General features: G+C 59.4%; 53 protein-coding genes and 1 pseudogene (1 of these 54 cut by a window edge). 25 read left to right on the plus strand and 29 right to left on the minus strand.

Going from position 1 to position 57,151, the window contains the following annotated elements; genetic code table 11:
• Window positions 1-193: 193 nt before the first annotated feature.
• From AC1DIS_RS10045 to AC1DIS_RS10055, 3 genes are all read left to right on the plus strand, one after another.
• Window positions 194-1,162 (plus strand): LysR family transcriptional regulator, encoded by a 969-nt coding sequence (locus AC1DIS_RS10045; protein WP_018927142.1) that lies wholly within the window; start codon window positions 194-196, stop codon window positions 1,160-1,162.
• A 335-nt stretch (window positions 1,163-1,497) separates the two neighbouring features.
• Window positions 1,498-1,872: a DUF6124 family protein gene (locus AC1DIS_RS10050; protein ID WP_258614504.1), complete on the plus strand. Its 375-nt coding sequence runs from the start codon at window positions 1,498-1,500 to the stop codon at window positions 1,870-1,872.
• A 284-nt stretch (window positions 1,873-2,156) separates the two neighbouring features.
• Complete coding sequence (locus tag AC1DIS_RS10055) at window positions 2,157-3,131, plus strand: 2-hydroxyacid dehydrogenase (protein ID WP_018927144.1); 975 nt, start codon at window positions 2,157-2,159, stop codon at window positions 3,129-3,131.
• A gap of 124 nt (window positions 3,132-3,255) precedes the next feature.
• Here the strand turns inward: AC1DIS_RS10055 and AC1DIS_RS10060 are convergent, their stop codons facing one another.
• Window positions 3,256-4,158 (minus strand): DMT family transporter, encoded by a 903-nt coding sequence (locus AC1DIS_RS10060; protein WP_018927145.1) that lies wholly within the window; start codon window positions 4,156-4,158, stop codon window positions 3,256-3,258.
• A 138-nt stretch (window positions 4,159-4,296) separates the two neighbouring features.
• Here AC1DIS_RS10060 and AC1DIS_RS10065 point away from each other — a divergent pair, with 138 nt between their 5' ends.
• Window positions 4,297-5,172 carry a helix-turn-helix transcriptional regulator gene (locus AC1DIS_RS10065; protein ID WP_477743253.1) on the plus strand — a complete coding sequence of 292 codons (876 nt, stop codon included), beginning with the start codon at window positions 4,297-4,299 and terminating at the stop codon, window positions 5,170-5,172.
• A 107-nt stretch (window positions 5,173-5,279) separates the two neighbouring features.
• Here AC1DIS_RS10065 and AC1DIS_RS10070 read toward each other — a convergent pair whose 3' ends face one another.
• Window positions 5,280-5,690, minus strand: coding sequence for an HPF/RaiA family ribosome-associated protein (locus tag AC1DIS_RS10070; RefSeq protein ID WP_064620217.1), 411 nt, complete (start codon window positions 5,688-5,690; stop codon window positions 5,280-5,282).
• 199 nt (window positions 5,691-5,889) lie between these two features.
• On the minus strand, window positions 5,890-6,852 hold the full coding sequence (locus AC1DIS_RS10075) for a LysR substrate-binding domain-containing protein (protein WP_018927148.1): 963 nt from the start codon (window positions 6,850-6,852) through the stop codon (window positions 5,890-5,892).
• Between the two features lie 135 nt (window positions 6,853-6,987).
• Between AC1DIS_RS10075 and AC1DIS_RS10080 the strand changes: the two genes are divergently transcribed.
• From AC1DIS_RS10080 to AC1DIS_RS10090, 3 genes are all read left to right on the plus strand, one after another.
• Complete coding sequence (locus tag AC1DIS_RS10080; protein WP_477743252.1) at window positions 6,988-8,364, plus strand: L-serine ammonia-lyase; 1,377 nt, start codon at window positions 6,988-6,990, stop codon at window positions 8,362-8,364.
• Window positions 8,365-8,427: 63 nt separating this feature from the next.
• Window positions 8,428-9,729, plus strand: a complete 1,302-nt coding sequence (locus tag AC1DIS_RS10085; RefSeq protein ID WP_086944720.1) for a serine/threonine transporter — start codon at window positions 8,428-8,430, stop codon at window positions 9,727-9,729.
• Window positions 9,730-9,939: 210 nt separating this feature from the next.
• On the plus strand, window positions 9,940-10,257 hold the full coding sequence (locus tag AC1DIS_RS10090) for a DUF3509 domain-containing protein (protein WP_018927151.1): 318 nt from the start codon (window positions 9,940-9,942) through the stop codon (window positions 10,255-10,257).
• On the opposite strand, the gene AC1DIS_RS10095 is transcribed toward AC1DIS_RS10090, so the two are convergent.
• On the minus strand, window positions 10,254-10,754 hold the full coding sequence (locus AC1DIS_RS10095; protein ID WP_018927152.1) for a phosphate-starvation-inducible protein PsiE: 501 nt from the start codon (window positions 10,752-10,754) through the stop codon (window positions 10,254-10,256). The two genes, AC1DIS_RS10090 and AC1DIS_RS10095, sit on opposite strands and share 4 nt — an antisense overlap.
• 316 nt (window positions 10,755-11,070) lie before the next feature.
• Here AC1DIS_RS10095 and AC1DIS_RS10100 point away from each other — a divergent pair.
• Window positions 11,071-11,310, plus strand: a pseudogene (locus tag AC1DIS_RS10100) (YebG family protein); the annotation flags it as partial.
• 173 nt (window positions 11,311-11,483) lie between these two features.
• Here the strand turns inward: AC1DIS_RS10100 and AC1DIS_RS10105 are convergent.
• The 4 genes from AC1DIS_RS10105 to AC1DIS_RS10120 form a co-directional block, all read right to left on the minus strand.
• The gene (locus AC1DIS_RS10105) at window positions 11,484-12,593 is read right to left on the minus strand and encodes a dihydrolipoamide acetyltransferase family protein (protein WP_018927154.1); all 1,110 of its coding nucleotides are present in this window, start codon (window positions 12,591-12,593) and stop codon (window positions 11,484-11,486) included.
• 40 nt (window positions 12,594-12,633) lie between these two features.
• Entirely contained in the window at window positions 12,634-13,620 is a 987-nt protein-coding gene (locus tag AC1DIS_RS10110) for an alpha-ketoacid dehydrogenase subunit beta (RefSeq protein WP_086944719.1), read from the minus strand.
• Window positions 13,613-14,707 (minus strand): pyruvate dehydrogenase (acetyl-transferring) E1 component subunit alpha, encoded by a 1,095-nt coding sequence (pdhA, locus tag AC1DIS_RS10115; RefSeq protein ID WP_019647692.1) that lies wholly within the window; start codon window positions 14,705-14,707, stop codon window positions 13,613-13,615. The genes AC1DIS_RS10110 and pdhA overlap by 8 nt, the downstream gene beginning before the upstream one ends.
• 116 nt (window positions 14,708-14,823) lie before the next feature.
• Window positions 14,824-15,843, minus strand: a complete 1,020-nt coding sequence (locus tag AC1DIS_RS10120) for a Glu/Leu/Phe/Val dehydrogenase family protein (RefSeq protein WP_018927157.1) — start codon at window positions 15,841-15,843, stop codon at window positions 14,824-14,826.
• A gap of 183 nt (window positions 15,844-16,026) precedes the next feature.
• Here AC1DIS_RS10120 and AC1DIS_RS10125 point away from each other — a divergent pair, with 183 nt between their 5' ends.
• Window positions 16,027-16,830, plus strand: a complete 804-nt coding sequence (locus AC1DIS_RS10125) for a SirB1 family protein (RefSeq protein ID WP_477743251.1) — start codon at window positions 16,027-16,029, stop codon at window positions 16,828-16,830.
• A 29-nt stretch (window positions 16,831-16,859) separates the two neighbouring features.
• Here the strand turns inward: AC1DIS_RS10125 and maiA are convergent, their stop codons facing one another.
• From maiA to hmgA, 3 genes are read right to left on the minus strand one after another with little or no spacing between them, the layout of a single operon-like run.
• A complete protein-coding gene (gene maiA / locus AC1DIS_RS10130) occupies window positions 16,860-17,495 on the minus strand; it encodes a maleylacetoacetate isomerase (RefSeq protein WP_477743250.1) in 636 nt (211 codons plus the stop codon).
• 12 nt (window positions 17,496-17,507) lie between these two features.
• Window positions 17,508-18,815 carry a fumarylacetoacetase gene (fahA, locus tag AC1DIS_RS10135; RefSeq protein WP_018927160.1) on the minus strand — a complete coding sequence of 436 codons (1,308 nt, stop codon included), beginning with the start codon at window positions 18,813-18,815 and terminating at the stop codon, window positions 17,508-17,510.
• Between the two features lie 3 nt (window positions 18,816-18,818).
• Window positions 18,819-20,123: a homogentisate 1,2-dioxygenase gene (gene hmgA, locus AC1DIS_RS10140; protein ID WP_018927161.1), complete on the minus strand. Its 1,305-nt coding sequence runs from the start codon at window positions 20,121-20,123 to the stop codon at window positions 18,819-18,821.
• Between the two features lie 118 nt (window positions 20,124-20,241).
• Between hmgA and AC1DIS_RS10145 the strand changes: the two genes are divergently transcribed.
• Window positions 20,242-21,024, plus strand: a complete 783-nt coding sequence (locus AC1DIS_RS10145) for an IclR family transcriptional regulator (protein ID WP_258612674.1) — start codon at window positions 20,242-20,244, stop codon at window positions 21,022-21,024.
• A gap of 52 nt (window positions 21,025-21,076) precedes the next feature.
• On the opposite strand, the gene AC1DIS_RS10150 is transcribed toward AC1DIS_RS10145, so the two are convergent.
• The 8 genes from AC1DIS_RS10150 to AC1DIS_RS10185 form a co-directional block, all read right to left on the minus strand.
• Window positions 21,077-24,520, minus strand: a complete 3,444-nt coding sequence (locus tag AC1DIS_RS10150; protein WP_477780855.1) for a dermonecrotic toxin domain-containing protein — start codon at window positions 24,518-24,520, stop codon at window positions 21,077-21,079.
• A 163-nt stretch (window positions 24,521-24,683) separates the two neighbouring features.
• Window positions 24,684-27,236, minus strand: coding sequence for a LuxR C-terminal-related transcriptional regulator (locus AC1DIS_RS10155; protein ID WP_477743248.1), 2,553 nt, complete (start codon window positions 27,234-27,236; stop codon window positions 24,684-24,686).
• Window positions 27,237-27,376: 140 nt separating this feature from the next.
• Window positions 27,377-28,744 carry a DUF1329 domain-containing protein gene (locus AC1DIS_RS10160; protein ID WP_064620247.1) on the minus strand — a complete coding sequence of 456 codons (1,368 nt, stop codon included), beginning with the start codon at window positions 28,742-28,744 and terminating at the stop codon, window positions 27,377-27,379.
• 23 nt (window positions 28,745-28,767) lie between these two features.
• A complete protein-coding gene (locus AC1DIS_RS10165) occupies window positions 28,768-30,561 on the minus strand; it encodes a DUF1302 domain-containing protein (RefSeq protein WP_026286500.1) in 1,794 nt (597 codons plus the stop codon).
• A 586-nt stretch (window positions 30,562-31,147) separates the two neighbouring features.
• Window positions 31,148-32,059, minus strand: coding sequence for an SDR family oxidoreductase (locus AC1DIS_RS10170; protein WP_018927168.1), 912 nt, complete (start codon window positions 32,057-32,059; stop codon window positions 31,148-31,150).
• Window positions 32,060-32,168: 109 nt separating this feature from the next.
• A complete protein-coding gene (locus tag AC1DIS_RS10175; RefSeq protein WP_018927169.1) occupies window positions 32,169-33,071 on the minus strand; it encodes an alpha/beta fold hydrolase in 903 nt (300 codons plus the stop codon).
• The gene (locus AC1DIS_RS10180; protein ID WP_018927170.1) at window positions 33,072-33,854 is read right to left on the minus strand and encodes a class II aldolase/adducin family protein; all 783 of its coding nucleotides are present in this window, start codon (window positions 33,852-33,854) and stop codon (window positions 33,072-33,074) included.
• Window positions 33,855-34,026: 172 nt separating this feature from the next.
• A complete protein-coding gene (locus AC1DIS_RS10185; RefSeq protein ID WP_064620259.1) occupies window positions 34,027-34,482 on the minus strand; it encodes a flavodoxin in 456 nt (151 codons plus the stop codon).
• 103 nt (window positions 34,483-34,585) lie between these two features.
• On the opposite strand from AC1DIS_RS10185, the gene AC1DIS_RS10190 reads away from it, so the two are divergent.
• Both AC1DIS_RS10190 and AC1DIS_RS10195 read left to right on the plus strand, forming a co-directional pair.
• Window positions 34,586-35,062 (plus strand): PAS domain-containing protein, encoded by a 477-nt coding sequence (locus tag AC1DIS_RS10190; RefSeq protein WP_018927172.1) that lies wholly within the window; start codon window positions 34,586-34,588, stop codon window positions 35,060-35,062.
• Window positions 35,063-35,116: 54 nt separating this feature from the next.
• On the plus strand, window positions 35,117-35,722 hold the full coding sequence (locus AC1DIS_RS10195; RefSeq protein WP_018927173.1) for a hypothetical protein: 606 nt from the start codon (window positions 35,117-35,119) through the stop codon (window positions 35,720-35,722).
• A 3-nt stretch (window positions 35,723-35,725) separates the two neighbouring features.
• Here the strand turns inward: AC1DIS_RS10195 and AC1DIS_RS10200 are convergent, their stop codons facing one another.
• Window positions 35,726-36,685: a MerR family transcriptional regulator gene (locus AC1DIS_RS10200; RefSeq protein ID WP_477743412.1), complete on the minus strand. Its 960-nt coding sequence runs from the start codon at window positions 36,683-36,685 to the stop codon at window positions 35,726-35,728.
• Between the two features lie 202 nt (window positions 36,686-36,887).
• On the opposite strand from AC1DIS_RS10200, the gene AC1DIS_RS10205 reads away from it, so the two are divergent.
• The 7 genes from AC1DIS_RS10205 (at window position 36,888) to AC1DIS_RS10235 (ending at window position 41,331) form a co-directional block, all read left to right on the plus strand.
• Window positions 36,888-37,457, plus strand: coding sequence for an antibiotic biosynthesis monooxygenase (locus AC1DIS_RS10205; protein ID WP_477743247.1), 570 nt, complete (start codon window positions 36,888-36,890; stop codon window positions 37,455-37,457).
• Window positions 37,458-37,529: 72 nt separating this feature from the next.
• On the plus strand, window positions 37,530-38,240 hold the full coding sequence (folM, locus tag AC1DIS_RS10210) for a dihydromonapterin reductase (protein ID WP_477780856.1): 711 nt from the start codon (window positions 37,530-37,532) through the stop codon (window positions 38,238-38,240).
• Between the two features lie 23 nt (window positions 38,241-38,263).
• The gene (folE, locus tag AC1DIS_RS10215; protein WP_018927177.1) at window positions 38,264-38,839 is read left to right on the plus strand and encodes a GTP cyclohydrolase I FolE; all 576 of its coding nucleotides are present in this window, start codon (window positions 38,264-38,266) and stop codon (window positions 38,837-38,839) included.
• 2 nt (window positions 38,840-38,841) lie between these two features.
• Window positions 38,842-39,213 carry a dihydroneopterin triphosphate 2'-epimerase gene (folX, locus tag AC1DIS_RS10220; protein ID WP_086944710.1) on the plus strand — a complete coding sequence of 124 codons (372 nt, stop codon included), beginning with the start codon at window positions 38,842-38,844 and terminating at the stop codon, window positions 39,211-39,213.
• A 68-nt stretch (window positions 39,214-39,281) separates the two neighbouring features.
• Window positions 39,282-39,578, plus strand: a complete 297-nt coding sequence (locus AC1DIS_RS10225; protein WP_018927179.1) for a DUF1244 domain-containing protein — start codon at window positions 39,282-39,284, stop codon at window positions 39,576-39,578.
• On the plus strand, window positions 39,571-39,909 hold the full coding sequence (locus AC1DIS_RS10230) for a HopJ type III effector protein (RefSeq protein ID WP_018927180.1): 339 nt from the start codon (window positions 39,571-39,573) through the stop codon (window positions 39,907-39,909). Before AC1DIS_RS10225 ends, AC1DIS_RS10230 begins: the two co-directional genes overlap by 8 nt.
• Before the next feature lie 171 nt (window positions 39,910-40,080).
• Window positions 40,081-41,331 carry a 2-aminoadipate transaminase gene (locus AC1DIS_RS10235; protein WP_018927181.1) on the plus strand — a complete coding sequence of 417 codons (1,251 nt, stop codon included), beginning with the start codon at window positions 40,081-40,083 and terminating at the stop codon, window positions 41,329-41,331.
• 60 nt (window positions 41,332-41,391) lie between these two features.
• Here the strand turns inward: AC1DIS_RS10235 and trxB are convergent, their stop codons facing one another.
• Window positions 41,392-42,354, minus strand: coding sequence for a thioredoxin-disulfide reductase (trxB, locus tag AC1DIS_RS10240; RefSeq protein ID WP_018927182.1), 963 nt, complete (start codon window positions 42,352-42,354; stop codon window positions 41,392-41,394).
• Window positions 42,355-42,668: 314 nt separating this feature from the next.
• On the opposite strand from trxB, the gene cysZ reads away from it, so the two are divergent.
• Entirely contained in the window at window positions 42,669-43,424 is a 756-nt protein-coding gene (gene cysZ / locus AC1DIS_RS10245; protein ID WP_477743245.1) for a sulfate transporter CysZ, read from the plus strand.
• 40 nt (window positions 43,425-43,464) lie between these two features.
• The gene (locus AC1DIS_RS10250; RefSeq protein WP_477743244.1) at window positions 43,465-44,664 is read left to right on the plus strand and encodes a glycosyltransferase family 4 protein; all 1,200 of its coding nucleotides are present in this window, start codon (window positions 43,465-43,467) and stop codon (window positions 44,662-44,664) included.
• 71 nt (window positions 44,665-44,735) lie between these two features.
• On the opposite strand, the gene AC1DIS_RS10255 is transcribed toward AC1DIS_RS10250, so the two are convergent.
• The 3 genes from AC1DIS_RS10255 to AC1DIS_RS10265 form a co-directional block, all read right to left on the minus strand.
• Window positions 44,736-45,839: an NADH:flavin oxidoreductase gene (locus AC1DIS_RS10255; protein WP_477743243.1), complete on the minus strand. Its 1,104-nt coding sequence runs from the start codon at window positions 45,837-45,839 to the stop codon at window positions 44,736-44,738.
• A gap of 189 nt (window positions 45,840-46,028) precedes the next feature.
• A complete protein-coding gene (locus AC1DIS_RS10260; protein WP_477780857.1) occupies window positions 46,029-46,511 on the minus strand; it encodes a glutathione peroxidase in 483 nt (160 codons plus the stop codon).
• A 124-nt stretch (window positions 46,512-46,635) separates the two neighbouring features.
• Window positions 46,636-47,121 (minus strand): FKBP-type peptidyl-prolyl cis-trans isomerase, encoded by a 486-nt coding sequence (locus AC1DIS_RS10265; RefSeq protein WP_064620281.1) that lies wholly within the window; start codon window positions 47,119-47,121, stop codon window positions 46,636-46,638.
• Here AC1DIS_RS10265 and AC1DIS_RS10270 point away from each other — a divergent pair.
• Genes AC1DIS_RS10270 through AC1DIS_RS10280 form a run of 3 tightly spaced genes read left to right on the plus strand, consistent with a single transcriptional unit; the run spans window position 47,090 to window position 50,494 of the window.
• Window positions 47,090-47,428, plus strand: a complete 339-nt coding sequence (locus AC1DIS_RS10270; RefSeq protein WP_064621356.1) for a DUF3565 domain-containing protein — start codon at window positions 47,090-47,092, stop codon at window positions 47,426-47,428. The two genes, AC1DIS_RS10265 and AC1DIS_RS10270, sit on opposite strands and share 32 nt — an antisense overlap.
• A 60-nt stretch (window positions 47,429-47,488) precedes the next feature.
• On the plus strand, window positions 47,489-49,588 hold the full coding sequence (pta, locus tag AC1DIS_RS10275; RefSeq protein WP_018927188.1) for a phosphate acetyltransferase: 2,100 nt from the start codon (window positions 47,489-47,491) through the stop codon (window positions 49,586-49,588).
• A complete protein-coding gene (locus AC1DIS_RS10280) occupies window positions 49,589-50,494 on the plus strand; it encodes an acyltransferase (RefSeq protein WP_477780858.1) in 906 nt (301 codons plus the stop codon).
• Between the two features lie 83 nt (window positions 50,495-50,577).
• Here AC1DIS_RS10280 and cysN read toward each other — a convergent pair whose 3' ends face one another.
• The 3 genes from cysN to AC1DIS_RS10295 all read right to left on the minus strand — a co-directional run bounded on the left by cysN (window position 50,578) and on the right by AC1DIS_RS10295 (window position 54,308).
• The gene (cysN, locus tag AC1DIS_RS10285; RefSeq protein ID WP_018927190.1) at window positions 50,578-52,476 is read right to left on the minus strand and encodes a sulfate adenylyltransferase subunit CysN; all 1,899 of its coding nucleotides are present in this window, start codon (window positions 52,474-52,476) and stop codon (window positions 50,578-50,580) included.
• A gap of 9 nt (window positions 52,477-52,485) precedes the next feature.
• Complete coding sequence (gene cysD / locus AC1DIS_RS10290; protein WP_007941268.1) at window positions 52,486-53,403, minus strand: sulfate adenylyltransferase subunit CysD; 918 nt, start codon at window positions 53,401-53,403, stop codon at window positions 52,486-52,488.
• A 146-nt stretch (window positions 53,404-53,549) separates the two neighbouring features.
• Window positions 53,550-54,308, minus strand: coding sequence for a Nif3-like dinuclear metal center hexameric protein (locus AC1DIS_RS10295; RefSeq protein WP_018927191.1), 759 nt, complete (start codon window positions 54,306-54,308; stop codon window positions 53,550-53,552).
• Window positions 54,309-54,410: 102 nt separating this feature from the next.
• Here AC1DIS_RS10295 and algW point away from each other — a divergent pair, with 102 nt between their 5' ends.
• The gene (gene algW, locus AC1DIS_RS10300; RefSeq protein WP_018927192.1) at window positions 54,411-55,571 is read left to right on the plus strand and encodes a Do family serine endopeptidase AlgW; all 1,161 of its coding nucleotides are present in this window, start codon (window positions 54,411-54,413) and stop codon (window positions 55,569-55,571) included.
• A 55-nt stretch (window positions 55,572-55,626) separates the two neighbouring features.
• Here the strand turns inward: algW and hisC are convergent, their stop codons facing one another.
• Together hisC and hisD are read right to left on the minus strand one after the other, a co-directional pair.
• Complete coding sequence (hisC, locus tag AC1DIS_RS10305; RefSeq protein WP_018927193.1) at window positions 55,627-56,679, minus strand: histidinol-phosphate transaminase; 1,053 nt, start codon at window positions 56,677-56,679, stop codon at window positions 55,627-55,629.
• A gap of 2 nt (window positions 56,680-56,681) precedes the next feature.
• A protein-coding gene (gene hisD / locus AC1DIS_RS10310) for a histidinol dehydrogenase (protein WP_477780859.1) crosses the window boundary here: on the minus strand, window positions 56,682-57,151 show its final stretch. 856 nt of this gene lie beyond the right edge of the window; 470 of the gene's 1,326 nt are visible here — the last part of the coding sequence; its start codon lies off the right edge, out of view; the stop codon is at window positions 56,682-56,684.

The following is a 57,151-nucleotide window of genomic DNA, read 5'->3' on the forward strand; positions in this document are numbered from 1 at the left end:
ATCTGAAGACCGCAGTGATGCCATCGCCAGCAAGCCGGCTCCTACAGTCGGCGCAATTCTAGGGGTGGGCCTTGTTGGCGATAAGCCGGGATTCTTGTGAATCTTTGTTACCGTTAACGAGATAATCCCTTGGTCGGGGTCTCAGTCTCTGAAACTTCGTGTCACAATTTGCCATCCGCCAAGAGAGCACCCCATGGACACTTTGCAAAACATGCGCGCCTTCAGTTACGTGGCCGAGGCCGGCAGCTTCACCGCCGCCGCCGTACAACTGGACACCACCACGGCCAACGTCTCGCGCGCGGTCTCCAACCTGGAGGCCCACCTGCAAACCCGCCTGCTCAACCGCACCACCCGGCGCATTGCCTTGACCGAAGCGGGCAAGCGCTATCTGTTGCGCTGCGAGCAGATCCTGGCCTATGTCGAAGAAGCCGAAGCCGAGGCCAGCGACGCCCACGCGCGCCCGGCCGGGCAACTCAAGGTGCACACCATGACCGGCATCGGTCAGCACTTCGTCATCGACGCCATCGCTCGCTACCGCAAGACCCACCCCGACGTGACCTTCGACCTGACCATGGCCAACCGTGTGCCGGACTTGCTCGACGAGGGCTACGACGTGTCCATCGTGCTCGCCAGCGAACTGCCCGACTCGGGCTTCGTCTCCCAACGTTTGGGCATCACCTACAGCATCGTTTGCGCATCGCCCGCCTATGTAAAAGCCAACGGCTGCGCGCAGAAGCCCAGCGACTTGCTCAATCACATGTGCTTGCGCCTGGTGAGCCCGGTGATCCCGCTGGAAAAGTGGGCTTTCGATGGCCCCGAAGGCCAGGAAATGGTCACCATCAACAGCTCACCGTTCTTGGTGAACTCCGCTGACGCGATGAAGACAGCGATCACCAGCGGCATGGGGGTTGGGGTGTTGCCGGTGTATGCGGCGATTGAAGGGCTGCGCAACGGTACGCTGGTGCGGGTGATGCCAAAGTACCGCTCGCAGGAATTGAATCTGTATGCGATTTACCCGTCGCGGCAGTATCTGGACGCGAAGATCAAGACCTGGGTCGAATACTTGCGTGGATCGTTGCCGGAGATTCTGGCGGCGCATCAGGCGGAATTGGCGGCGTATGAATTGAGCGGCAGCTTGGGCGGGGCTCGGCTGGCGAACTGATTTCACGGTCCTACAGACGCGGTGATTTTGGGGGATGTTTCCGACGAGTTCTGTCGGTTGTTGGGTCGGAAGCGAAGTGGGTAGGCTTTGTGGGTCGCTGCAAAATCAGCGATCAGGTCTGGAAAACCTGGCGAACACTGACCACACCCCATGGCATACTGCGACGCTTTTTACTGCACGCAATCCTTGTTATGGCGGCTGTGCGCGGGAGACCTTCGGGTCTGCCGGGTTTTGGTGGGTGTTCCGGTTTTTCCAGTCCGCGCACAGCTGCCACCCTTTCGTCTGGAAAACGAAAGATGGCAGTTCCACTTCATCTGCCAATGAGTAACTTCCGCATGATTAAAGAAACACCGAACCCTCCGGAAACCGACGACGTTTCCCCCTACGAATCTCTCGATTCGAAAAAACTCAACGAAGCCGCCGAACGAGCGCTCGATCACTACCTCAAGCCCACTCCGAAAAAACCAGAAGGCCGCAAGCCAAGCAGGATGTTTCAGGTCGCGCCGGACATGGACAACGAGAGCCTGCTGGCCCATGTCTGCGAATCCCTGGCCTCGGCCAGCGTCATGACCAGCGACATTGCCGCCTATGTCGACGCCCCGCAGCGGCACACGATCCTGGCGATCCAGCAAGTCATCATGCTGGCCGAACTGGCGGTGAACCGGGTGCTGGATAACGTCGACGTACCGAAGCCCGCGCCACACAGCTGACCCCCTGTAGGAGCGAGGCTTGCCCGCGAAGGCTTTCCAGCATTCAACATTTACGCCGCCTGACACACCGCTTTCGCGAGCAAGCTCTGCTCCTACAGTTGAACGGGTTCATCTATGGGTGATTGGCCGGCAGTCAGGCGGCCTTCGCGGGCAAGTCGGATCGCCGCACCGCTCGCTCCCACAATTTTGGATGGCGTACACCCGGGCAATCCGAGCACTCGCATAATGTCCGCGAAGAATGTTAGCTTGCTTGGCAATCTCCACGCCCGACGAGCCCCTCTCCAATGAAAAAAACCGTCCTCGCCTTCAGCCGCATCACTCCGCCCATGATCGAACGCCTGCAACAGGATTTCGATGTGATCGTGCCGAACCCGAAAAACGGCGACATCGCCGCCCAGTTCAACGAAGCCCTGCCCCACGCCCATGGCCTGATCGGCGTTGGTCGCAAACTCGGCCGGGCGCAACTGGAGAACGCCAGCAAACTGGAAGTGGTGTCCAGCGTCTCCGTCGGCTACGACAACTATGACCTCGCCTACTTCAACGAACGCGGGATCATGCTCACCAACACCCCCGACGTGCTCACCGAAAGCACCGCCGACCTGGCCTTCGCCCTGCTCATGAGCAGTGCCCGCCGCGTCGCCGAGCTGGACGCCTGGACCAAGGCAGGCCAATGGCAAGCCACCGTCGGTGCACCGTTGTTCGGCAGCGATGTGCATGGCAAAACCTTAGGCATCGTCGGCATGGGCAACATCGGCGCGGCCATCGCCCGTCGTGGTCGACTGGGCTTCAACATGCCGGTTATCTACAGCGGCAACAGCCGCAAGACCGCACTGGAACAGGAACTCGGCGCACAGTTCCGTAGCCTGGATCAACTGCTGGCCGAAGCCGATTTCGTCTGCCTGGTGGTGCCGCTTAGCGAAAAAACCAGGCACCTGATCAGCCACCGCGAACTGGCGTTGATGAAACCGAGCGCCATTCTGGTGAACATCGCCCGTGGCCCGGTGGTAGACGAGCCGGCGCTGGTCGAAGCGCTGCAAAACAACCGGATTCGTGGCGCCGGGCTGGACGTCTACGAGAAAGAACCACTGGCTGAATCACCGCTGTTCCAACTGAAAAACGCCGTGACCCTGCCGCATATCGGCTCGGCCACGCACGAAACCCGCGAAGCCATGGCCAACCGTGCGTTGGCTAACTTGCGCAGTGCCTTGTTGGGTGAAAGACCGCAGGATCTGGTGAACCCACAAGTGTGGAAAGGCTGATCAAAAAGGGCGGGTGTTTTAAACACCTGCCCGTTCTCGGCATATTGTCGACTTCATATTGCCGTTGCTGATTTATATCGCTATCAGAATCGAGCGCTGAGTTGTTCAGCGCTCGGTCAAAGCATCAGGCCAATTTGCCGCTTCCCTGCACCATCGGTGCCTTGGGCTTACGAAACACCAGTACATTGCCCAACATCACCAGCACCAACCCCACCAATGCCGGCGCCGTCCATTGATAGCCCTCGGCAAACGCCGACACATTCAGCGCCACCACCGGGAATAACACGGTGCAATACGCCGCCCGCTCCGGCCCCATGCGCCCGACCAGCGTCAGGTAGGCGGTGAAGCCGATCACCGAGCCCGGAATCACCAGGTACAGCAACGAGCCGATGTAACGGGCGTTCCATTCCATGTCGAACGGGATACCTTTGACCAGGCACCACACCGACAACATCGCTGCGCCATAAGCCATGCCCCAGGCATTGGTGGTCAGGGGTTTCAGGCCGGCCCTCTGCTGCAGACTCGACAGCATGTTGCCCGCCGAGAAGCACAAGGTTCCGAGCAACGCCAGGGCCAACCCGAGCAAGGTTTCCGGGCTGGCGGTATGACCGGCCAGCTCCGGCCAGAACAACAGACCAAGACCGAGCAAGCCCAACGCGCCGCCCATCAACACGTTGCGGGCGATTTTCTGGCCGAAGAACACCCGCGCATTGAAGGCATTCCACAACGTGGCGGTGGAAAACACCACGGCGACCAGACCGCTGGGGATCCACTGGCTGGCGGTGAGGAAGCACATGAAATTGATACAGAACAGGCACAGCCCCTGCGCCAGGCAAATCAGATGCCCGCGACGGTTCATCACTTGCAGGCGCCGGCTAAGCAACAACATCACGAACAGCACCAGCGCGGCGAGGCCGAAGCGATAGACGATCGACACCGGAATCGCCACCACGCCCAATTGCCATTTCAAGGCAATCCAGGTGGTGCCCCAGATCAATACGGTCAGCAGGTATAGCGAGAGGTTCATGGTGAAGACTCCTGAATAGGCCTTCAGTGTCCGGCGCGCCCCCCTTTTTCACTTGCATAAACTTGCGCTTTTGTCGGCCCGCAGGCTGGCAGGCCAGCGTCTACGGAGTAGGATGCAAGGCGTTGGAGAGAACCGATCATGGCCGCACTGGAAACGTTGCAAGTCTTTCAAGCCCTCAACCGCTCGCCCAATGCTCGCCTGGAGCACAGCGCCGAGCTCGGTGACGGCATGGCTGCGGCTTTGTGGAGCAACCACCATGACGCCCAGGACTACGAAGCGCCGAGCCATCACACTTTGTCGTGCTACATCGCCGGCGGCACCGGCACCTTTCGCCGCGACCAGCCCGGCACCAAGGGCGGCCCGGACAAGCTGTGCATTCTGCCGGCCGACCATCAGTCAGGCTGGGTGATCAACGGCGAYATTCGCCTGGCCCACCTGTATTTCAGCCCCGAACAATTTGCCCTTGGTTGCGTCACGTTGCTGGATCGCGAGCCACGGGAATTGCAGTTGCGCGAGCGCACGTTCCTCGAAGACCCGCAGCAAGTACGGCACTTTCGGCAGTTGATCAGCCTCAACTGGGACGAACCCGGCGAACGCCTGCTCACCAGCAGCCTGGCCCACGAGATGCTCAGCCACGCCTTGCTCAGCCAGGTTGGTGTGCGTCAGGGCCTGCGCCTCAAGGGTGGATTGGCGGCGCATCAGCGGCGGCAACTGGTGGAGTTCATCGACAGTCAGTTGGCGGAGGCGATCAGCCTTGGGCAATTGGCGAGCTTGTGCGCGCTGTCGGAATATCACTTTGCGCGGATGTTTCGTGTGAGCTTCGGCTTGCCGCCGCATCAGTATGTGTTGGCGCGGCGTCTGAGGCGCGCGCGGGAGTTGTTGCGCGCATCGTCGCAGCCGTTGGGGGAGATTGCGCTGGCGTGCGGGTTTGCCAGTGCGAGCCATTTCACCAACCGGTTTCGACAGGCGTTGGGTGGGACGCCTGGGGAGTATCGGCAGGCGTTTTTACGCTAGAACAAAGAGTAAAAGATCACAGCCTTCGGCAGCTCTCACGCCAGAAACAAAACGGGCCTGCAATCGCAGGCCCGTTTTAATCAGGAAGGTAAAAGGTGAATCAGGCCTCAGCCATTGAGCGCAGCCTGTTCGTTCTCGAGAAACTCATCCTCAAGCAGCGCATCGGCATGAGCGCCCCTATCGAACGGCACCACAGCGGCGCGTGGTTTGCCGCGTAATTTGCCAAACATATGCTCCAGCGCATGTTCAAGTTTTTCGGCTGCCCCGTCGATCGCCAGTTCCAGGGAGTCAGCTTTATGGGTAACGGAAATTGGTTGGTGGCCTTTTGGCCGCGCTTCCAGCTGGCAGCGCATGTCATGGGGACCAGGCTTGTCGCCGTTCTCGTCCCGCAGATGGACCTCGACGCGGGTCAGGTCCTCTTCATAACGTTCGAGCGTGCTCTCAATGGTAGTACGTACCCACTCCTCCAGTCGTTTACTGCTTTGAATATGGTTATCGCTATTGACTTGGATTTGCATAGTTCTTCCCTTATTTCAGCTAGCTCGCAAGAGGCGCATCGGCTGGCCCTTGGGCGTCATCACCGCAACCTCTTGGTTACACAATCGGTGTGTGCGCGGAACATTTCAACCCCTAAAAAAAGATAAATATTCATACGCAAAAAAAGCCGGACAACGAGCAAAAGCGCTGTTAATGTCGGGAGTTGGGTCGGCCCTGTCTTCAGTCACAAATGGTCACATCTGCCGCGCCCCCCAGCGGATGCAGGTCACGAAAAATCCCCGCCTCTTCCACCAGCCAGTCATGCACCGCGCGCACGCCCGGATGGCTCAGCGCACCCGGCGCGTAGAGCAGCACGTAGCGCTTGTGATTAGGCACCGCCAGGCCAAACGGCACGATCAGCGTGCCCCGTTCCAGCTCATCGTTAAGCAGCGTTCGCCGCGCAATCGCCACGCCCATCCCAGCAATCGCCGCTTCGATGGTCAGGTGATTGCGGTTGAAGGTGTGCCCGCGCCGCACGTCCGCGCCTTCGAAACCGATGGCATTGAGGTAAAACTCCCATTCCGCGTATTCGTAACTGCCGCGCCAGGCGGTGATGTCGTGCAACAACGGAAAGTGCATCAAGTCTGCCGGGCCGTGCAGCGGCGGACGCCCTCGCAACAGGCTCGGGGCGCACACCGGAAATATCTGCTCGTCGAGCAAGGCTGTGGATAACAATCCGGGATAGCTGCCGTCATTCAGATCGATCGCCAGATCGAAATCTCCCTCGTGCAACGGCACGCTGCTGTCCTCCGCCACCAGGCGCAATTGAATGTCCGGAAAACGCTGCTGCAAACGCGGCAAACGCGGGGTCAGCCATTTGCTCAGGAACGAGGGAATCGAACGCACCCGCAAAATCCCGCTGATCATTCCCGCATCCAGTCGTCGCAATTCTGCGTCGATGCTGCCGTAAGCCTCGTTGACCGTAATGGCCAGGCGCTGGCCTTGCGCACTCAATTCCACGCCACGAGCGCGACGGTGGAACAGGCGAAAACCCAGCCGCTCTTCCAGTTGCCGAATTTGCTGACTGACCGCACCCGGCGTGATGTGCAGTTCTTCGGCACAACGGGTAAACGACAGGTGCCGCGCGGCACAGGAAAACACGTGCAGCCAGACATAAGTCTGGGCGTGCAATTGACGACTCATCGTTTAGTCCTGCTAAAGGCTGTCTTAGGAAGTTTCATTGGTCACGTAGGACCGAGGTAGGCAGTATCGCCGACATTGCGCTTGGCCTACAAAAATGGCGGCGATTTCTCTTCCATTGCTTGTATAGGCTTTAGCATGGCTATCAGTGTTTTCGATCTCTTCAAAGTCGGCATCGGTCCGTCCAGTTCCCACACCGTCGGCCCGATGCGCGCTGCAGCGACCTTTGCCCAAGCACTGATTGACCAGCATTTACTGGCCGCCGTCCGTCGGGTCGAAATCCGGCTTTACGGTTCGCTTTCAGCCACCGGCGTCGGCCATGCCACCGACCGCGCCTGTGTCATGGGCCTGATGGGCGAATGGCCGGATAGCATCGACCCGACCACCATCGATTCGCGCATCCTGCACCTGCGGGAAACCGGCAAGCTGTCCCTGGCCGGCAAAGCGACCATCGCCTTCAACTGGCAGCACGATCTCCTGCTGCTCGACGAGAGCCTGCCCTACCACCCTAACGCCATGTCCCTGACAGCCTTCGGCGAAACCGGTGAGCTGTTCGAGCAGACGTACTACTCGGTGGGCGGCGGTTTCATCATCGACGCGGCCGAAGCCGAGTCCGGCATTGCGCCGGCCAGCGACGTTGTGCTGCCGTACGATTTCTCCAGCGCCGCCGAATTGCTCAAGCTCTGCAAACAGCACGGTCTACGGGTGTCCGAATTGATGATGGCCAATGAATTGGCCTGGCGCAGCGAAGCCGAAGTCCGTCAGGGCCTGTTGCACATCTGGTCGGTAATGCGCGAGTGCGTCGAGCAAGGCTTGCGTCACGAAGGCATCCTTCCCGGCGGTCTGAATGTTCCCCGCCGCGCCGCGAAATTGCATCGCAGCCTGTTGGAAATCGGCAAACCGAACGTCATCAGCTCCACCCTGTCGGCCATGGAGTGGGTGAACCTGTTCGCCCTCGCCGTGAACGAAGAAAACGCCGCGGGCGGACGGATGGTCACCGCGCCTACAAACGGGGCGGCGGGGATCATTCCGGCCGTGCTGCACTACTACATGAAATTCAACCCGGACGCATCGGACGATGACGTCGTGGCGTTCTTTTTGGGCGCGGCTGCCGTAGGCATTCTTTGTAAGAAAAACGCCTCGATTTCTGGCGCCGAAGTCGGCTGCCAAGGCGAGGTCGGCTCCGCCTGTGCCATGGCCGCCGCCGGTTTGGCCGACGTGCTCGGCGCCACCCCGGAACAACTGGAAAACGCCGCTGAAATCGGCCTGGAACACAACCTCGGCCTGACCTGCGATCCGGTCGGCGGTCTGGTGCAAGTGCCGTGCATCGAGCGCAACGCGATTGCCGCGGTGAAGGCGATCAACGCCACGCAAATGGCCCTGCGCGGTGACGGCAAACACTTCATTTCCCTGGACCGGGTGATCCGCACCATGCGCGATACCGGCGCCGATATGCACGACAAATACAAAGAAACTTCACGGGGCGGCCTGGCGGTTAGCTGGGTGGAGTGCTGAGGAGCATTTCCTGACCGTTCGCAACACGTGAGCCCGAGTAATAATAATAACGAGGCGAAAACGATGACCGATGTACGTACACCTGCTGCCGATAATCCCGCTGTAGACCTCACACGCAATAACGAAATAACCCACAAAGGCTGGAGTAAACACGACACCACCTGGATGCTTGGCCTCTATGGCACAGCGATTGGCGCCGGCACGCTGTTTTTGCCGATCAACGCCGGCGTGGGTGGTTTCTGGCCGCTGCTGATCCTGGCAGTGCTGGCGTTTCCGATGACATTCTTTGCACACCGCGGTCTGACTCGTTTCGTGTTGTCCGGCCGTTCCGGGGACATCACTGAAGTGGTGGAAGAACACTTCGGCATCGGTGCCGGCAAGCTGATCACGTTGCTGTATTTCTTCGCGATTTTCCCGATTCTGCTGGTGTACAGCGTAGCGCTGACCAATACCCTGAGCAGCCTCATGGAGCACCAGTTGCACATGACGCCACCGCCTCGGGCGATCCTGTCACTGGGGTTGATTCTCGGCCTGATGGCCATCGTCCGTTGTGGTCAGGGCGTCATCGTCAAGTGCATGAGTGTGCTGGTTTACCCGTTCGTCGCGGCATTGCTGCTACTGGGCATCAGCCTGATCCCGAACTGGAACGGCGCGTTCTTCGCCACCGCCAGTGAAGGCATGCCGCTGCCGCTGTTCTTCAAGACCTTGTGGCTGGCGATCCCGGTGATGGTGTTCTCGTTCAACCATTCGCCGATCATTTCCGCTTTCGCCGTCGATCAGAAGCAGCGTTACGGCAAGCAAGCCGAACGCAAAAGCAGCGGCATTCTGGCGATTGCTCACGCCATGATGGTCGTCACGGTGATGTTCTTTTGCTTCAGCTGCGTGCTGGCGTTGTCCCCGGCTGATTTGGCCGCGGCAAAGGCGCAGAACATTTCGATCCTGTCGTACCTGGCCAACCACTTCCAGACGCCGGTCATCGCTTACGCCGCGCCGCTGATTGCACTAGTGGCAATCACCAAATCCTTCCTGGGCCATTACATCGGCGCCAGCGAAGGCTTTCAGGGCCTGATCGTGAAAAGCCTGCGTGGCCGTGGTCGAGTCGTCTCCGCCGGCTGGCTGAACCGCCTCACTGCGCTGTTCATGATCCTCAGTTGCTGGGCCGTGGCGACCTTCAACCCGAGCATCCTGGGCATGATCGAAACCCTCGGCGGGCCGATCATCGCCTGCCTGTTGTTCCTGATGCCGATGTACGCCATCCGCCGCGTGCCGGCCTTGCGCCAGTACTCGGGCCAGGCCTCGAACGTGTTCGTGGTGTTGGTCGGTCTGATTGCACTGTCTGCGATCATCTATTCATTTATGCCCTGAAACGGGCAGGCAAAAAGAAGGCGGGCCAGAGTGCCCGCCGTTTTTTTGCCGTAAACATTGTCCGACAGTTTTTCCGGCATGCCCCTTGCTATCTCCCTTGTGCGGCACGGAAGAAAGCGCATGAACATGGAAGGCCGGTGGTCTGGTATTGCGAACTAATCCCGATCACAGCCGTCAACAACTGCACGTTCAATCAGGCGGTGACGCATTATGGACAACCCTTTTCAGCTCATTACCGATGCTTTTGCAGCGGATTATCAAATCAACCTGAGCATCCAGGGCCTGGACGGCAGCATCATGCTGACCCTCTCCAACGCTGGCCGCGTGGTGGCTAAACGGATGATCAGCGCCGAACAACGCAATGACCCCAAGCGCCTCAAACGCCTGGTGCAAAGCATTCAATTCGGCATCGCCATCGAACAGGGTCAATGCGCCGTGGCCATCCTCGAAGCCATGACCGACGGCGACAACCGTAAGCTGCCGCCGCCACAGGCCAAAGCCCGGCCCCGACCTGAAATCGGGTATTAAAGTTCGCCCTTCTCCACTTCGGGATGTTCACCGGAACCCGCACCGATCTTGCGTTGCGGGTGTTCGATCTTCACCGAAGGAAATTGCGACGAGGCATAACGCACCACCAGAATCGAAAACGCCAGCAGCAGGATCCCGCCGCACAGGTAAATGATCCCCAGGTCCGGCGGATTGTGGTGCGAGACGTTGGAGATCAGMAGCCGTGTCAGCGCGGTGATYGCCACGTAGATCAGGAACCGCACCGGCATGTGATTGGTCTTGAAGTAAATCCCGACCATCGCCCCCAGTTCCAGGTAGATGAACAGTAACAGGATGTCATCGATCTTGATGTGCCCCTGTTCCAGCATCCCGATGAACTCCATGACCGCCGCCCAGGCAGTCACCGCACCGATGGCGAACAGCGCCAGGTAGTGGAAGGTCTCGACGAACAGGTTGCCCAGGGACTCGGCCAGTTGGTGCACGTTCTGCCGCAGGTTCTCGGCCCAGTTGATTTTCACGATGATTGTTCCTTAGCTCGGTTCGAGCGGATGATGCGGGTTGGACGTGACGGTTGTTCTGCATGCAGAAAAAAGGCCAGGGGTTGCCTGCCACATGATGGCGAGGTGCTTTAAAACACGCTCCGTGGCGTTTGGTCGCAGGTCAACACCAAACCTGTAGCCGCGAATGGAGCGCCACCGTTCACCTGACAAACCCCGAATCCGGTCTACATTAAAAAGCCACTACCCAAAGCTCAGGGATTCGCTTATCCTTTTCGCTGTATATAGATACAGTAGTCGCAAAGACAACTAAATGTGAAGGCATGTGAGGTGGTGAATGGCCGTCGAAGTGGTATACCGCAGCAGCCGAGATCTGGAGCGCTTGTTCATGGATAAAGCCGAAGCTGACCGTCATGACAAAATGCTCGAACTGGCCGAATTGCTGGCTGAAGTGTTGCAAAAAGCCGTTCCGTCCCTGACCGAGCAGCAAGTGGAAGAAGCCGGGATCTACATGGCGAAGAACCGCGACGTGTTCGCCAAGGCGTTCAAGAGCCAGCCGGACGCACTGTCCGAATTGCTCAACGTGCCGGCTGAAGTCGCTAAACCTGTTGAAGTGGCTGCACCTGTTGAAGTGGAGCAAGCTGAGCCGACCAAGCCAGCCAAAGCCGCCAAGACGCCGAAGTAAGCAATGCCCGAATTGAATAGGCCCTGAGTCCAATGGCTCAGGGCCTTTTTCATGCCCGCAGAAAATCAGGCGTCAGGCTGCTCCAGTGCGTCGACCAACGCCTTGAAGAACCGCGCCGCCTCGCCGCCGGTGACCACGCGGTGATCGAAGGTCAGGGACAGCGGCAGGATCGGATGCACCGCCACCGCCCCCTCGACCGCCACCGGTTCATCGCGGATCGCCCCGGCGGCGAGGATCGCCACTTGCGGCGGCACCACCACCGGGTTGGCGTAGCGACCGAACAAGGTGCCGAAATTCGACAGAGTCAGGGTCGCACCCATCATTTCCTTGGGCGGAATCGAACGCGCCTGCACATCGGCGCGCAGGCGCATCACACCTTCTTTCAAATCCGCCGACGTGCGATTGCCGACATCGCGCAGCACCGGCACGAACAAACCGTCCGGTGTATCCACGGCAATGCCCAGGTCGAGCCGTTCGTGTTGTTTGAGCGACAGGGTTTTGCCATCGAAGCCGCTATTGAGCACTGGCTCCACCGCGCAGGCCGCCGCCATGGCTTTGGCCAGACGAATCAGTGGTTCTCGCGCCTGCCCCCAGCGATGCAGATCGGCATCGCCGAAAATCGTCACCGGCACCACTTCGGCATGGGACCTGGCCATGTTCAGCGCCATGCTGCGCCGCACACCGCGCAGCTTCTCACCGCCGAAACGCTCGCGTTCCGTCTGGGCCGCATTTTCCACATCGCTGCGGGTGATCTGACCGTCCTGGCCGGAGCCGACCAAGGCGCTCAGTTCAACGCCCAGTTGTCGCGCCAATTGACGCACTGCTGGCGTGGCGCGGTTCGCCAGGTATTCGCGGGTCGAAGGCGCGGTGCCGATAAAAAAGGCATCCTCCTGATTCGTGCCGCCGCCCTCAAGCCGTCCGACCACGGTGCCCGCATCCGCTTCGCCTTCGTAACCGAGCAACGGCTCCCCCACATGCAGGATGTCGCCCTCGCCGCCGAAGGTTTTCGCCACCACGCCGTCGTAAGGCGCGGGAATGTCCACCAGCGCCTTGGCGGTTTCCACCGACACCAGCAATTGGTCAGCCTTGACGGTATCGCCGACCTTGACGTGCCAGCGGACGATTTCCGCCTCCTGCAAGCCTTCGCCCAGATCCGGCAGTTTGAAATATTTCATCGCAATCTCCTCGGCCTCTGGCGTTTCTTCAAGGGCTTCTTCAGGCGTGGCGCAACACGGTGTCACAGGCGTGAAGAATGTCCTCGACGCCAGGCATGTACAGCGATTCCAGTCGATACAGCGGTGGCGGGATGTCCGGCGCGGTGACTCGCTGGATCGGTGCCTGCAACTGCAGAAACACCCGTTCGTAGAGACTGGCGGCGATTTCCGCGCCGACCCCGCAGGAGCGCGGCGCCTCATGCACGATCACGCAGCGACCGGTCTTGCGCACCGAGGCCTCCATCGTGTCGAGGTCCAACGGTTTGATGCTGGCGACATCGATCACTTCCGCCGAGATGCCCTGCTCGGCCAACGCCGTGGCGGCTTGCAGGGTTTCCATCACACTGGCGCCCCAACTGATCAAGGTGATGTCGCTGCCTTCGCGCAGGGTGAAACAGCTGTCCAGCGGCAGGCGTTTGCCGTCATCCAACAACGGTTGCGGGTTCATGCGATAGAGTCGGGTCGGTTCGAGAAAGATCACCGGGTCCGGGTCGTCGATGGCCGCGAGCAACAAACCATAGGCCCGGGCCGGCGAGGACGGGATCACCACCCGCAACCCCGGAATGTGCGCAAACAGTGCTTCGGTGCTTTCGCTGTGATGTTCCGGCGCACGAATCCCTGCACCCATCGGCGAGCGCAGCACCATCGGGCAGGTGAGCCGCCCGCGCGTGCGGTTGCGCATGCGACTGGCGTGGGACACCAGGTGCTCCATGGTGGCGTAGATAAACCCCATGAACTGGATTTCCACCACCGGTTTCAAGCCTTGGGCCGCCATGCCCACTGCCAGCCCGCCGATCATGGTTTCGGCCAGCGGCGAATCGATTACCCGCTTGAAACCAAAGCTGTCGCGCAGGCCCAGCGTGGCGCGAAACACGCCACCGTTCACCCCGACGTCTTCACCGAGGACGATAACGTTCTCGTCCTCGCGCATGGCCCGATGCAACGCCAGATTCACCGCCTCCAGCAGCGTTACCTTACCGTTACTCATGGCCCGAACCTCCCGTCCGGCGCGCCACTCGTTCGAGGAAGTCTTCACGCTGCTCGGCCAGGGCTTGTGGCCACTGGGCGTAGACATGATCGATCACTGATGCCGGCGCCTGCAGGCCCGCCGCTTCGAAGTTATCCACAGCAACCTGCACCAACCCCTGGCATTCGCTGATCAGCGCCTGCTCGCGACTTTCATCCCACACGCCCTGCCCGACCATGAAACGCTGCAGACGTTTGATCGGTTCTTCGAGCCAGGCTTGCTTGACTTCGTCCGCCGACCGGTAGCGTGTGGCATCGTCGGCCGTGGTGTGATCGCCGAGGCGATAACTCAGGCATTCGAGCAACACCGGGCCTTTGCCGTGGCGCGCCCGTTCGAGGGCCGCTTGCACGCGGTCATACACGGCGAGTATGTCGTTGCCGTCGACCTGCTCACCGTGGAACCCGGCGCCAATGGCTTTCTGCGCCAACGTGGGAGCGCCGCACTGAATTCGTCGCGGTACCGAAATCGCCCATTGGTTGTTGTTGACCATGAACACCACCGGCAACTGCCAGGCGCCAGCGACATTGAGGGCCTCGAGAAAATCACCTTTGCTGGTGCCGCCATCGCCGCAGGTGGTGACGGCAACCCGATGCTCGCCACGGATCTTGAATGCGCTGGCGACGCCGCAGGCATGCAGGGCCTGGGTGGCAATCGGCACACAGATCGGGAAATCCTGCGCCACCGCCGGGTCGACAAAGTCGCTGCCACGCTCATCGCCGCCCCAATACAACAGGATTTCTTCCATGCGCACGCCACGCATCAGTTGCACGGCGGTGTCGCGGTAATACGGGATCAGCACGTCTTCGGCGTGCATCAGGCTGCCGACCGCAACGCCAATGGCTTCCTGGCCCAGGGTCGGCGCGTAGGTACCGATGCGCCCGGTGCGTTGCAGGGCGACCGCTTTCTGGTCAAAAAGGCGGGTCAGGACCATCTGCCGATACAAGCGCGTCAACAGATTGAAGTCGTCGGCCCAGGGAGGGAGATCGCAGAGCACCTGGCCGTCAGGGGATAAAAAACGGGTGTAGGGCAGCTCAACCTTGTGAAGCATCACAGGGCTCCTGGCACGCGGGGTCGGCGTGCGATTGTCAGGCCCGACGTTTGTGGCGCAGGGCTTGGGGAGCAAGTTGGCCGGATAGGCACTCACTCCTTTATCGATTCAAACGTTTACCGGTACAGCACTTTCTCTGCCAACTCATCCGCTACCCTGGCCGGAGAACGTTTTTCCGCCTGGGCATGGGCAAAGACTTCGGTCAGCCGTGAACTGATTTTCGACAGGTGCGCGGTGATGGTCGTCAGCTCTTCCCCACGGTGTTTGAGCGACACGTAGATCAGCCCGCCGGCGTTGATCACGTAATCCGGCGCATACAGAATGCCCCGGCGTTCCAGCTGATCGGCGACTTCCAGATGGGTCAGTTGGTTGTTGGCCGAACCTGCGACCGCCGAGCAGCGCAACTGCGTCACGCTGGTCCTGTTAAGCACACCGCCCAAGCCACAAGGCGCGAGAATGTCGCAAGGGGTGCTGAGCAGCGCTTCGTTGGCGATCGGATGAGCGCCCAACTGCTCCATGGCCAGTTGTACTTTGCCGTGATCGATGTCGCTGACCAGCAGCTCGGCGCCGGCAGCGTGCAGCTGCTCGGCCAGGGCATAACCAACATTGCCCAGGCCTTGAACGGCAATGCGCAGCCCTTCCAGATTATCGCTGCCCAAGCGGGCCATGGCGGTGCTGCGAATGCCGGCGAATACGCCCATGGCGGCATGCGGTGCTGGGTCCCCCGCAGCGGTGGTGCTGGTGACGAATTGCGTATGTTGGGCGATGCAGTCCATGTCCGCCACCGAGGTGCCGGCGTCGATGGCGGTGATGTAGCGACCGTCGAGCTGATTGATCCAGCGCCCGAACGCTTCGAATACTGCGGCGCGGTTTTCCACATGGGCCGGGCGAATAATCACCGCAACGCCACCGCCCTGAGCCAGGCCAGCCAGGGCCGCCTTGTAACTCATGCCTTGGGCGAGGCGCACAGCATCCTCGATCGCGGATTCATCGCTGGGGTAGGCAAGGTAACGACACCCGCCCAAGGCAGGTCCCAGGCGGCTGTTATGGATGGCAATCACCGCCTTCAACCCGGTGACCGGATCGACGCTCAGGTGCAGCGATTCAAGGCGAGTGCTTTGCATGAGAGCGAACATCGTAGGGCTCCCGAATCACTTCTTGTAGTCGCCAGTATAGGCTTGCGCACAAAAATTGCAGAAGCGCACAGGAATAAGCAGCGCGGCTTTAAAGGTTTTCGGACATAACCTGTTACGGCCTGTGTTCAGCACTGGACGAAAGCCTGCGACGGGGCTAAAACGAGGCATTCCCCGGAGATTTTGATGACCCCGCGCCAACGCTTTTTCGACTGTCTGCAACGATCACCGCCCGCGCTGTTCGAGGCGGCGTTGTGGATCGCCGTCGAACACGATAAAGAGCTGAATCCCGAAACTGTGCTGGCGGACTTCAAGGACCTGCAACAGCGGGTCAGCTACGGATTGCCGATGCTGCCGGTAAATGAGTTGGCGCAACCGTTGTTGCGGCGCATGAATGACCTGGGGTTCGCCCAGGACGACTTCACGCCCTTGCGCCCGCAAGTGGCGTTGCTCCATAAAGTGCTGGAACGCCGGCGCGGCCAGCCATTGGCGCTGGGCCTGATTGCCCTGGAGCTGGCCAGAAGACTGGAAATCCCCATGGTCGGGGTCAACTTCCCCGGGCATTTCCTGCTGCGGGTGCAAGGCGCCGATCACCTGCTCGACCCGTGCGGCGGGCGCCGGCTGTACCCCAACGATTGCCGTGAACTGCTGCAACGCCAGTACGGCCCGAACATGCAGCTCAGCGCCGAGCATTTGCAGACCGCCGAACCTGCGCAGATGCTGCAACGGCTGTCACGCAACCTGCGCCAGTTGTACCTCACGAACGATGACTACATCGACGCCCTGATCGACGCCGAGCGCGTGCTGGAGCTGGGCAACGCCAACGCCTCCGACTACCTGGCCCGGGCCAGCCTCTATCAACGGCTGGATTGCCCGAATGCCGAGCGTTTTGACCTGGAACACGCGCTGCTGCTCTGCGACGACCCGATTCAGCAGATTCGCCTGACCGAGCGGCTGGGGCACCTTCCGCCCAACGCCATCATCCATTGATCGCCCCACATTGGGTCGATGTGAAGCCATTAAGGGGTGTCAGGCTGGTTCGCCGGATGGGCCAGGAAGAAGGCTGGATGTGTCGCCGCAAGCGCCGCCACTCGCCGAATTCGCGGGTAGGCCTCAAGGGAAATATTGAAGCGCTCGGCCGCATACAACTGCGGGATCAAATAAACGTCCGCCAGCCCCGGTTGCTCGCCAAAGCAGTAACCGCTATCACCAATCAACTGCTCCACCGTCGCCAACCCTTGACTGATCCAGTGACCGATCCACTCGACCACTTGCGCCTCATCGTGCCCCAACTGCCGCAGCTTATTGAGCACGCTGACGTTGTGCAGTGGGTGAACGTCGCAGCCGATCACCGCCGCCACTCCACGCTCGTGGGCGCGGGCGGCGAGGTCTTTGGACAGCAGCGGCACCTGTGGATAACGTTCCTCCAGGTACTCGATGATCGCCGGTGACTGGATCAGCAATTCGCCTTCATCGGTGCGCAAGGCCGGCACCCGGCCTTGCGGGTTGATGCCCAGGTACGCCGGCTGGCGATGTTCGCCCCCCTGCGGCGCGATCAGGTTGATCGGCAGTGCCTGGTAATCCAGCCCCTTCAACGCCAGCGCAATGCGTACCCGGAAAGACGAGGTCGAACGGTAATAGGTATAGAGTTCCATGGGCCGATCCTCTTAGCGCGCCGGCAGCACTTTGCCGCGGCACTCGCCGAAACCGATGGAAGCAAAACCCTCACGGCTGCAACGTCCCCGCAGGATGATTTCGTCGCCATCCTCGAGGAATTTACGCACCTCACCCGAGGCCAGTTCGATCGGCTTTTTACCGCCCTCGGTGATTTCCAGCAGGCTGCCGAACTGACCGCTTTCAGGGCCGGACAACGTGCCCGAACCGAACAGGTCGCCGGCCTGCAACTGGCAGCCGTTGACGCTGTGATGCGCCACCATCTGCGCAACGGTCCAGTACATGTGTTGGGTGTTGCTGAGGGTCAGGCGATGGGCCGGCAGATTCTGTTCGCGCATCGATTCGGTCAGCAGCAGCACTTCGAGTTCGATGTCGAAGGCACCGGCCGCCTGATCACGTTTGTCGAACAGGTAAGGCAGCGGCTGCGGGTCGCCTTCCGGGCGCGCCGGCTGCGCACGACGGAACGGTTCCAGCGCTTCGGCCGTCACCACCCACGGCGAAATGCTGGTGATGAAACTCTTGGACAGGAACGGCCCCAGCGGCTGGTATTCCCAGGCCTGGATGTCCCGCGCCGACCAGTCGTTGAGCAGGCAGAAACCGGCGATGTGATCGGCGGCGTCACCGATGGCGATCGAGTCGCCCATGGCATTGCCCGGGCCAATCCAGATACCCAGTTCCAGTTCGTAATCCAGGCGTGCGCACGGGCCAAACGTCGGCTCGGTCTGACCGGCCGGCAGGGTCTGGCCTTTCGGACGCCGCACGTCGGTGCCGGACGGGCGAATGGTCGAGGCGCGGCCGTGATAACCGATCGGCACGTACTTGTAGTTCGGCAGCAACGGGTTATCCGGGCGGAACAGTTTGCCGACATTCTGCGCGTGCTCGATGCCGACGTAGAAGTCGGTGTAGTCGTTGATCTTCGCCGGCAGGTGCATCTGGCAATCCGCCGCCAGCGGCAGCAGTTTTGCGCCTTGGGCTTCGATCTTGCCGTGCAGGGTGCTGCCTTCCTTGAACAACTCGATCAAGCGTTCACGCAGGGCGACGCGAGCCTCGCGACCCAGCTCGAAAAACGCATTCAACTGGCCGCCACGGGTGGCTTCGACGGCGGTTCGCGCGGCACCGTCGTCGAACAGCCCGGCATCGAGTGCCGCTCCCAGATCAAAGATATGGTCGCCGATCGCCACGCCACTGCGCGGCGCCCCGCCCTTCACGCTGAACACGCCCAACGGCAGGTTTTGCAGCGGGAAATCCGCGTGGCCGTTGGCGGAGGCAACCCAGCTACGAGTGATGGAAGTCTGAGTCATGGGTTATCTCCGGGTCGGGTCAAAAGTGGCGGGCAGCGAGGCCCAGCAGGCGTCGTAATTGTTTTGCAGTTGCGGGCAATCCAGGGCGAATCGGCTCGGGCGCAGCACCTGGCTGGTCTCGAACATGAAAGCCATGGTGTTGTCGATTTTAGCCGGCGCCAGTTCCGCGTTGATTGCCTTGGTGCAGGTCTCGCCATCGGGGCCGTGGGCGCTCATGCAGCTGTGCAACGAGGCGCCGCCCGGCACGAAACCTTCGGCCTTGGCATCGTACTCGCCCTTGATCAGACCCATGTATTCGTTCATCAGGTTGCGGTGGAACCACGGCGGACGGAAGGTTTTCTCGGCCACCATCCAGCGTGGCGGGAAGATCACAAAGTCGAGGTTGGCCAGACCGTGCACGCTGGTCGGCGAGGTCAGGACGGTGAAAATCGACGGATCCGGGTGATCGAAACTCACCGTGCCAATGGTGTTGAAGCGACGCAGGTCATATTTGTAGGGCACGTTATTGCCGTGCCAGGCGACCACGTTCAGCGGCGAATGATCGAGCTCGCAGCCCCACAATTGGCCGAGGAATTTCTGCACCAGGGTGGTCGGTTGCTTGAGGTTTTCGTAATGCGCCACCGGGGTCAGGAAGTCGCGAGGGTTGGCCAGACCGTTGCTGCCGATCGGCCCCAGGTCCGGCAGGCGCAGTGGCGCGCCGTGGTTTTCGGCCACATAGCCCCGCGCTTGCGGATCGAGCAGTTCGATGCGGAATTTCAGCCCGCGAGGCAGCACGGCGATTTCCAGCGGTTCCAGCTCCAGCACGCCCAGTTCAGTGGCGATGCGCAGGCGGCCCAGTTCCGGTACCAACAGCAGTTCGCCGTCGGCGTTGAAGAACACCCGCTCCATGGACCGGTTGGCGCGGTAGTTATAGATGCTGATCCCGGCCGGTTTATCCGCGCCCGAATTGGCGGCCATGCTCACCAGCCCGTCGATGAAATCGGTGGGCTCGGTCGGAATGTCCAAGGGGTTCCAGCGCAGGCGATTGGGGGTCACTTCACCCAACGGACCACCGGCCAGTTGCCGATCCAGTTTGACGAATGCCGGGTGATTGGCCGACGGCTGAATGCGGTACATCCAGGTCCGGCGTGCTTCGCTGCGGGCCATGGTGAACGCAGTGCCGGAGAACAGCTCGGTGTACAGGCCGTAAGGGGCTTTTTGCGGGGAGTTCTGGCCGATGGGCAGTGCGCCGGGCAACGCTTCGCTGCTGAATTCGTTGCCAAAGCCTGACTGATAAGCCAGCGCTGGCGCCGTTGAATCGAGGTTCATGGAGCCTCCTGAACGGGAAGTTATTTTTATCGTAATTCAATTACGCATAACGTAATTTGATTGGTATTGACCGTCAAGCTATAAAGACGCCCATTCGTCCCGGGATCACACCGCCTCCATGACCAGCGAAAGCAACGGTAAACAGAAAGTCCGCTCGGCCGAAGTCGGCACCGACATCCTCAAGGCCCTCGCCGAGCTGTCGCCCTCGACCTCGCTGTCGCGTCTGGCCGAACACGTGCAGATGCCGGCGAGCAAGGTTCACCGTTATCTACAAGCGCTGATCGCCAGCGGTTTTGCCGAACAGAACCCCGCCACCAACCATTACGGCCTGGGCCGTGAAGCGCTGCGAGTCGGCCTGGCTGCCCTGAACAGTATGGACGTGCTGAAAGTCGCCGCTCTGCCTCTGGCCGAGTTGCGTGATGACTTGAATGAAACCTGTTTTTTAGCGGTGTGGGGCAATCAGGGCGCGACGGTGGTGCACATCGAGCCGGCGGTGCGAGCGGTGACGGTGGTCACGCAATTGGGCTCGGTATTGCCGTTACTCAGTTCATCCACTGGCCTGGTATTTGGCGCTTACCTACCAAAGCGGGAAACCGTGGACTTGCGCGATCAGGAACTTCACAACGCCACTGACCACATCTTGGCAGACGATCAGACCTATGCAGCCTTATGCGAACAGATCCGCGAACGCGGCCTGCATCATGTGCATGGGTTGCTGATGCCGGGAGTGGATGCGTTGTCGGCACCGGTGTTCAACGCTGTCGGCCAGGTGGCGGCGGTGATGACCATCGTCGGCCCGACCTCGTTGTTCCATGCCGACGAAAACGGCCCGGCGGCGCAGCGWTTGCTGGCAGCGACGCGGGCCGTGAGTTGGCGGATGGGTTACCAGGTTGAAACGTGACGTAATAAAGCGGAATTATCACCGCCCGCTATTAATCCACTCTTCTCCCTGCTCAGCGAACAGAGGTTGTTACCGAACCGGTTGTATTCGCGAGAGACCGACCCGCCACATAGGTCAGATAATTTACGCCGACCTCAACACCGGTAACGGTTGAAACGATTCCGGCAAAATCGTTGATTCTGGAAAGGAGACTCAGGCCGGCATTTGCACCGCCAATGCCCGCAACGGTACCCACATAGAGAGAAATCAACCCGACCCATGCAGCTGAAAAATGCCCGTTTGCCTGTTTTTCATACCCGTTGTGGTGAGCGATTACCCCTAGCACAATTGATCGCGTTGCCTTCAATAACGTGGCTGCGACCCCCACCGGTGGAATGAAAAGCGAAACAATGTCCACCGCAAATTCGGCAACAATTAGCGTGTCGCGCCAGAATGCTTCGGAAAGACTGGTCGTCTGGTCATCCGTCTCGGCGATGAAAAGCTCGATCATCGGCGCGTAGTCATCCGATAAGCGGATAGGCCGTCCGGGTGTTAGCGTGAAATCATGGTATCMCTTCAGAACCTCGAACAAATAAGCGCGCACAACCTCTTGATCTCTACTTCGGACACTTTTAACAATATCCCATCGCGCGTGCATCTTCAGTTCCGCGGCATAAGATTCCAGTGAAACAAAGTTCTTGCCATCGTAAGCCGCTGGCAGATAAATAATCTTTTCAGTTGTGCCTTTGCGAGCAAAGACGTACCCACCTTCAACGCGCTTGCCGTTGACGACAAACCTGTAGACTTCGCCATTGGCAGTATTTGCAGTAATGTGCAACTCTTCGAGCACCGCATTCAGCCAGGTATATTGCTCCCCGCTCAAATTGCCTTGCATTCTCTGAGTCAGAGCATCGAACTGGAGTTTGTTTTGCTTGAGCTTGCCATACACCTCAGGTCTTGTTGACAGATCTCCGACCCCGGGATTGAGGAAAGTGCGCTTCAAATAATCGATGTATTGATCCCCTGGCAACACTCCAATCAAGTCGTTGATCACTGTTGCACTCAGCCTTCCCACCGAGGTGCCGTCTCTTGACCTGAACGTAGCCGTTCTCAATTGATCACGAACATTGACCAGACTTTTGACCACCGTGTCAAACCACGCAAGAGCCTTTACAAAAGAACTGGTGTCGCTGCGCCAGATTTCCCAATTAATAAACAGTTGAGTCAGGGTCATTGGCTGATGACCTGCAATTGTGATCTCAACCTGGTCCGGATCGATTTCCGGGTGTGGCCCCGAGCGACGTAAATAGTCATTAACTCGCTTTTTCACCAATTCCCGAGCAAACACCTGAAACGGCTGTACATTCACCTTATCTTTCGCCAGTTCATAAATGGCGCTTTGTTCAGTAGTCAGTCGAGCCAGGCATTGCCGTTCAGACAGCTTCGCTTGCCTGAACCAACCAGGCGTAACAAATTCGACCTCGTACTGCGCCCATGCCAGTAACTGCCTGACACTGTCTTCGAAGCGTCTTTGGGGAAGAGACAGCCATGTAACGGTATTGATTCTTGACCCTTGACCAGCTATGGCCGCTGCTCCAGATTTATCTATTTCGTCAACCAGCTTGCTGCGATCCTTCAAATGGCATTGATCGATCAAGTAATCCTTACCGCCCGGAACAAGCACCCATTTCGCAACGTGCTCCTTGAGCAACCAAACATTATCGAACTCAAACCAGTCTTTACCTCCCGGCGCGCCTGGCGCATATAACACACAAGGAACAAGCGCACCATTGCTTTTAGACGTATAAACGGTGAGTTCCTTGAATGCCTGATAATCATCACGAAAAGAAAGACCATGAGTGGTCAATGATGTATCGCCGAGATTGCAACGTTTCACCATATCCAGACTTTGCACCTTCAAATGACCTTGCAGCCCGGCGGCGAATACCGACAAGGCCGTCACTCTTGCCAGGTTTTCATGGATAGCGTCTTGTACTTCTGGCTCTTTATAGGCAGCGTTCCGCAGCGCTGCGTACTTCATCCGCACATCGAGCGTTTCGATGGCCGACTCGATGAATGAAGGGGTCAAATCCAGCGCATGTTCGCCGTTGATCTTGAGCTGATAGCGGGCGGCTTTATCATGCAAACCGTACATAAAAAGTTCGGTTAACGTTTTCGTTTCTTGATGCCTGATTTCCTTCACGCCCATACGGAAATTGTAGTTCAAGGTCACGAGGACAAAATCAGGATCGACATGCAGTGCAGCACGCCGAAAAATAAAGTCTTGAACACTGTTTCGTGTATAGGCTTTCAGCGACGCGACATGACCCACTCGTTGATGCAGATCTACTTCACTTTGAAGCAGGGTGCGCTCCAGATCGACATAAATCTTCTGGTCCCTTTCGCTACTGCGCTTCAACCATTCAGGCCACACATTTTTACTGATCAACTTGATCAGCGCGGCGGTGCGATGTTTCGCATTTTCAAGCAGCTCCTTCAAGGGCAGGAGGGCGTTAACTTCTCGGATCACATTCTCCTTGTCCGTGCGCGAGCCACTCAACCCCTTGAGTTGACGACTGATGTCAGCACGTTGCTTTGCCAACAGCGCGTCTGTGCCAACACCGAATACATCCGTATCAATTCGTGGATAACGAATCTCTGGATCAGCCTCGACCTTCTGCGCGTCTTCAACTGCCAAGTCCTTCAGCAATTCGCCACGACTCGCTGGCGTACTCAGGCGTTTCCGGACTTCTTGATGCAGCGCTGCCGACGTAGCGAACTTTTCCACCCCTGCGTTCGCCGTATATAAAATCATGGCACTGTCCGCCGCAGGAACAATCGCCCCTGACGACTGACCATCCAGACGCATGACAAAAGCCGAAGCCAATGTTTTGAAGACGCCATCGTGCAGTTGGACAGCAACGCCATAAAATGCGCTGGGAACCAGAGGACCGGTCAACGCGAAAATCTTTTTTTCGTCTTCCGGTGTGACACCGCCCTCTTGCGTTACGCTATTCAATTCCTGCCAGAAGAGTTTGACTGCATAACTTCGCAGAAGGCCTTTACGCATCACGTTGTTGCCCATATTACGTGCCCAGTACTGATCCAGCGCCACGACAAACTTTGCAGGCAACGTCCGCAGCAATTCGGCGATAAATTGACTCACTGTCCCAATATCCAGATCAGCGTGTCGGGCGCTTTCGTCCGTATCGTTCAGCCAATCGTACACACCATATTGGTCTGGATTATAATTCGGTGCACTTCCGCGCAGCAGACACTCCATCAGTACATTATTCAGTGAGCCTGTCGGCTCTTGGGCAGTCGCAGCACCGCGATAATTGATAAACACCCTGGAAACATAGAGTTCCGGCACCAACCGCCACATGTCCTCCGCCAGACAATCTTGTAGCAAAGACGCAAATGACGGGATGAGGCTCAATTGCTCGGACAATTGTTCAACGGCCTCGTTTACGCCGATAAATTTATTTGAAACYGATTCGAGTTTATTACCTTCCATAAATACATAATCCTGATTTAGTCAATTGAAAGCGGCGCACTTTGCACACACCAACTTTCAGCGRAACTAAATCAAAAAAAACCAACATCACAGTCGAATTTCTTTTCGACTTATGTTGCAGCGACAACAATGTCGTGCCACAAACAGCCAATCAATTGTTACATCACGCCAACAACCCAAGCAATCGTGCTTGGGCAACTGCGTGAGTTCTGCGCTCAACGCCCAACTTACCGTGAATGCGTCGAGCATGCGTTTTGACCGTATGTAACGAGATGAATAATTGCTCGGCAATCTGTTGATTCGAATTACCCAACGCAATCAACTTTAGTACTTCGACCTCGCGCTGACTAAGCGGATTATTACCTCCTGTATATGCCACGCCTTCAATGTTCGGCTCCGTCATTCCCAGTGCCGACAGCAGGTCAGGCTGGCGTAATTGAAGTTCGCGCAGCGCCTGCCGCAAACCACATCGCTCCACCAGATTTAATCCACTGCGTAAAAACTCGTTGGCACTGACCAGGTCACTATTCAACCAGGCGACTTCGGCCCTGGCGAACAACAGTTCCACCTCCAGCGTCAACTGAGTGGAGCGCTTCGACTGATCAAGCAGGCGAGCGAGGATGTTCAATGGGGCCTCGCTCCGGTGCAAATAGACTTGGGCCAACACCAGCAGGTACTCAATCCGGGCAATCAGCAGCAAAGTTGCCGGAGGTGCTTGCCGCGCCTGGCCCAGATAGTGGCGCAAGACGCGACTCAGCGCCTCACAGGCGAGTTCTGGCCGGCCCTGCTGCAGCCAGAAATGGCTGCTGACTTGCAGCAGTACGCCACGATAAACGGTGTCAGGACTCTGCCGCTGCTGCATCAACCGTTCAGCATCGCGCAGATGAGCAAATGCCAAGTCATAGTCACGTTGATTGGCCGCCAATTGCGCAAGCCCCAGAAAACCGTACAGCACCCGCTTGTCGTGATTGCGCAGGCAGGTCCGCAAGCCACTTTCAAACAACTCGCTCGCCTGTGCATCGCGTCCCAGGGACAGATTCAAACGGCCACGCTGCAACGCCAGTCGTCCGAGCAAAGGTTCGGCATCGCGTTGCTGCCTGGTGAACATGGCGTGAACATTGGCAAGCAAGTCCTCGGCACGTTGGAGAGCACCACGCTGCTCCAGCAATTGCGCATGGTCCAGTTCCAGCAGTCCTTCGAAAACCAGTGAACCTTGCGCACGCGCCAGGCACAACGCTTCACGATTCATTGCCTGGGCGACTTCCAGCTCCCCACGCAGCAATGCTTGCTGGGTCAGCCCCGACAAGCACATCACACGTACAGTCCAGAGTTCGGGACCAAGGTCCTTCAGCGCATCGAGAAAATGCGCACGCGAGCCCTCCATCCGCCCCTGCAAATGCAACAGCCAACCCTGCTGGGCCTGCCACCGTGCGATCAGCTGCCGTTGCAGAATCGCCGACGGCTGCGGGACGAATCGCGACAACTGCTCGATACAGGCTCCGGCTTGCTCAAACCGCCCCGCAAACAGCGATGCCGCCGTGATCAGCCCGATCAGTTGCGGCGAGCCGAGCATCAGCTCCTCGCCTTGTTGCTCATGCAGACGCAACAACAGCACCACTGTCTGCTCCTCGAACAGATGCTCGAAACTGAAGTGCTGCAACAGGCTGACCGCCACTTCGTATTCCTCGGCGAGCAATGCCTGTTCGAAGGCTGATTTCCAGTCCTGCTCGGCGCAGAACCACTGGCAGGCCCGCCGATGCCAGGAGCGTCCGGCCGGCCATTGCTCATCGCGCAGCAATTGGGTGAACGGGGTGAAAACCTGCAGCCAGTCGGTGGAGTCGCGCCAGGGTTCGATAAAACAACCCAGTGCTTGCAAGGTCCTCAGGTACTGCGCGCCCTCCCCGGCCCCAAACAGGTGATCGCACAGTCGGGCATTGAAGCGTGGCAAGTGGGCCAGCACGCGCCAGGCCTCGCTCAACTCAGGCGTCAGCGAGCTGAACAACTCGTGCTCCAGATAATCGAGCAAAGTGTCCGCCCGTCCCTGGGGAGTGTCCTGACGCGACCAGTCGCACTTCTGCAACAGTGCGATCCGCACACCGGCACACCAGCCGCCGGTGCGCTGGATGACCCGACTGGCCACCTTGTTGGCCTGATCCGGCACCCAGGGACGCAACAGCTGCTCCACTTCACCTGAAGTAAAAGCCAGCAAAGCGCTCTCGCACTCGTACAATTCATCATCAAGCAACAGCCGTGGCCAGTTGCATTGCGGCCGGCGGCGAGTGCCGAGCCACCAGGTCAGCATCGGGCTGCCGATCGCCAACATGCGATCCAGCAACGAGTCCAGCTCCGGGTTCGGCAGACGGCAGTAGTCATCGAGGAACAGCCAGGTCGGCGTCTGCAATCGCGCCAGATTGCTCAGCAATTCGGTTTCACCCGACGAGGCCAACCCCAGCGCCTCAGCCAGACGATGACGAAAATCGGCCGCGCTCGACACCACGCCAGACAAGGGCAGCCAATGCACCCGGCACCGGGATGGCGCCCGCAACAGGCACTCGGCGAGCAGCGCACTCTTGCCGCTGCCGGCGGGGGCGCAAAGTAATTTCACCCGGGCCGTGGAGGTCAGTAGCGGCTCGGTCAAGCGAGCCCGCGACAAGTGATGAGAGGACAGGCGGGGCAGGAATCCAGAACGGTCCAGACACGGGGTCATGGCGGTCATTGCAGCGTGCCTTTTTATAATTGTCCGACAACCCTAACCCTCTCCAACCCGCTTGTTGAGAGGTATTCAGCGCGCTGATTGGCGCCCATAAAAAAGGCGACCCACCGGTCGCCTTTTGTGATGCCAATGTATCAAAACCCTTACCGAACGCCCTCGGCGCGCAGAGCCGACGGTGTGTAGTCGGCAGCCTTGGCGTCAAAGCCAAATATGAAACTGTGCTTCTCTTCGTTCTTCATTCCCAGGGCAATGTATCGGCCAGCGATGATGTCGTAGAGCGCCTCGAGGGTGTAGGCCGGAGTCTGGTGATCGTAGTAGTACTGGGCGTGACCTTCGGCCACTCGCCACAGTTGGCCGCGACCGTCGTAGTGGTCCACCAGCGCCACTTGCCAGCTGTCTTCGTCGAGGTACATGTGGCGTTTGGCGTAGATGTGCCGCTCACTCGGCTTGACCGTGCCGACCACTTCCCAGACCCGGTGCAACTCGTAGCGGGTCAGGTCCTGGTTGATGTGCCCGGCTTTCACCACGTCATCGTACTTGAGGCTCGGCGAATCGAGTTTGTAGCTGTTGTAGGGAATGTACATTTCCTTTTTGCCGATCAGTTTCCAGTCGTAGCGATCTGGCGCACCGGAGAACATATCGAAGTTATCCGAAGTCCGCAGGCCGTCAGCGGCGGTGCCTGGTCCGTCGTAGGCCACTTGCGGTGCACGGCGCACTCGACGTTGACCGGCGTTGTAGATCCACGCCAGTCGCGGCTCTTTCACCTGGTCGAGGGTTTCATGCACCAGCAATACGTTACCCGCCAGCCGCGCCGGCGCGGTTACCGACTGTTTGAAGAAGGTCAGCACATTGGCGGCTTTGTCCGGGTCCAGGTCCTTCATCAGTTGCGGTACGGCGATCTCTTCCTCGAAGCGAATCGGCGTGTAGCTGCCGTTGGTCTGCGGGGTCACCTGGGTGATGATCCGTCGCAGATTACCGCCGTGGTAACGGGTGATGTGGTTCCACAGCACTTCGACGCCATTCTTCGGAATCGGGAACGCGTAATAGCGATTGCCGGTGAAATTGGCCAGGCCGTTACCGTCGTTGATGCTGGTTACGTTCAGCGCGCTGCGCTTGGCCGACTCGTAGATTTCCGGCGGCACGGCCACGGTGCGATGGGTTGGGTAGACCGGAATCTTGTAGGTTTCCGGGTAGCGCTTGAACATCGCCACCTGACCGTCCGAAAGCTTGTCCTTGTACTTGTCGACCGTTGCAGCGGTGATGGTGAACAGCGGCTTTTCACTGGCGAACGGGTCAGCCAGGAAGCCTTTGCTGTCGACCGCGCCAGCGTTTTTCGGGATGCCACCGGTCCAGGCCGGGATCGAGCCATCGGCGTTGCCGGCCTTCTCGGCGCCCAGCGGCGTGAGGGTGGTGCCGAGCTTATTGGCCTCTTCCGGCGAGACCGCAGCCATCACGTTGACGGCCAACAGACTCAGTGCCAGAGCGCCGCATTGCAGAATCATCTTGCGCATTAACATCATCCTTCTCAGCCAGATCAGAAGTTCACGCCGAAGCTCAGCGCCAGGAAGTCGCGGTCGGTCAGGGTGTTGTAATTCCCGCCGAAAAAGTCGGTGTAACTCAAGCTTGCGGTATAGGTGTTGCGGTAGTCGGCATCGACACCGACGCTGATCGCCTTGGCGCCTTCGTTGAACAGCCCGTTGGGGCCGTAGCCGGCGACGTCATGGGACCAGGACAGGTTGGGTTTGAGGTTGATCCCGCCAATCACGTTGGCGTAATCGAGGATCGCCCGGGCGCGATAGCCCCAGGAGGTCGAGGTGACGAAGCCGTCGGTATCGCCACCGAAACCGTACTGGCCGTAGACCGAATCACGGCCGTAACGCAGCTTGCTCCGCGGCTCCAGACCACCGACATGGACCATCGCCGCTTCACCGACCAGGGTCAGCCGTTGGGCGCCCAGCACTTGATCGAAGAAGTGCGTCAGGGTGCTTTGCACCTGGGTCACTTCCTTGCGGCGGTAACCGGTATTGTCGGCGCCAGGCCGGGTCGCAACAGGCGATGCCGCGCCGCCGGCGATCGGGTTGAGCAACGCCAGGGTCAGGTCGTTGGTGTTGACCTGAACCGGAGCGTTAGGCCGGTAGCTGATTTCGCCGGTCCAGGCAGTGCCGGTGGGCAACGTGGTGGAAAAACTCGCACCGTACAGGCGAATGTCTTCCGGGTATTCGAGGTAGTACTGGCCGCGCCCGAGCATTACGCTTTGCGCCAGGCCCGAACCGCTGCCCGGGGCCAGACGGTTGGCAGTGCTGACCATACCCGGCAGGCTGGCCAATGTGGACAGCCCGGCGGTGGTGGTGCCGACGGTCGGTGTGCGACTGTGGTAGTTCATGAAGTAGAGGCCGTATTCGGTGTCGTCACCGAGCCAGCGCAAAGCCGCGCCCCACTGCCCCGAATCCCGTGCATCGCGGTCACCGCCACGGGGCACGATCACGCCCTCACGGGTGACCTGGATAGGTTGGCCAAAGGCTGCCGCCAGTGGTGCAAGCGGTGCAATCGCCGGGCTGCCGACGGTGTAGTTGTTGTTGCAACCGTCCGCCACCACGTCGTTACCGAAGAAGGTGCCGCAGTTGTCTACGACGGTCTGGTCCCACTCCAGTTGGTAGAAACCTTCCACCGTGAGTTGATCGGTCAAGCCCTGGGAAGCGAACAACATGTTGACCGGAATCAGGCCTTCCTTGATCTCAGCGCCGGGACGCCGGAACGCCGAAACGTCGACCGGGTTGATGCTGTTGATCGAGTTACCGATGAAGGTGCTTTCACCCCAGCTGACCACCTGTTTACCGGCACGCACGGTGCCCGGCAGATCGGCGATGGAATAGTTGTGATAAACGAAGGCATCGAGAAGCTCCGCCCCGGAAGACTTGGCGCCTTCCTTGCGACCGCTGTCGCTGATCTGCTTGAACTCGCGGTCTTCGTCTTTGAGCTCGAAGTCGTACCAGTACTTGCCACGGACGAACACGCCCGTGTCGCCGTACTTCAATTCGAGGTCGTGGATGCCCTTGAAGATCTTGGAGAAGGTTTCGCCTTTCTTGAAGTTCAGGCGTCCGTCATCACCGGTCGAAGACTGGCCTGTCCCGCCATTGACGGTACCCACCAGCGACTTGTCGGCATCGCGCATGCCCCAGCTCGCGCCGACGGACAACGAGGAATCGAACTGCCCCTCGATTTCGCCGATGTTGAATGAAACAGCCTGCGCCTGGGCACAGCAGCCCAAGGCCACCGCAGCGGCCAGCGCTTGCGGTTTGAAGATGGCGCGCATTGTTGTTTTTGTCATGCGTCTTCCCCGGTGAGTGACAGAAGACCCCACCCTACTGCCGCTCGCCGGGAGCGATAAGCGCACCAAGGAGGTATTCGCGATGTACCTCCAAAGGATGAAGGCCCGCATGGGGCGGGGTTTTGCGCGGGGTATGGATGGGCTGGATGGAGGGTTATCAGTGCAGTGCATGGGACATGGTTGAAGTTGGATGTGTAACAGCTGGCGCAGCTAGCGGCAGCTGTTACAAAAGGTCAGCCGAAGACTGTTGCCAAGACTGTAACAGTGCATGTCAGAAATCGCTATTTTTCCTTTGTGATCAATACCTTATTCTTGCCTGGCTTTCACGGAAAACGGCCCGAAAGCACAAAGAACGGGGATGATAGACCACCCCGTTGGCGACAGAATCCAGATGATTTGAAGCATATTTTTTCGACTCATCGCCCTGTGTTCACTGACGTTGATTTGTAGCTCCTGGATCCACGTCTTACTTTGGCCGCTGCGTTTGCAGCGGCCTTTTTTATGGGCGAAAGGTTTTCAGGCAGGGAGTAGTCGGGAGGAGATGACGGGGCTCAGGCAAGCCCCGCCAGATGTCGCGCAATCAGCGTCAGAGGGAATACTTCTGCAAGTTCTCCATCATTTCCTTCAGCGCCTCAATGTTGTCCTTCGGATGCGCCGCGCCTTCGAAATCGCAGATCTGCTGCCAATGCGCCGCCACATCCTCCGGCGAGAAACCGACCCGCGGATCGAACCCGGCGCCCAGGCTGCGCTCCCAGCGCACCTTGCCCATCCAGCCGCCACCGACCTCGAACAGCCCCGACGTTTCCTGGCATTGCTCGCTGCCCAGGTACACCACCAATGGGCTGACCAGTTCCGGTTTGAGTTGCTCGAATACTTGCGGCGGGATCAGGCCTTCGGTCATGCGGGTGCCACCCGTGGGGGCGATGGCATTGACCAGGATATTGTTCTTGCGGCCCTCGATAGCCAGTGTGCGGGTCAGGCCGTAGAGGCCGAGTTTGGCCATGCCATAGTTTGACTGCCCGAAGTTGCCATAGATGCCCGAGGTCGACGCGGTGAAGATCACGCGGCCATAGTTTTGCTCACGCATGTGTGGCCAGGCGGCGCGAGTGACCTTGTAGGCGCCTTCGACGTGAACGCGGTAAACCAGGTCCCAATCGCTGTCGTCCATTTTGTGAAAGGTCTTGTCGCGCAGGATGCCGGCGTTGTTCACCACGACATCGATACGACCGAACGTATCAAGGGCATGCTGGACGATTTTGTCTCCGTCGGTGACAGAGTCATGATTAGCCTCGGCGATGCCACCCGCTTCACGAATTTCCGCCACCACCCGATCGGCCGCCGATGCATTGGCGCCTTCACCCTGAGCCGAGCCGCCGAGATCATTGACCAGCACTCTGGCACCCTGTTTGGCGAACAGCAATGCATGCGCTCGCCCCAAGCCGCCGCCTGCACCGGTGACAATCACGACTTTATCTTCGAAGCGCACAGACTCATTCATGGGGAACTCCAGCAGGCCAGGGACTATTAGTTTGAGTGTCGGGCACGGGGCTGCCGGTCACAATGAACACGGGGGCGGCTGAATGGTGCGCGATAAGGCAGCGGGATAGTCAGGAACACGCCAACTTGAGCGGCGGTGAAATCAACTGATCGCGAAATTCCAGATAGTGCTTGAGCACCTGCGCCGGCGCTTCGATCTGTGGGTAATGGCCGATCTCGGACAGCAGGACAGTGTCCGGGGTGGGAATCAGTTGCCGATAGCGCGCCACCATGTGCGCACCGGAAACCGGATCGACCTCACCATCGATAACGCGCAGCGGCACCTCGCCGCGCTGCATGGCGCTGACCCAACGCTCACGCTGGACCCGCCGCTGCGGGATATAACCGATCAATTTATGCATGATCCGCTGCCCGTGATTGCTATCGACCAGGCTCCAGAAATCATCCAGCTCACTTTCGGTGGGCCGGGTCTGCGGACCGAAAATCTGCTTGAAACTCTTCACCAGAGCGTCACGGGTAAAAGCTAGCCCGATCATCCAGCCCAAGGGGCTTAGCAGGAGTTTTTGCATCAACACCGGGCGATGGGTTTCGGGAAACAACCCGCCATTGAGGAACACGCAACTGGCGATATGAGCGCGTGCTTCGTAGTGCCGGGCCAAGAGCTCCTGGGCCACGCTGTCGCCATAATCGTGTGCCAACACGTGAACGGGTTGCTCGACGTTCAAGTGCGCCAATAACGCTTGTTGCAGATCGGCCTGCTCCAGCAGGCTGTAGTTGTGGTTCACCGGTTTGGCCGAATCGCCGAAGCCAAGCATGTCGCAGGCAATCACCCGATAGCGCTGCGCCAGCGGCTGCCACAGGTAATGCCAGTCCCAACTGGCGGTCGGGAAGCCATGGATCAACAACAGCGGCTCGCCCTGCCCCGCCGCCCAATAGCGGATGGTCTGACCGCGGAAGACGAACGTCTGGCCGCGCTTACGCCAGACACACAGAGGAATTTCGGCGAGTGCCATTTAGAGTTTATAACCCGGGTCTTGTTTATCGAGTTTGCGCAGCAGCGCCGGCCAGGCCAGCGCGCCACCCATCCCTTGAGCACTTTTGGTGACGCCGGCGATCATCGCCTTGGCGCCCGCCAGAATCTGCGGTTCGATGGCGATCAGCTCTGCGCCACCGTTCTGCGCCAGCACCTGAATCTCGCAGGCGCGCTGAAAGGTAAACATCATCAGGAACGTGTCGGCGATGGTGCCGCCACAGGTCAGCAGACCGTGGTTGTGCAGCATCAGAAAGTTGTTTTCACCCAGGTCGGCTTGCAGCCGCGCCTTCTCTTCATGGTTCAGTGCCACGCCTTCGTAGGCGTGATAAGCCAGGCTGGACAGCACGAACAATGACTGCTGACTGATCGGCAAAATGCCCTGTTTCTGCGCCGATACCGCCACCCCCGCCGCCGTGTGGGTATGCAGCACACACACGACGTCATGCCGGACTTCATGCACCGCGCTGTGGATGGTGTAACCCGCCGGGTTGATCTCGTAGGGGCTGTCCATCAATTTGTTGCCGGCCTGATCGACCTTGACCAGGCTCGACGCGGTGATTTCATGGAACATCATCCCGAACGGGTTGATCAGGAAGTCTTCAGTGCCTGGCACCTTGGCTGAAATGTGCGTGAAGATCAGATCGTCCCAGCCGTGGAGGGCGACCAGACGATAACAGGCCGCCAGGTCGACGCGGGTCTGCCACTCGGCGGCACTGACTTTATCCTGGAGACTGTGTGGCGACTGGATGGGGGTTACGCTCACGGCAAGGATCTCTTTTTATTGTTCTGGGTTCTTAATGTTCACTGACGTTACAGCAGTCTAGTCAGCCCCCGGAGATCGGCTAGTTGCATTGGCAGCCAGCTTGGTGGCCGAGCGAGTCAGTGCGTGGGGGAGCCTGGATCCATGTCAGAACACTGCCGCCAATAAAAGCCGGTCAGCCCCGCAGAGCGCTGACCAGGTCCGCCAGCCAAGGCTCGGCGTCGGTTTCCGGCGTTACCGTTTCACTGGCGTCCAGACGCAACATCGGCAGCACTTCATGCACGCCCAGTTCGCCGAACAATTCACGCATTTGCTCACCGCCACCGCAGAACGTATCGCCGTAACTCGAGTCGCCCAACCCGATAACGGCACCCGGCAAGCCACGCCAGGCGGCGGGCAATTGATCGCGGATCATCGAATACAATGGTTGCAGGTTGTCCGGCAACTCACCCATGCCGGTGGTCGAAGTCACCGCCAGAAAGGCTTCCGGGCCAAAGGCCTGAACATCGGCAAGTGTCGCGCGCGGGTTGTGCCAGGTTTCGAAACCGGCGGCGTTCAATAGACTTGCGGCGTGGCGGGCGACTTCTTCAGCCGTGCCGTACACCGAGCCGGAAAGGATGGCGACTTTCATCAATCTGATCCTGAAGCTGAGTAAAAGGCCAAGATATTAACAGCACAGCCCTCATTGATCTTTTAGAATGCAGCGTACCCATCAATACGCAAAGGACTCTGCGATGATCAATGCCTCACTGCTGCAAATGGTGATCGACGCGTCCAACGACGGCATCGTGATTGCCGAAAAGGAAGGCGAACAAGACAACATCCTGATTTACGTAAACCCGGCGTTCGAACGCCTGACGGGCTATACCAGCGAAGAAATCCTCTACCAGGATTGCCGTTTTCTGCAGGCAGGAGACCGGGATCAGCCCGCCCTCGCATTGATTCGCCAGGCGTTGGGCAATGGCGGTTCCTGCCGGGAAATTCTCAGGAATTACCGCAAGGACGGCACCCCGTTCTGGAACGAACTGTCGCTTTCCACGGTAAAAAACCCGCACGACGGACAAACCTATTTTGTCGGTGTGCAGAAAGACGTCACGGTTCAGGTCAGGGCACAGCAGCGAGTTGCACAGCTGGAAGCGCAATTGGCCGAGGTACAGGCAGAACTTGCTGATCTCAAGTCGACGAACGGATCAAACCAATCTGCGAATTAGTGGTCATTTACTACAATCACCGATGACTTTGTAATTATTTCTTTCGAGCAAATCATGCAGCGCGACGCACTCCTGACCCAGGATGAGCTGGACTTTATCCAGACCATGCAACACAACCCGCAACTCAATGTGCGGGATGCGACGTCGAGTTTGCTGGTCAATGGCGGCTCGCAGATCCGTGATTTGCTCACACGCCTGGCCGCACATGAGCAAGTCACCATCCAGGCCACTTTTGAAAATCAGCAAATGACCTTCCCGCTGCACCTGGTGGAAGATGAGTTTCACGCAATGCATCTACGCCTAGGTGTCCCCAGCATTTATGAAGACGGGCCAATGATTCGGCCATGGCGCCTGGCGCTCGAAGAGCCAGTGGCGCTGGAAAATGCCAAGGGGCAACCCGGCACGATGTGGGTGCACGAAATATCGTTCAAAGGGGTTTTGCTGGAAGTTCGCAACAAGACCAAAGCGCCAAAGCACTTCGCGCTGTGGTTCAGCCCGTCAGGCTATGAGCGGATTGCGTTGCGCGGCACCCTGGAGCGTGAGACCGAGCAAGGTTTCTACGCCTACGAGCTGAGCCAGAGTGACAAGGACGAAACCGAGCGTCTGCGTCAGTACATCCTTCAGCAACATCGCCTGACCCATCCTGCTTTGCATATTTGAATCTCAGGTATCCAGGTTTCCCGCCAGGAACTGTTTCAGACGCTGGCGCATCACCCCTCCCTCGTTTCCAAGGCAACCCACCGACGACCCGGCCAGACTTTCTTGCGCCAGGTCGGACGCATCCCCGGCCAGAAACAGCTGACAATCCAGGCCCATGGCCAGACGGTTCAAACGTCGAGGCAGTTCGGCAGCCGGCGCGTGATTGGAAATCAGCACCAGCGCCCTTGGCTTGATCTTCTCACAAACCAAGATCAACTCATCAAAGGGCTGCCCGATCGCCAACAACTGAATAGCCGAATCGATGCTGCTCAGATAGAGCGCCGTGACCAATACTTCGAGCTCACGACATTGGTCGGCCAAGGCGCAGACAATCACTCGTCGCGGCTGCATGACACGCACCAGCAGCAGGCGTTGCAATACTCGAGACCGCAGAAAGCCATCCAGAAAAAGCCACTCGCTGGTCTGACCGAACGCATCATGGCGTTGTAGCAATAGCTTCCAGATCGGAATCAGGATGTCCTGGAACACAACTGTCAGCGGATAACTGGAAAAAATCTGACCATAGACGTGTTCCAGCTGAACTTCGTCAAAAACACTCACTGCCGCCTTGACCTGCTGCTGCCATTGGCTGTAGTCGGCTTGAACGAGCTCGTCGGGAATGATCCGCTCCAGCACCGGGAGCGGTTCGGTCTTGGCCAGTATCTTGCCAACCTTGCTTACCGCGACACCGCGCTCGATCCAGCCGAGGATGCTGCGGACACGCTCGATATCGGTCATCGAATACAAGCGGTGCCCGCTTTCGGTGCGGGTGGGCTGTATCAGCCCGTAGCGTCGCTCCCAGGCTCGGAGCGTGACCGGGTTGACCCCTGTCATCCGCGCGACCTCACGAATCGGGAACAGCTCCTCTCGAATCAGGGAGGTAATGGGGGGCAAGCCAGGCGCAATGTCGGTCAGCACAGGGATTTTGGATCCATATTAATATTTTGATACATTTTTACTCTCATACCCCAGTGATATTCAACACGTCGTTGAACTAATTGGAACGAAAGTTCCAGACACAATCAGGAATAATCCTTGCTTGTCCCAAGACGCAGCCCACTACCCCGGCGCTGTGCCTGGCGAAACTCCTATCCGGAGCGACGCGTTTGCCTTACGGAGATACACAATGTCTACTTCACCCGTCACGTTGATGGTTGCGCGTCGTGTCGCCGATGGGCGTTATCAGGACCTGATGGCCTGGTTGCGCGAAGGCGAGCAACTGGCCACCGACTTCCCCGGCTATCTCGGTTCTGGCGTGCTCGCTCCGCCGCCCGAGGATGACGAGTTCCAGATTATTTTCCGCTTCGCCGACGAGCAGACCCTGCATGCCTGGGAGCATTCCGCGTCGCGTACAGCTTGGCTGGGACGTGGCAGCGATCTGTTTGCCCATCCTTCGGAGCATCGGGTCAGTGGCATCGATGGCTGGTTCGGTGCGGTAGGGCAACGCCCGCCACGCTGGAAGCAGGCCGTGGCGATCTGGCTGGCGTTCTTTCCGGTGTCCCTGCTGTTCAACTTTGTGCTGGGACCGTTATTGGCTGAAACGGGATTGCTGGCCCGGGTGTTCGTCAGCACCCTGTGCCTGACACCACTGATGGTATATTTCTTCATTCCATTGTCGACCCATCTGTTGGCCGGCTGGCTGAACACCGCACCGCAACAACCGTTGCCCGCAACGCCTACTACCCAAAATCAGTAACTCTTGCAGGAGCGTAGGTGCACGACTCCCGTCGCTGGTATAGTTTTGCTCTAACCGCGACGCGAGCCGTTCATGACCTCTTCCGCAGCCCCCATCCTCATCACCGGTGCCGGCCAGCGTGTCGGCCTGCACTGTGCGCAGCGTTTGCTCGAAGACGGCCATCCGGTCATTTTCAGCTACCGCAGCGAACGCCCCGGCGTAAAGACCCTGCGCGATCTGGGAGCAACAGCGGTGTTCGCGGACTTTTCCAGCGAGGCCGGGATTCTCGCGTTCATCGGTGAATTGAAGAACCACACCGACAGCCTGCGGGCGATAGTCCACAACGCCTCCGAATGGCTGGCCGAAACCCCGGGCGCCGAAGCCAATGCCTTCACCCGCATGTTCAGCGTGCACATGCTGGCGCCCTACCTGATCAACCTGCACTGTGCCGATTTACTCAGACGCTCAAGCCCCGCCGACATCGTGCACATCAGCGATGACGTGACTCGCAAGGGCAGCAGCAAGCACATCGRCTACTGCGCCAGCAAAGCCGGGCTCGACAGCCTGACCCTGTCCTTTGCCGCCAAGTACGCGCCAGACATCAAGGTCAACGGTATCGCGCCAGCCCTGCTACTGTTCAATCCCGACGACGACGCGGCGTACCGCGCCAGGGTCCTGGCCAAATCTGCACTGGGCATCGAGCCCGGCAGCGAAGTGATCTACCAGAGCCTGCGCTATTTGCTCGACAACCCTTATGTCACCGGCACGACCCTGACCGTCAATGGCGGACGGCACGTCAAATAAGCCGCCCCCGCGAGGATGTCCCCATGACGTTATCCCTGCCCCACAGCGCCCTGTCCCAGAGCTATCGCGAGATCCTTATCGGCCTGGGTGAAAACCCCGACCGCGAAGGGCTGCAAGACACCCCGTTGCGCGCCGCCAAGGCCATGCAATACCTGTGTCACGGTTACGAACAGAGCGTCGAAGAGATCGTCAACGGCGCACTGTTCGCCTCCGACAACGATGAAATGATCATTGTCGACAACATCGAGTTGTACTCGCTGTGTGAACATCACATGTTGCCCTTCATCGGCAAGGCGCATGTGGCTTATATTCCAACGGGCAAGGTGCTGGGCCTGTCGAAGATTGCACGGCTTGTGGATATGTTCGCCCGCCGCCTGCAAATCCAGGAGAACCTCACCCGGCAAATCGCCGAGGCCGTGCAGCAAGTGACCGATGCCGCCGGTGTCGCGGTGGTCATCGAAGCCCAGCACATGTGCATGATGATGCGCGGCGTCGAGAAACAGAATTCGACCATGAACACCTCGGTGATGCTCGGTGCCTTCCGCGAGTCGAGCAACACCCGCCAGGAGTTCCTGCAATTGATTGGACGGAGCAAGTAGCAATGCCACAACTTCAACCAGGAATGGCACGCATCCGGGTCAAGGACCTGTGTTTGCGAACTTTCATCGGGATCAACGAGGACGAAATCCTCAACAAGCAGGATGTGCTGATCAACCTGACCATCCTGTATGCCGCCCAGGACGCCGTGCGTGACAACGACATCGATCACGCGCTGAACTACCGCACCATCACCAAGGCGATCATTGCCCACGTGGAAGGCAATCGCTTTGCCCTGCTCGAGCGCCTGACCCAGGAGCTGCTGGACCTGATCATGACCAACGAGTCGGTGCTGTATGCCGAAGTCGAAGTCGACAAGCCCCACGCCCTGCGCTTCGCCGAGTCGGTGTCGATTACCCTGGCTGCCAGCCGCTGACCGCGTCTGGCGTATCGCTCGCCAGGCTTTTATCATCCGCGCCACGATTTGATTGCACAGAGCCCATCATGAACGATCAACAACGCCTGGAACTTGAAGCCGCCGCCTTTCGCCGGCTGGTTGCCCACCTGGACAGCCGCAAGGACGTGCAGAACATCGACCTGATGAACCTCTCGGGTTTCTGCCGCAACTGCCTGTCCAAGTGGTACAAGGCCGCCGCTGACGAACGCCAGATCGACGTCAGCCTCGATGAAGCCCGCGAAGTGGTTTACGGCATGCCGTACGCCGAGTGGAAAGCCCAATACCAGAAAGAAGCCAGCGCCGACCAACAAGCGGCGTTCGCCAAAGGAAAACCCAATGAGTGATTTGAACACCCTGCGCGCCAGCCTCAAGAGTGGCGAGCACGTTTTCGCCGACACCCTGGCGTTCATTGCCGCCGGTTATGACTACCAGCCCCAGGCTTTCAACAACGGTGGCGTGGAAAACGCAGCCGGGCAGAACGAAGGCTCGTGCAAGACCCTGGGCCTGGCGCTGCTGGAAGGTCTGAGCGATGAAGAAGCGCTGTTGGCGTTTGGCGAGCATTATCGTTCGGTGGTAGCCACGCCCGAAGGCAGCGACCACGGCAATATCCGGGCGTTGATTGCCCATGGCTTGGCGGGTGTGAAGTTCGCTCAGCAGCCACTGACTCGTCGCTAAACCTGTGGCGAGGGAGCTTGCTCCCTCGCCTCAGATTATGCGTCGCCATCGATCGGTATCAGGGCACATCCCGACTTTTAAGATTGACCCGGCAACTTTATTTCGTTTGCCGGACACCTCTGCTCGCGGCTTAGATAAAAAGAAGCATCCCTTCTTCAGAGTCAGCCATCCATGCGCAGCGAAACCATCAGTCAGTCGATTTCCATTGTTCACCCCATCAGTCTCAGCCACGGCAAAAATGCCGAAGTCTGGGACACCGATGGCAAGCGCTACATCGACTTTGTCGGGGGAATCGGCGTACTGAACCTCGGCCATTGCCATCCACGCATCGTCGAGGCCATTCGTGAACAAGCCACCCGCCTGACCCACTACGCGTTCAACGCGGCTCCCCATGTGCCTTACATCGAACTCATGGATCGCCTGGCCGCGTTTATTCCAGTGGATTACCCGGTCAGCGGCATGCTCACCAATAGCGGCGCGGAAGCGGCGGAAAACGCCCTGAAGATCGTCCGTGGCGCCACCGGCCGCACCGCGATCATTGCCTTTGACGGCGCCTTCCACGGCCGCACGCTGGCCACTCTCAACCTCAACGGCAAGGTCGCGCCTTACAAGCAGAAAGTCGGCGTGCTGCCGGGGCCGGTGTACCACCTGCCCTTCCCCAGCAAAGACAATGACGTGACCTGCGCCGAGGCCCTGAAGGCGATGGATCGGCTGTTCAGCGTCGAGATCGACGTGAATGACGTGGCCTGTTTTATCGTCGAACCGGTACAGGGCGAAGGCGGGTTTCTGGCGATGGATGTGGAATTCGCCCAGGCGCTGCGGCGTTTCTGTGATGACAAAGGCATTTTGCTGATTGCCGATGAAATCCAGTCCGGCTTCGGCCGCACCGGCCAGCGGTTTGCGTTTTCGCGACTGGGCATTGAGCCGGACCTGATCCTGCTGGGTAAAAGCATTGCCGGTGGCGTGCCGCTGGGTGCGGTTGTCGGGCGCAAGTCGCTAGTCGACAACTTGCCCAAGGGCGGATTGGGCGGCACCTACTCAGGCAATCCCATCGCCTGCGCCGCCGCGCTGGCGACCCTGGACGAAATGAGTGATGCACATCTGCATGCCTGGGGCACGCAGCAGGAAGAAGCGATTGTCAGCCGCTACGAAGCCTGGCGGGCACGCGGACTGTCACCGTATCTGGGCCGTTTGACCGGCGTGGGTGCGATGCGCGGCATCGAACTGATCAATGCCGACGGCACACCGGCTTCGGCGCAATTGACACAACTGCTGGCGCTGGCCCGAGACTCGGGCTTGCTGCTGATGCCCAGCGGCAAGTCGCGCCACATCATTCGGCTGCTCGCGCCATTGACCACTGAGGCCGCCGTGCTGGAAGAAGGGCTGGATATTCTTGAGGCGTGCCTGGCGAAATTGTCCTGAGGCAGAATCGTCTGCCCACAAAAAAACCGGCCAAGGCCGGTTTTTTTGTTTTCTAAGGAATCAGAACGAAACGTTCTGCAGGCCGTCGAGGTAACGCTCGGTGTCCAGTGCCGCCATGCAGCCGGCGCCGGCCGAGGTGATGGCTTGACGATAAACGTGGTCGGCCACGTCACCGGCAGCAAAGATACCTTCGACGCTGGTGGCAGTGGCGTTGCCGTCACGGCCGCCCTGTACAACCAGGTAGCCATCTTTCAACGTCAGCTGACCTTCGAACAACGACGTGTTCGGGGTGTGGCCGATGGCGATGAACACACCGTCGACTTTGATTTCGTCGAAGCTGCCATCGTTGTTCTTCAGGCGAGCACCGGTCACGCCCATGTTGTCGCCCAACACTTCGTCCAGGGTCGCGTTCAGCTTCAGGATGATCTTGCCTTCGGCAACCCGGGCATTGAGCTTGTCGATCAGGATCTTCTCGGCGCGGAACGTTTCGCGACGGTGAATCAGGGTCACGGTGCTGGCGATGTTGGCCAGGTACAGCGCTTCTTCAACTGCGGTATTACCACCACCGACCACAGCCACTGGCTTGTTGCGATAGAAGAAACCGTCACAGGTCGCGCAGGCCGAAACGCCTTTGCCCATGAACGTTTCTTCCGACGGCAGGCCCAGGTAACGAGCGCTGGCACCGGTAGCGATGATCAGGGCGTCGCAGGTGTAAGTCGCGCTGTCGCCAATCAGGGTGTACGGCTTGGCAGCGAAGTCCACGGCATTGATGTGATCAAACACGATCTCGGTTTCAAAGCGCTCGGCGTGCTCTTTCATCCGTTCCATCAGCGCCGGGCCGGTCAGGCCGTGGACGTCGCCCGGCCAGTTGTCGACTTCGGTGGTGGTGGTCAGTTGACCGCCGGCTTGCATGCCGGTGATCAGCAGTGGCTTGAGGTTGGCACGGGCCGCATAGACAGCGGCGCTGTAACCGGCAGGGCCGGAACCGAGAATAATCACTCGCGAATGACGGACTTCAGACATGACCTGCTCCTGTTGACCGGCCCGAAACACTGGGCGCGGAACGCCGGATTGCCGGCGGGAATAAAAAAGGACCGTTGAAAGCACTTGGGGAAGGCTTGGGCTCGACAGTCCTGTAAAAGAATGGGTGCAGCGTATCGAGGGGGCGAAGATTAAGGAAATACGGTTTAACAATCCAGCTCATAGGCGGTCTCTATTCCGTTGCAGTGAATGTATAGACGCCTTTGTTACAGTTAATGTCGATGCCGCTACCGCGCTTTCGCACCTCAGGCAAAGCCGGTAAGGTCGGCGCGTTTCCCTCTTGTTCGGAGCACGTTATGCCCGCCCCCGTTCTGTCCGGCCCGCAATACCTGCGCGAAGGCCTCAATCTGGTCCTGAGCCCAAGTCTGCGTCTGTTCGTGTTGCTGCCGCTGGCGATCAACCTGGTGCTGTTCGTCGGATTGATCTATCTGGCCGGTCATCAGTTCAGCCTATGGGTCGATACGCTGATGCCGTCCCTGCCCGATTGGCTGAGCTTCCTCAGCTATATCCTCTGGCCGCTATTCGTGGTGTTGGTGGTGTTGATGGTGTTCTTCACCTTCACAATGCTCGCCAACGTTATTGCCGCACCGTTCAACGGCTTCCTCGCGGAGAAAGTCGAAGTGGTGGTGCGCGGCACCGACGATTTCCCGACCTTCAGCTGGGGCGAACTGATCGCCATGATCCCCCGTACCCTGACCCGGGAAATGCGCAAGCTCGGCTACTTCCTGCCAAGGGCCATCGGGCTGTTCATCCTCTCCTTCATCCCCGTGGTGAACATCATTGCCGCACCGCTGTGGCTGCTGTTCGGGGTGTGGATGATGGCGATCCAATACATCGACTACCCGGCGGACAACCACAAGCTGGGCTGGAACGAGATGCTCGCCTGGCTGCGCAAGAAGCGCTGGCAGAGCATGAGTTTTGGCGGGATCGTTTATCTGGCATTGCTGATTCCGGTGGTGAACATTTTGATGATGCCGGCGGCCGTGGCTGGCGCGACGCTGTTCTGGGTGCGTGAGCGTGGCGCGGAGAATCTGGTGGCGGAACGCAGTTAATCGCGTCATATATCCATCATCCCACCGTCACAATGACGACATGGCCTCAGCCGACACTGAGGTCATGACGACAGCTCTGCATATCACCCTGATCACCGAAACCTTCCCCCCGGAAATCAACGGCGTGGCCAATACTCTTGGCCGCTTGTTCGACGGTTTGCGCGCGCGCGGGCATCAGGTCGAGTTGGTGCGGCCACGTCAGGGCGGCGACCCGCTGATCGGCAGCAATGATGAGTTGCTGCTGTGTCGAGGCTGGCCGCTGCCGGGTTATCCCGGCCTGCAATGGGGCCAGTCGTCGATGCACAAGCTGCTGCGGCGCTGGAAGCGCCATCGCCCGGACGTGTTGTACATCGCCACCGAAGGACCGCTGGGGTTGTCGGCGTTACGCGCGGCACGACGTTTGGGGATTTCGGTGGTTAGCGGCTTTCATACCAATTTTCAGCAGTATTCCAGCCAGTATGGGCTCGGGTTGCTGACGCGCTTGCTGACCCACTACCTGCGCTGGTTTCACAATCGCTCGACCCTGACCCTGGTGCCCAGCGCCAGCCAGCGACTGGAGCTGGAGCGGCGCAGTTTCGAGCGTCTGGCGTTACTCTCTCGAGGCGTCGACAGCCAGTTGTTTCATCCGGTCAAACGACTGAAACCGCTGCGTGAGCAATGGGGACTGGCCGAGGATGACATCGCCTTCATCCACGTAGGACGCCTGGCCCAGGAGAAGAATCTTGGCCTGCTCAAGCGTAGTTTCGACGCGCTGAAAACCACTTATCCACAGCGCAACATGAAATTGATTGTGGTCGGTGACGGTCCGCAACGATCGGCGCTGGAAAAGGAATTGCCCGAGGCGATTTTTTGCGGCTCACAACGCGGCGAAGCGCTGGCCAGTCACTATGCCTCGGGGGATGTGTTTCTGTTTCCGAGCCTGACCGAAACCTTCGGCAATGTGGTGCTTGAGGCATTGGCCTCAGGGCTGGGGGTGGTGGCGTACGATCAGGCTGCGGCGGCTCAGCATATTCGCCATGGCTATAACGGCGTATTGGCCATGCCCGGGGATGAACAGGCGTTCTGCGATGCGGCACGTTGGCTGCTGGAGGAGCGCGAAACCTTGCGCTGCATGCGGCTCAATGCCCGCCAGCATGCAAGCCGTCAGGGCTGGGCGGCGATTATCGAGCAGTTCGAGGGGCAGTTGCGGGGGGCTTGTGCGCAGGAACAGGTTCTATCCGATGCGGCGTTGTTACCTTAAAAGCTTCGCGGGCAAGCCTCGCCCTTGTAGGAGCGAGGCTTGCCCGCGATATAGGCCTTTCCTGACGCCGCTTAAACCAGCGTCATTAACGCATCACGGCTGAACGGCAGGATGTCCTGCTCACGACCGTCACGCACTTTCTGCGCCCAGTCCGGGTCCACCAACAACGCACGCCCCACCGCCACCAGGTCGAACTCATCGTTATTCAACCGCTCCAGCAGTTTTTCCAGGCTGGCCGGCTGTGCGATCTTGTCGGTGTTGACCATGAATTGCAGGAACTCGCCATCCAGGCCGACGCTGCCAACGGTGATGGTCGGCTTGCCGGTGAGCTTGCGGGTCCAGCCGGCCAGGTTCAGTTCGGAACCGTCGAACTCCGGCTCCCAGAAACGGCGTGTCGAGCAGTGGAAAATATCCACGCCGGCGTCGGACAACGGCTTGAGAAATTCGCCCAACGCCTCTGACGTCTGCACCAGTCGCGCGGCGTAGTCCTGCTGCTTCCACTGGGAGAAACGGAAGATGATCGGGAATCCCTCGCCGACTGCTGCGCGCACCGCCTGAATCAATTCGATGGCGAAGCGCGAACGGCTGGCCAGGCTGCCACCGTATTCGTCGGTGCGCTGGTTGCTGCCTTCCCAGAAGAACTGGTCCACCAGATAACCATGGGCACCGTGGATTTCCACGCCGTCCATGCCGATGCTCTGGGCGTCTTTGGCGGCTTGGGCGAACGCAGCGATCACCTCCTGGATATCCTGCTGGGTCATGCCGTGAACCACGACCTGTCCGTCTTTCAGTTTTTCCGACGGACCATAACCTGGCACGCTGGCATCCGGCTCGGTGCCGATACGGCGCACGCTGCCCACATGCCACAGCTGCGGAACGATCTTGCCGCCTTCGGCATGCACTGCATCGACGACTTTTTTCCAGCCGGCCAGTGCGGCTTCACCGTAGAAGTGCGGCACGTTCGGGTAACCGTTGGAGGCCTTGTGACCGACCGTGGTGCCTTCGGTGATGATCAGGCCAACTCCGGCGGCAGCGCGGCGACGGTAGTATTCAATCACTTTGGAGTTGGGCACGCCGCCCGGCGAAAACGAGCGGGTCATCGGTGCCATGACGACGCGGGTCGGCAGTTCGAGAGCGCCGAGGTGAAAAGGCTTGAACAGGGCTTTGACAGGCATTGGACGCTCCACGGGACATAGGCTTTATGACGGCGATAATATGGAGAGCGCCCTGCCTTGAACAGCACTATTGATTTGAGTGATTAAGGATTAGAAACGAAAAGATCGCAGCCTTCGGCAGCTTCTACAGAGGAATGTGAATACCTGTAGCTGCCGAAGGCTGCGATCTTTTGATCTTGATCTGCGCTTTTAACTCAGAGCTTTTTCAATCGCCTGGATAACAGAAGGATCATCCGGCGCCGTACGCGGCGAGAACCGCGCCAATACGCGACCGTCCTTGCCCAACAGGAATTTTTCGAAGTTCCAGGTGATGTCGCCCGGAAACTCCGCACCCTCGCCCGCCAGCAGGYGGTACAGCTGATGACGTTCGTGACCGTTGACTTCCAGCTTGCTGGACAACGGAAAGGTCACGCCATAGTTGAGGCTGCAGAACGCCTGGATCTCCTGCTCTGTGCCCGGTTCCTGCCCGGCAAACTGGTTGCACGGCAAGCCCAGCACGCTGAAACCCATGCCCTTGTATTGCTGGTAGAGGTTTTCCAGAGCAGCGTACTGTGGGGTCAAGCCACATTTGGAGGCGACGTTGACCACCAGCACGACGTGCCCTTTGAAGGGCGCCAGAGGTAACTCCTGGCCATCCAAAGCTTTCAATGTAAGGTCGTGAAAAGCACTCATGACGGACTCCAAATTTCCCGTGTTCTTCTCGAAACAGCCACTTGGTCATGTCGCCAAGGACAGCCGCGGACTAAAAAGGCGCCCTCGGGCGCCTCTCCAGTTCTCGAAAGCTTAGCGCAGAAAATCAGTGGTGATGGCCACCTTCGCCATGGACGTGACCATGAGCGATTTCTTCCTGGCTGGCATCACGGATGGCAACGATCTTGACCTGGAAATTCAGGCGCTGACCGGCCAGCGGGTGGTTGCCGTCGACGGTGACATCGTCGCCGTCCAGATCGCGAATGGTGACGATCTGCATCTGGCCGTCCGGAGCGGAAGCGTGGAACTGCATGCCCACTTCCAGTTCATCGACGCCTTCGAACATGCTGCGGCTCAGGGTGCTGACCAGTTCAGCAGCGTATTCGCCGTAGGCATCTTCAGGTTCTACGGAGACTTTCAGTTCATCACCGACTGCTTTGCCTTCCAGCGCCTTTTCCAGGCCCGGAATGATGTTACCTGCGCCTTGCAGGTAGACCAGCGGCGCGCCGCCGGCGGAGCTGTCGATGACCTCACCAGCGTCGTTGGTCAGGGTATAGTCGATGGAGACAGCCTTATTGGCGGCGATCAGCATGGGGCGAGACCTTTTGCATAAGAAAGATGAATGTCCAAGTTTAGCGAAGCAATCGCCCGAAAGCGAACACAACCCAGACAAACGGGGTGCAATGAAAGCCTCGACCATTACAGGTTTTCATCAGGACGAGGACGGGCACTGGGTGGCCGAGCTGTCCTGCGGCCATACCCAACACCTGCGGCACCAGCCGCCGTGGCAATCCCGGGCCTGGGTGCTGGACCCTGCGCTGCGCAATGAAAAAATAGGCCAGCCCTTTGATTGCGGTTGGTGCGCACAAGGCTCGGTTAGCGATAACCTTGACCACTGAATATCGGTAGAACGCCAGCCATAGGCGTTCACCATTGCCATGCACCCTTAGAGAATCCGCATGCAAACTTTTTTTATCGCGCCCACCGATTTTGGTGTGGGTCTGACCTCCATCAGCCTCGGGCTGGTGCGTACCCTTGAGCGGGCCGGCCTCAAAGTCGGCTTTTTCAAACCGATTGCCCAACCGCACCCGGGCGACACCGGCCCTGAACGCTCCACCGAACTGGTGGCCCGCACCCACGGTTTGAAACCGCCTCAGCCGCTGGGCCTGGCCCATGTCGAGCGGATGCTCGGCGACGGTCAGCTGGACGAATTGCTCGAAGAAATCATCACCCTTTACCAGCAAGCCGCTATCGGCAAGGACGTGCTGATTGTCGAAGGCATGGTCCCGACCCGCAGCGCCAGCTACGCCGCGCGGGTCAACCTGCACTTGGCCAAGAGCCTCGACGCCGACGTGATTCTGGTTTCGGCGCCGGAAAACGAAGTGCTGACCGAATTGTCCGGCCGGGTGGAATTGCAGGCGCAATTGTTCGGCGGGCCGAAGGACCCGAAAGTGCTGGGCGTGATCCTCAACAAGGTCAAGACCGACGAAAGCATGGACGTCTTCGCCTCGCGCCTGAGAGAGCACTCGCCGTTGCTGCGCAGTGGCGACTTCCGTCTGCTCGGCTGCATCCCGTTTCAACCGGAGCTGAACGCGCCGCGCACCCGTGACGTGGCTGAGTTGATGGGCGCTCAGGTGCTCAATGCCGGTGACTACGAAACCCGGCGCATGACCAAAATCATCATTTGCGCCCGCACCGTGCGCAACACCGTGGAGCTGCTCAAGCCCGGCGTGCTGGTGGTGACCCCCGGCGATCGCGACGACATCATCCTCGCGGTCAGCCTCGCGGCGATGAACGGTGTGCCCCTGGCCGGCCTGCTGCTGACCAGCGACACCCTGCCCGACCCGCGCATCATGGAGCTGTGCCGTGGCGCCTTGCAGGCCGGCCTGCCGGTGTTGTCGGTGAGTACCGGTTCCTACGACACCGCCAACCAGTTGAACGGTTTGAACAAGGAAATCCCGATCGACGACCGCGAGCGCGCGGAGATCATCACCGATTTCGTCGCCAGCCACCTCGACGCCAACTGGCTGCACCAACGCTGCGGCACGCCACGGGAAATGCGCCTGTCGCCCGCGGTGTTCCGCTATCAACTGATCCAGCGCGCCCAGGCCGCCAACAAGCGCATCGTGTTGCCTGAAGGCAGCGAGCCGTTGACCGTGCAAGCCGCTGCGATCTGCCAGGCCCGGGGCATTGCCCGTTGTGTATTGCTGGCCAAACCGGCAGACGTCGAGGCGGTCGCCCGCGCCCAAGGCATCGAGTTGCCACCGGGGCTGGAAATCCTCGACCCGGACCTGATTCGCGAGCGTTATGTCGAGCCGATGGTTGCGCTGCGCAAGACCAAAAGCCTCAACGCGCCGATGGCCGAGCAGCAACTGGAAGACACCGTGGTGATCGGCACCATGATGCTGGCGCTGGATGAAGTCGACGGGCTGGTGTCCGGGGTCATTCACTCCACCGCCAACACCATCCGCCCGGCCCTGCAACTGATCAAGACCGCGCCGGGTTGCACCCTGGTGTCGTCGGTGTTCTTCATGCTGTTCCCCGAAGAAGTGCTGGTCTACGGCGACTGCGTGATGAACCCGCACCCGAGCGCCAGCGAACTGGCCGAGATCGCCTTGCAAAGCGCCGATTCGGCAGCGGCGTTCGGCATCACTCCGCGAGTGGCGATGATCAGCTACTCCAGCGGTGAATCGGCCAGCGGCGAAGAAGTCGAGAAGGTTCGCGAGGCCACCTTGCTCGCCCACGAACAGCAACACTCACTGCTGATCGACGGCCCGTTGCAATACGATGCCGCTGCCAACGAAACCGTGGCCCGGCAACTGGCGCCGAACAGTCAGGTGGCCGGTCGTGCCACGGTGTTCGTGTTCCCCGACCTGAACACCGGCAATACCACCCACAAAGCCGTGCAACGCAGCGCCGACTGCGTCAGCCTCGGGCCAATGCTGCAAGGCCTGCGCAAACCGGTGAACGACCTGCCGCGTGGCGCGCAAGTCGACGACATCGTGTACACCATCGCGCTGACCGCGATTCAAGCGGCCAACCGACCTATGGATATTTAAATGCTGGATTTTCTACCTGCACCCGTGCGCGGCGTGATCGCCTCGCTGCTGTTGGCGCTGAATACGATTCTGCTCTGCTCGTTTCTGTTCTGTGTGGCGCTGTTCAAAGTGTTGCCGTTCGCCCTCACCCAAYGTTTCGCGCGCTGGCTGATGAGTCATACCCACGAAGCGTGGATCAGTAACAACAAGGGCTGGATGAATCTGGTTTGCCGCACACGCTGGCACCTCAGCGGTTTGCAAGACCTGGACTATCGGCACTCCTATCTGATCACCAGCAACCACCAGAGCTGGGTCGACATCATGGTGTTGCAGTACGTGCTCAACCGTCGCATCCGCCCGCTGAAGTTCTTCCTCAAACAGGAACTGATCTGGGTACCGGTGATTGGCCTGGCGTGGTGGGCGTTGGGTTTTCCGTTCATGAAGCGTTACTCCAAGGCCTATCTGGAAAAGCATCCGCAGAAGAAAGGCAAAGACCTGGAAACCACCCGCAAGACCTGCGACAAGTTCCGCAATAACCCGGTGGGGATTTTCAACTTCGTCGAAGGCACACGCTTTACCGAGGGCAAACACGCCCAGCAGAGTTCACCGTTCCGCTACCTGCTGAAGCCGAAAGCGGGCGGCATTGCATTCGTGCTGGATGCCATGGGCGACCAGCTGGAAGCCATCGTCAACGTGACCATCCACTACCCGGCCGGGCGTCCAGGCTATTGGGATTTGCTCTGCGGCAATGTGAAAGACGTGGTGGTGCACTTTCAGGAGCTGAAGATTCCACCGCAGTTCGTTGGCAAGAACTACGACCAGGACGGGGTGTATCGCCTGGAGTTTCAGGGCTGGATCAATCAGTTGTGGAATGACAAGGATGCGCTGTTGGGACAAATGCACCGGGAGTATCCAGTGAATTCTTGAGGTGCCCGCGAAAGTGTCCTTCCGGACACAAAAAAGCCCGCAGATGATCACTCATCTGCGGGCTTTTTGTTTTCAGCTAATGCTTAGATCGCGCCACGCTTGCGCAGCAGATCCAGCACTTGCTTGACGCTTTCTTCCAGCGACAGCGACTGGGTGTCGATCACCAGATCGGCATCCAGCGGCACGTCGTACGGGAAGGATTCGCCCGGGATATTGTCGCCACCCGCCGCGTACAGACCTTGCGGATCACGCTCAGCGCAGACCGTCGGCGAGGCCTGGACGTAGACCGTCAGCAGACGCTCCTTGCCGATCAGGTCCTTGGCCTGCTCACGACCTTCGGCACTCGGGGCAACGAACGCCGCCAGTGTCAGCAGGCCGGCTTCGTTGAACTGACGCGCAACGTGCGCCGCACGACGCCAATTCTCGGTGCGCCCGGCGCGATCCTGTGGCAGACCTTTGTTCAGGTCATGACGCAGGTTCTGGCCATCGAGTACAAACACCGCGCGCCCCATGTCGAACAGCTTGCGTTCAACCGCATACGCCAAGGTGCTTTTGCCAGCGCCCGACAGGCCGCTGAACAACACGGTGGCCGGTTGCTGACCGAAGCGCTGAGCGCGCTCTTCGGTGGCTACATGAGCCAGTTTACCGTGGTGGGAGCTGCTGCCATGCGCCAGCGGCTGAGCGATGATCATGCCGGCCGCGACCGTGCCGTTGGTCAAACGGTCGATGACGATGAACGAACCCGTGGTGCGGTTGCTGTCGTAACCGTCCAGCGCAATGGCCGCGTCGAGGCTGATCTTGACCCGACCGATCTCGTTCAGCTGCAACGAGCTGGCAGGGCCTTCGGCCAAGGTGTTCACGTCCACGCGATTGACGATGCTGGTGATCGAGCCCGGCACGTAAGTCGTGGCGCGCTTGATGTCGTACTTCTTGCCCGGCAGCATCGGCTCTTCGGCCATCCACACCAGCATGGCGTCGAAGGCGTCGGTCACTTGCGGCTGGTTATCGGCGTGCACCAGCAAGTCGCCACGGGAAATGTCAATCTCGTCTTCCATGGTCAGCGTCACCGCTTGACCAGGACCGGCGTGCTCCAGCTCACCTTCGAAGGTGACAATGGATTTCACGCGGCTGCTCTTGCCCGACGGCAACACAACGACTTCGTCGCCCTTGTGCACGATGCCGCTGGCCAGGGTGCCGGCGAAACCACGGAAGTTCAGGTTCGGACGGTTGACGTACTGCACCGGGAAACGCAGGTCGGTGTAGTTGCGGTCGCTGGCGATTTCGACGGTTTCAAGGATTTCCATCAGCGACTGGCCGGTGTACCACGGCGAGCGCTCGGACTTGTTCACCACGTTGTCGCCCTTGAGCGCGGACATCGGCACGAACGCCATGGTGCTCGGCTTGAACGCGATGCCTTCGGCGAACTTCAGGTAATCGGCCTTGATCGACTCAAATACGCTTTCGTCGAAGCCGTTGAGGTCCATCTTGTTGATGGCGACCACGATGTGCTTGATGCCCAGCAACGAGGCGATAAAGCTGTGGCGACGGGTCTGGGTCTGCACGCCGTAACGGGCGTCGACCAGGATGATCGCCAGGTCACAGGTGGATGCACCGGTGGCCATGTTGCGGGTGTACTGCTCATGGCCGGGGGTATCGGCGATGATGAATTTGCGCTTGGCGGTAGAGAAATAGCGGTAGGCGACATCGATGGTGATGCCCTGCTCACGCTCGGCCTGCAAGCCGTCGACCAGCAACGCCAGGTCGATGTCTTCGCCGGTAGTGCCGACTTTTTTCGAGTCGCGGGTAATGGCTTCCAGATGATCTTCGTAGATCATTTTGGAGTCGTGCAGCAGGCGCCCGATCAGGGTGCTCTTGCCGTCGTCGACGTTGCCACAAGTCAGAAAGCGCAGCATTTCCTTGCGTTCATGCTGGCCCAGGTAGGCGAGGATGTCCTCGCTGATCAAATCAGATGCGTGCGACATGACAACCCCTTAGAAATAACCCTGACGTTTCTTTTCTTCCATGGAACCGGCGCCATCGTGATCGATGACTCGGCCCTGGCGTTCGGAAGTTCGCGTCAGGAGCATTTCCTGAATGATGTCGGTCAGGCTGGTGGCCTCGGACTCGACAGCACCGGTCAACGGGTAGTCGCCCAGTGTACGGAAACGGACCTTCTTCTTGACGATGCGCGCCTTGTCTTCGTCGCTCAGGTGATTGAGCAGGCGTTCGTCGTCGATCATGATCCAGGTGCCGTTCATCTCGATGACATCACGTTCGGCTGCGAAATACAGCGGCACGATCGGGATGCCTTCCAGGTAGATGTACTGCCAGATGTCCAGTTCGGTCCAGTTCGACAACGGGAATACGCGGATCGATTCACCCTTGTTGACCTTGCCGTTGTAGACGTTCCACAGCTCCGGGCGCTGGTTTTTCGGGTCCCAGCGGTGCTTGCTGTCACGGAACGAATACACGCGCTCTTTGGCACGGGACTTCTCTTCGTCGCGACGGGCGCCACCGAATGCGGCGTCGAAGCCGTACTTGTCGAGGGCCTGCTTGAGGCCTTCGGTCTTCATGATGTCGGTGTGCTTGGCACTGCCGTGGGTCAGCGGGTTGATACCCTGCGCAACGCCCTCGGGGTTGACGTGTACCAGCAGGTCCAGGCCGAGCTCTTCGACCATGCGGTCGCGGAACGCGTACATTTCCTTGAACTTCCACTGGGTGTCGACGTGCATCACCGGAAACGGAAGTTTGCCCGGGAAGAATGCCTTGCGCGCAAGGTGCAGCATCACGGCGGAGTCTTTACCGACGGAGTACAGCATCACCGGGTTATCGAACTCGGCGGCGACCTCGCGGATGATGTGGATGCTTTCGGCCTCCAGCTGTTTCAGATGCGTCAGTTTGTCGACCATGGCTACTCACGAAAACGATCTTATGGACGGCCTGCGGGCCGTGTTCGAGCGGGGAATCCTAGCACAGCGCCCTCTTCTAATCAGGACGGCGGCTAGATCGAAAGGGTATATGAATATACCCCCTCGTTTGGGCTCCAGCCCTGTAGTCAAATCGGGTTCGGGCAATCGATGAAGATGTGCTCGAGGGCGAAACGTCGCGCCAGGTAATCACCCAAAGCCTGCACACCGTAACGCTCGGTGGCATGGTGGCCGGCGGCGATGAAACTGATGTCGTTTTCCCGGGCGCTGTGGAACGTCTGCTCGGAGGCCTCGCCGCTGAGGTACAGATCGACACCGGCTAACACCGCCTGGTCAATGTAACCCTGGCCACCACCGGTGCACCAGCCGACCCGACGAATCATCTCGCTGCCTTCGATCAGTAACGGCTCGCGCCCCATGACTTCCTGTACCCGACGGGCGAAATCGCGGGGGGTCATCGGTTCGCTCAACGAGCCGACCAGGCCGACGATTTTCAGGTTGTCCGGATCCAACGGGCCTTCGACGGTAATATCCAATTGCCGGGCAAGCTGTACGTTGTTGCCGACTTCAGGGTGCAGGTCCAGCGGCAAGTGATAGGACAGCAGGCTGATGTCGTGCTTGAGCAGGGTTTTCAACCGGCGCTGCTTCATGCCGGTGATGCACGGGTTCTCGCCTTTCCAGAAATAGCCGTGATGCACCAGCACCAGATCGGCCTGGGCCTCCACCGCGGCGTCCAGCAACGCCTGGCTGGCGGTGACACCGCTGACGATGCGCATTACTTGCGGCCGGCCTTCGACCTGCAAGCCGTTGGGGCAGTAATCGGCAATCTTCGCACTTGCCAGGTAACGGTCGGCTTCTTCGACCAGGGTGCTCAGGGCGACGGCCATAAAAGACTCCTAAATATCCCGTTCAGAGGCGCGCGCGGCCTCGTATAATGCGCGACATTATGGGCGGTCTCATACCGCCTGCAACCTCTCAGGACGTGCTTAATGCTCAAGGCGCTGCGTTTTTCCGGCTGGCCGCTATTGGCCGGCGTGCTTGTCGCTCTACTGATTATTCAGCGTTACCCGCAGTGGGTCGGGCTGCCAAGCCTCGACGTCAATCTGCAACAAGCCCCGCAAACCCTTGGTGTGCAGCAGGGCCCGGTGTCCTATGCCGATGCGGTGACCACGGCTGCGCCGTCGGTGGTCAACCTTTACACCACCAAAGTGGTCAACAAACCCAGCCATCCGCTGTTTGAAGACCCGCAGTTCCGCCGCTTCTTCGGCGACAACTCGCCCAAGCAGAAGCGCATGGAGTCGAGCCTCGGTTCGGGCGTGATCATGAGCCCGGAAGGTTACCTGCTGACCAACAACCACGTGACCAGCGGTGCCGACCAGATTGTGGTGGCGCTCAAGGATGGTCGTGAAACCCTGGCCCGGGTCATCGGCAGCGACCCGGAGACCGACCTCGCGGTATTGAAGATTGACTTGAAAAACCTGCCGTCGATCACCGTCGGCCGTTCTGACAACCTGCGCATCGGTGACGTGGCCCTGGCCATCGGCAACCCGTTCGGCGTCGGCCAGACCGTGACCATGGGGATCATCAGTGCCACCGGGCGCAATCAGTTGGGCCTGAACAACTACGAAGACTTCATCCAGACCGACGCCGCGATCAACCCCGGCAACTCCGGCGGTGCACTGGTGGACGCCAACGGCAACCTGACCGGCATCAACACGGCAATCTTCTCCAAGTCCGGTGGCTCGCAAGGCATCGGCTTCGCGATCCCGGTCAAACTGGCGATGGAAGTGATGAAGTCGATCATCGAACACGGCCAGGTGATTCGCGGCTGGCTCGGCATCGAAGTGCAACCGTTGAGTCAGGAACTGGCGGAATCGTTTGGCCTGTCGGGACGCCCGGGAATTGTGGTCGCGGGGATTTTCCGTGACGGCCCGGCGCAAAAGGCCGGCCTGCAATTGGGCGACGTGATCCTCAGCATCGACGGTGAACCGGCTGGCGATGGTCGCAAGTCAATGAACCAGGTGGCGCGCATCAAACCGACCGACAAGGTCACGATTCAGGTGATGCGCAACGGTAAAGAACTCAAGCTCACCGCAGAAATCGGTCTGCGTCCGCCGCCGGCGCCGATCCAGGAAAAAGAAGAAGAGTAAGCGGGACCCTGTGGGAACGAGCCGCGCCGCTCGCTCCCACAGGAACAGTTTTGGTCTAGAGGTCGCCGAGGCCGTCGATCAGTGCCTGATTCTGCTCCGGCGTGCCGATGGAAATCCGCAGGAACTGGGCAATCCGCTCTTGCTTGAAGTGCCGAACAATCACGCCCTGTTCGCGCAACTTCGCTGCCAGCCCCGCAGCATCGTGCTTCGGATGACGGGCGAAAATGAAGTTCGCCGCCGACGGCAACACTTCAAACCCTTTCGCTTCCAGTTGCGCGACCACTTGCTCCCGACTCTCGATGACCAACCGGCAAGTCTTGTCGAAATACTCGCGATCTTCGAACGCCGCCGCAGCCCCCACAATCGCCAGACGATCCAGCGGGTAGGAGTTGAAGCTGTTCTTGATCCGCTCCAGTGCCTCGATCAGATCCGGGTGCCCCACGGCCAGACCAACCCGCAGGCCGGCCAGGGAACGGGACTTGGACAGGGTCTGCGTCACCAACAGGTTCGGATAACGGTCCACCAGCGTGATCGCCGTTTCACCGCCGAAGTCGACGTAAGCCTCATCCACCACGACCACCGAATCCGGGCTGGCCTTGAGGATTTGCTCAACAGCGTCCAGCGCCAACAGGCAACCGGTCGGCGCATTCGGGTTCGGGAAGATGATCCCGCCGTTCGGCTTGGCATAGTCCGCCGGATTGATCTGGAACTGCTCGTCCAGCGCAACCGCATCGAACTTGATGCCATACAACCCGCAGTAAACCGGGTAGAAGCTGTAGCTGATGTCCGGGAACAGCAGCGGCTTATCGTGTTGCAACAAACCATGAAAGATGTGCGCCAGGACTTCATCGGAACCGTTACCGAGGAACACCTGATTGCCCTGCACGCCGTAGTACTTGGCAACGGCTTGCTTGAGCAGGTCGCTGTTCGGGTCCGGGTACAGACGCAGGTTGTCGTTCAGTTCGGTTTGCATCGCCGCCAGGGCTTTTGGCGATGGACCGTACGGGTTTTCGTTGGTGTTGAGCTTCACCAGTTTGGCCAGTTTCGGCTGCTCGCCCGGCACATAAGGCACCAGATTCTTGACGAACGGGCTCCAGAATTTACTCATGTTCAGTTCCCCTGCTTGTCATCAAGAATGCGGTATTCAGCACTGCGGGCGTGAGCGCTCAGCGATTCGCCACGGGCCAGTACGGAGGCGGTCTTGCCCAGTTCGGAGGCACCCTGCTCGGAGCAGAAGATGATCGACGAACGTTTCTGGAAGTCGTAAACACCCAGCGGCGAAGAGAAGCGCGCAGTGCCGGAGGTCGGCAATACGTGGTTCGGACMTGCGCAGTAGTCGCCCAGGGCCTCGGAAGTGTGGCGGCCCATGAAGATCGCGCCGGCGTGACGGATCTGCGGCAGCCAGGCCTGTGGATCGGCGACCGACAGCTCCAGGTGCTCTGGGGCAATGCGGTTGGCCACTTCGATGGCCTGTTCCATGTCGCGAACCTTGATCAGCGCACCACGGCCATTGATCGAGGTTTCGATGATCTCGGCGCGCTCCATGGTCGGCAGCAGTTTGGCGATGCTGGCGGCCACCT

This window comes from Pseudomonas sp. 05N433 (genome assembly GCF_056396925.1).

Bases quoted from the DNA above. Each gene is read 5' to 3' on its own strand.
- AC1DIS_RS10045 (WP_018927142.1), top strand. From the start codon at position 194: ATGGACACTTTGCAAAACATGCGCGCCTTCAGTTACGTGGCCGAGGCC.
- AC1DIS_RS10050 (WP_258614504.1), top strand. From the start codon at position 1,498: ATGATTAAAGAAACACCGAACCCTCCGGAAACCGACGACGTTTCCCCC.
- AC1DIS_RS10055 (WP_018927144.1), top strand. From the start codon at position 2,157: ATGAAAAAAACCGTCCTCGCCTTCAGCCGCATCACTCCGCCCATGATC.
- AC1DIS_RS10060 (WP_018927145.1), bottom strand. From the start codon at position 4,158: ATGAACCTCTCGCTATACCTGCTGACCGTATTGATCTGGGGCACCACC.
- AC1DIS_RS10070 (WP_064620217.1), bottom strand. From the start codon at position 5,690: ATGCAAATCCAAGTCAATAGCGATAACCATATTCAAAGCAGTAAACGA.
- AC1DIS_RS10075 (WP_018927148.1), bottom strand. From the start codon at position 6,852: ATGAGTCGTCAATTGCACGCCCAGACTTATGTCTGGCTGCACGTGTTT.
- AC1DIS_RS10080 (WP_477743252.1), top strand. From the start codon at position 6,988: ATGGCTATCAGTGTTTTCGATCTCTTCAAAGTCGGCATCGGTCCGTCC.
- AC1DIS_RS10085 (WP_086944720.1), top strand. From the start codon at position 8,428: ATGACCGATGTACGTACACCTGCTGCCGATAATCCCGCTGTAGACCTC.
- AC1DIS_RS10090 (WP_018927151.1), top strand. From the start codon at position 9,940: ATGGACAACCCTTTTCAGCTCATTACCGATGCTTTTGCAGCGGATTAT.
- AC1DIS_RS10105 (WP_018927154.1), bottom strand. From the start codon at position 12,593: ATGAAATATTTCAAACTGCCGGATCTGGGCGAAGGCTTGCAGGAGGCG.
- AC1DIS_RS10110 (WP_086944719.1), bottom strand. From the start codon at position 13,620: ATGAGTAACGGTAAGGTAACGCTGCTGGAGGCGGTGAATCTGGCGTTG.
- pdhA (WP_019647692.1), bottom strand. From the start codon at position 14,707: ATGCTTCACAAGGTTGAGCTGCCCTACACCCGTTTTTTATCCCCTGAC.
- AC1DIS_RS10120 (WP_018927157.1), bottom strand. From the start codon at position 15,843: ATGTTCGCTCTCATGCAAAGCACTCGCCTTGAATCGCTGCACCTGAGC.
- AC1DIS_RS10125 (WP_477743251.1), top strand. From the start codon at position 16,027: ATGACCCCGCGCCAACGCTTTTTCGACTGTCTGCAACGATCACCGCCC.
- maiA (WP_477743250.1), bottom strand. From the start codon at position 17,495: ATGGAACTCTATACCTATTACCGTTCGACCTCGTCTTTCCGGGTACGC.
- fahA (WP_018927160.1), bottom strand. From the start codon at position 18,815: ATGACTCAGACTTCCATCACTCGTAGCTGGGTTGCCTCCGCCAACGGC.
- hmgA (WP_018927161.1), bottom strand. From the start codon at position 20,123: ATGAACCTCGATTCAACGGCGCCAGCGCTGGCTTATCAGTCAGGCTTT.
- AC1DIS_RS10155 (WP_477743248.1), bottom strand. From the start codon at position 27,236: ATGACCGCCATGACCCCGTGTCTGGACCGTTCTGGATTCCTGCCCCGC.
- AC1DIS_RS10160 (WP_064620247.1), bottom strand. From the start codon at position 28,744: ATGCGCAAGATGATTCTGCAATGCGGCGCTCTGGCACTGAGTCTGTTG.
- AC1DIS_RS10165 (WP_026286500.1), bottom strand. From the start codon at position 30,561: ATGACAAAAACAACAATGCGCGCCATCTTCAAACCGCAAGCGCTGGCC.
- AC1DIS_RS10170 (WP_018927168.1), bottom strand. From the start codon at position 32,059: ATGAATGAGTCTGTGCGCTTCGAAGATAAAGTCGTGATTGTCACCGGT.
- AC1DIS_RS10175 (WP_018927169.1), bottom strand. From the start codon at position 33,071: ATGGCACTCGCCGAAATTCCTCTGTGTGTCTGGCGTAAGCGCGGCCAG.
- AC1DIS_RS10185 (WP_064620259.1), bottom strand. From the start codon at position 34,482: ATGAAAGTCGCCATCCTTTCCGGCTCGGTGTACGGCACGGCTGAAGAA.
- AC1DIS_RS10190 (WP_018927172.1), top strand. From the start codon at position 34,586: ATGATCAATGCCTCACTGCTGCAAATGGTGATCGACGCGTCCAACGAC.
- AC1DIS_RS10195 (WP_018927173.1), top strand. From the start codon at position 35,117: ATGCAGCGCGACGCACTCCTGACCCAGGATGAGCTGGACTTTATCCAG.
- AC1DIS_RS10205 (WP_477743247.1), top strand. From the start codon at position 36,888: ATGTCTACTTCACCCGTCACGTTGATGGTTGCGCGTCGTGTCGCCGAT.
- folE (WP_018927177.1), top strand. From the start codon at position 38,264: ATGACGTTATCCCTGCCCCACAGCGCCCTGTCCCAGAGCTATCGCGAG.
- folX (WP_086944710.1), top strand. From the start codon at position 38,842: ATGCCACAACTTCAACCAGGAATGGCACGCATCCGGGTCAAGGACCTG.
- AC1DIS_RS10225 (WP_018927179.1), top strand. From the start codon at position 39,282: ATGAACGATCAACAACGCCTGGAACTTGAAGCCGCCGCCTTTCGCCGG.
- AC1DIS_RS10230 (WP_018927180.1), top strand. From the start codon at position 39,571: ATGAGTGATTTGAACACCCTGCGCGCCAGCCTCAAGAGTGGCGAGCAC.
- AC1DIS_RS10235 (WP_018927181.1), top strand. From the start codon at position 40,081: ATGCGCAGCGAAACCATCAGTCAGTCGATTTCCATTGTTCACCCCATC.
- trxB (WP_018927182.1), bottom strand. From the start codon at position 42,354: ATGTCTGAAGTCCGTCATTCGCGAGTGATTATTCTCGGTTCCGGCCCT.
- cysZ (WP_477743245.1), top strand. From the start codon at position 42,669: ATGCCCGCCCCCGTTCTGTCCGGCCCGCAATACCTGCGCGAAGGCCTC.
- AC1DIS_RS10250 (WP_477743244.1), top strand. From the start codon at position 43,465: ATGGCCTCAGCCGACACTGAGGTCATGACGACAGCTCTGCATATCACC.
- AC1DIS_RS10255 (WP_477743243.1), bottom strand. From the start codon at position 45,839: ATGCCTGTCAAAGCCCTGTTCAAGCCTTTTCACCTCGGCGCTCTCGAA.
- AC1DIS_RS10270 (WP_064621356.1), top strand. From the start codon at position 47,090: ATGGAGACAGCCTTATTGGCGGCGATCAGCATGGGGCGAGACCTTTTG.
- AC1DIS_RS10265 (WP_064620281.1), bottom strand. From the start codon at position 47,121: ATGCTGATCGCCGCCAATAAGGCTGTCTCCATCGACTATACCCTGACC.
- pta (WP_018927188.1), top strand. From the start codon at position 47,489: ATGCAAACTTTTTTTATCGCGCCCACCGATTTTGGTGTGGGTCTGACC.
- cysN (WP_018927190.1), bottom strand. From the start codon at position 52,476: ATGTCGCACGCATCTGATTTGATCAGCGAGGACATCCTCGCCTACCTG.
- cysD (WP_007941268.1), bottom strand. From the start codon at position 53,403: ATGGTCGACAAACTGACGCATCTGAAACAGCTGGAGGCCGAAAGCATC.
- AC1DIS_RS10295 (WP_018927191.1), bottom strand. From the start codon at position 54,308: ATGGCCGTCGCCCTGAGCACCCTGGTCGAAGAAGCCGACCGTTACCTG.
- algW (WP_018927192.1), top strand. From the start codon at position 54,411: ATGCTCAAGGCGCTGCGTTTTTCCGGCTGGCCGCTATTGGCCGGCGTG.
- hisC (WP_018927193.1), bottom strand. From the start codon at position 56,679: ATGAGTAAATTCTGGAGCCCGTTCGTCAAGAATCTGGTGCCTTATGTG.